This is a genomic window from Bacillota bacterium (assembly GCA_013178305.1).
Lineage (GTDB): Bacteria > Bacillota > Sulfobacillia > JABLXB01 > JABLXB01 > JABLXB01.
On record JABLXB010000003.1, the window covers coordinates 115,344 to 173,014 of the forward strand.

Genomic DNA, 57,671 nt, shown 5'->3' on the forward strand with positions numbered 1-57,671 from the left:
TCAGTTGATCAAGGGCGACGTCGAGCTCCTCGGCAATTACCTTGCCTCCATATTCAACAGGGATCACGGCGCCCGGGTCGGCGAAACCGCCATAATATCGCGGAAGATCCACACGATCGACCCCGCCGCGCCCGACGAGGTACGGGTCGTGGTCAACGCGGACGCGGGGGAGATATTCTACCGCCGCCGCGATGCGGGCGAGGTCGTCCACATGGATATCTTCCACGAGGTCGGGTCGGTGAACCACTGCCTCGTGGCGAAAGTGGTCCGCGAGGTGTTCGAGGCCGACCCGCGCGGCCGCGCGATCATGGACTACGTGGACGTCCAGACCGCCACGGGGGGCGGCAGGATCACGGGGTCCCTCAACTACGGCGACAAGCCCTCGTTGCGGAGGGCCCACCTCAACCACGTGCACGTTGCGGCGCTTCTCCACGACTCAGCTCTGCCGCTGGTATTCAACGTGGTGGCGGCCGTCGAGGCGGAGATCTCCGCCCAGGGGTACGAGATCCGGAAGATACAGAGGCTCGCGCACGAGCGAGGGAACAAAAACGGCCGCGCCGACATGTCGCCGTACTCCTCGTTCAGCGATTCGATGATCCAGGGGGATGGTCCGAAGCCGGGGGACAGCCCGTTCGAACACCAGTCCAACCTGCAGAAGGCGATGGAGCTGTCTGACGACTTCGGCAGCGTCGACGAGGTCGCCGAGGTGCTCGAGTACCTCGCGGAAGAGTCGGACCTGCACAACCTGATGGCCAAGCTCGCGCAGAGGAACTCCACGCCGTCCGAAATGATAGACATACTCGTCAACAAGGGCCTCGCCCGGCGCGACGGGTGGAAGGCCACCCTGACGCCTGAGGGTTGGAAGCTCAGGAACTTCTTCCGCCTGCACCGCCAGGAGATAGAAATGCATTTCAGGCGGCTCATACGCCGCATCCCCGCGATTTCGGCCCCACGCGACAGGATTACGTACACGAACTCGTCATCGAGGAAGACAGGCGGCAGGGTGAGGAAGAAGATTTGCCATCCCGACAAGGACGAGTGGTTTCTCAGTATCGCGGTGCCGGAGACGGTGGTCAACGCGGCGACGCGGTGCCTCGCCTCCCGGTGCACGGCCCCCGCGGGCACGGCTGCGGTTGACGCTCAGGCGCGGGCCGCGGGCGAAGCCGTCGAACAGGGTTTCCGTATCACCGTCGCGCCGGAGGACCTCATAGTCGAGAAGCAGCTGAGGTCCAATCCCGTGGATATTTGCCTGCTTATCGACGCGAGCGCGAGCATGGCCGGGCGGCGAATACACGCCGCGAAATACCTTGCTCGCCACCTGCTGCTGGCCACCAGGGACAAGGTGGCAGTGGTCATATTCCAGGAATCGAGCGTCAAGGTGCACGTGCCCTTCACGCGCGCCTACCAGAAGATCGAGCTCGGGGTGATGCGCATCCAGCCGCTCGGCCTGACGCCACTCGCCGAGGGGATCATAGGTTGCCTCGAGTACGTCAAGGCGGCGCGCGTGAAGAATCCGCTCATATTGATGATTACCGACGGCATACCTACCGTCCCGAAGTGGAGCCTCAATCCCATAGACGACGCACTCCAGGCCGCCACCACGATCCCGCAAATGAGGGTGAAGTTCGGCTGCGTGGGTCTCGAACCGAACAAATCGTTCCTCGAGAGCCTGACCAAGAAGGCCGGGGGGACGCTTTACATAGTCGATGAACTGGAGAAGGACTCCCTGGCGACCATCGCGCACAGGGAAAGGGCCAAGGTGACGGCCGGGAACGCCTGAGTGACCAGTCCAGGCCGGAGGATTTGGAAGCCCTCACACAGAATTAGATGAGGGCTGTCCAACCTTTTTATTTTACGGAGGCCCTCACAAAACATAGCCCCCGCAGGGGGCGTGCCATATTATGGGAGAGGTGGTGGCGCGCGTGTTTCTCATCGTGGGCTTTGCGTTCGCCCTTATCGTGGCGCTTTTCGCGGTTCAGAACTCCATGGTTGTCTCGGTCCGGTTCTTCACGTGGGGTTTTGAGACCTCGCTCGTCCTGGTTGTCATCGCATCTGCCGCTCTCGGAGCAATGTCGGCGGGCGTGCTCGGGCTTCCAGGTTCTATCCGGCTCCGGCTCAAGGTAAGGGAACTCGACGGGAAGATTAGGCGGCTCGAATCCGAGCTGAAGGCCGCCAGGGAAGCGGCCGCACCGGCGACACAACCCGCGCTTGACAGGCAGTCCAGTCAGGGAGAGGAAGGTGCAGGAGATGGATCTCGAGCGTAAACTGCGGGTCATCCCGGACTACCCAAAGCCGGGGATAAGCTTCAAGGATATCACGCCGCTGCTCAAGGACGGCGCGGCGTTCAGGGAATCGATACGGCTGATGGCGGCCGAGTGCTCCAAGCGTGAATGCGAGCTCATTGTCGCCCCCGAGGCGCGTGGGTTTATACTCGGAGCCGCGCTCGCCTACGAGCTCGGCGCCGGGTTCATCCCGGTGAGGAAAAAGGGGAAGCTCCCATGGGAGTGCCTTCGCGGGGAATACAAGCTCGAGTACAACACGGACGTCCTCGAGATGCACGTGGACGCGATACGAAAAGGCCAGAAGATCATCGTGGTGGACGATGTACTCGCGACTGGCGGGACAATATCTGCTACACTCGATATGGTGGAGAGAGCGGGTGGACTGGTGTCCGCGGTGGCATTCCTGATAGAACTCCTGTACCTGCCGGGGCGCAAGAACCTGCAGAAATACGACGTCATATCAATAATCAAGCTCGAGTCATAGGATGGGCTGACCTTTCGCGAAAGGAGGTGCTGGCGTGACCCTGGGAGACCTGCTTGCGGCCATGAAGCCGTACTCAAACGAGAACGGGATGCACCTTGTCGAAAAAGCCTACAGGTTCGGCGAAACGGCGCATGCGGGCAGCAAGCGGCGTTCCGGGGACGACTACATCCAGCACCCCCTGGCGGTCGCCATGTACCTCGCCGAGCTCGAAATGGACGCCACGACGATTGCGGCGGCGCTGCTGCACGACGTGGCGGAGGATACGGAATTCACCCTGGCGGACATCGAGCGGGAGTTCGGGCGGGAGGTCTCACTCCTCGTCGACGGGGTCACCAAGCTCGGCAGGATCGAGTTCAAGTCCCAGATGGAACAGCAGGCGGAGAACCTGCGAAAGATGTTCTTCGCAATGGCGGAGGACCTCAGGGTCATCATCATCAAACTCGCGGACCGCCTGCACAACATGCGCACCCTCGAGGCGCTGCCGGCGGAGAAGCAGAAGAAAGTGGCCCAGGAAACCCTGGACATATACGCGCCGCTGGCCCACAGGCTCGGTATCTGGCGGTTCAAGTGGGAGCTGGAGGACCTCGCGTTCAGGTATCTCCAGCCGGACGAGTACCACGACCTGGCCGACAAGATAGCGAAGCAGCGCAGCGAGCGGGAGGCATTCACGAACCGCGTGATTGAGGACCTCGAGGCGCGGCTCAAGGAGGCGGCGATCCACGCAGACGTCCAGGGCCGCGCGAAGCACCTGTACAGCATCTGGAGAAAGATGTCCGGGCAGGGCAAGGAGCTCTCTGAGATATACGACCTCATCGCCGTGCGCGTCGTCGTCGACACAGTGCGGGAGTGCTACGGCGTCCTGGGGATCGTCCACACGATGTGGAAGCCCATGCCCGGCCGGTTCAAGGACTTCGTAGCCATGCCGAAGGCCAACATGTATCAATCTCTGCACACGACCTGCATGGGGCCCGAGGGCGAACCGTTCGAGATACAGATCAGGACCTGGGAGATGCACCGCACCGCCGAGTACGGTATCGCGGCGCACTGGAGGTACAAGGAAGGCCAGCCCAAGGTGGACAAGGACTACCAGGAGAAGCTCGCGTGGCTCCGGCAGGTGCTCGAGTGGCAGAGGGAGCTCGGCGACGCCCGCGAGTTCATGGAATCGCTCAAGATCGACCTCTTCGACGACGAGGTGTTCGTGTTCACCCCGAAGGGCGACGTCATCGACCTGCCTGCGGGCTCAACGCCCATCGACTTCGCGTACCAGATCCACACCGACGTCGGCCACCGCTGCATCGGCGCCAAGGTGAACGGCCGCATCGTCACCCTGGACTACAAGCTGAAGAACGGCGATATCATCGAAGTGCTCACGTCCAAGCAGTCCGCCGGTCCGAGCTGGGACTGGATGCAGATAGCCAAGACATCGGCCGCAAGGAACAAGATACGAAACTGGTTCAAGAGGATGCGCCACGAGGAGAACGTGGCGCGGGGCAAGGACCTACTCGAGAAGGAAGTCAACCGGCAGGGGCTCGAGATCCACCAGGTCATGAGCGATGACCTCATGCAGGACCTGGCGGCAAAGATGAACTTTACGGGCCCCGAAGACCTCCTGGCGGCTGTGGGCCATGGCGGCCTCACCCCGCAGTACGTGGCGTCGAGACTCAGGGACGAGTACAAGAAGACGCAGAAGCCCGTCAGCATCCAGGCGGAAGTAATACCGATCGAATCACGGCCGCAGGCGAGGAAGAAGATACCCGAGGCCGTGGTCGTCCGTGGCATGGCGAACCTCCTGGTAAGGTTCTCGAAGTGCTGCAACCCCGTCCCCGGGGACCAGATCATCGGTTTCATCACCAGGGGTCGAGGTGTGACCGTGCACAGGGTGGACTGCCCGAACATCGTCCACTACTCCGGCGAGCCCGAGAGGCTGGTTGAAGTGGCGTGGGCACAACACGAGGGCGCCTATCCGGTGGAGATCTCCGTCACAGCGCTCGACAGGCCGGGCCTCCTGTCCGACATCGCCAACGTGGTGGCGGACACCAGGACCAACATCCTGGCTGCCAAGGCCATAACGTCGAGGCACACGCGCGCCGTGGTCGACCTCGTGCTCGAGATCAGGGACCTGGAGCACCTTCAGCACATAAAGAACAGGATCATGCGAATAAAGGACGTCCTGAAGGTCGAAAGGGTCGTCAGAGACCACAACAGGGTCGGGAGCAAGGTGGGAGGGGCCGGTTGAGGGCGGTCGTCCAGCGGGTCAGCCGCGGCGCGGTCAGCGTCGACGGGGCCGAGGTTGCCCGCATAGGCACGGGGTTTGTGGTGCTGCTGGGCGTCGGTGACGGCGACACCGAGGAGGATGCCCACTACATAGCCGAGAAGGTTGCCCACCTGAGGGTATTCGAGGATGCGGGGGGCAAGATGAACCTGGCCCCCGCGGACGTCGGCGGCGAGGTGCTGCTCATATCGCAGTTCACGCTGTACGGCGACGTGAGAAAGGGGCGCCGGCCGAGCTACTCGGACGCCGCGCGCCCCGACGAGGCGGACAGGCTGTACAGGCTCGTGGCGTCAACCATCGAGAGCCTGGGGGTCCCGGTCAAAATGGGGGTATTCCAGGCCATGATGCTCGTCGAGATACACAATGACGGTCCCGTGACTATTTTACTCGACAGCCGCAGGCTGTTCTGAGTGGAGCGCCCGCCGGCCCGGCCGCCGGTGTGCAACCATGGGTTCTGGAGGCGATCGTAATTGATAGTCGAGATGCTCCCGGTTGGGCCACTCCAGGCCAACTGCATCATCATCGGTTGTGAGAAGACCAGGACGTGCGCGGTCGTCGACCCCGGCGCCGAGTCGGAGCGGATCCTCCGCGAGGTGGCGCGGCTCGGGCTGAGGGTGGTAGCCATCATCAACACCCACGGCCACGCGGACCACATGTCCGCAAACAACCGTATCAAGCACGCCACCGGAGCCCCCATAATGATAGGCGAGAAGGACGCCGAGATGCTGACGAGCGCCGCGAAGAACCTCAGCCTCCTGAGCGGTGTGGTTGTCAGGTCGGACGACGCAGACCGCCTGCTCGAGGATGGAGACGTCATCGATGTCGGCGAGGTCAGTCTGAAAGTCCTCGAGACACCCGGTCACACGCCGGGGGGCATCTGTCTCGTCGCGGAGAACAAGGTGTTTACCGGTGACACGCTGTTCGCCGGCTCCGTGGGACGGACCGACTTCCCCGGTGGGTCGATGGACGACCTGCTCTCATCGATTAAGGATAAGCTCCTGACCCTCGGCGATGACGTGGAGGCCTACCCGGGGCACGGCCCGACGACCACCATCGGGGAGGAGAAGCGGTACAACCCGTTCCTCGGATAGACTGGAAGGGAAGGCGGCGGAGACCAGGGTTTCCGGTAGACTACGGGCCTGCCGAACCGTAATATCGCCGGGTGGATCCTTTCGGGCACGCCCGCCAACTCTGGCTGAGCGGCCCGGGAAAGGCTCATGAAGCGGCCTCCGGAACCACGCTCAGACCGAGCCGGCGGAACACGCGATCGAACGCAAACACGGTCTCCATACTGAGCCCGCGCATTACGGCCACTGTCACGCAGTCCGTGAAGCTCAACGGCTGGTCCTCGTACTTTTCGAACAGCATCCACGCCTGCCGCCATACCTCGGGCTCCACCGTCACCACGGTGAAAGAGGGGCTGTCGAAGATGGCGCGCAGAAACTTGACTGTCGCTGTATGACCGATGGAGGACCTTAGACGCGTGGCTGTCTCGTCAAGCACGTAATCGGTGGTCACGAAGTGCACAGAGCCGCGCGTGCGGGCGGCATAGGCAGCCGCTTCCTTGTGATACTGATCGCTTCTGTCGGCCAGGGCCACCAGAGCGCTCGTATCCACGAAGCACCTCTTACGGGTGTTCAAGCCTTGTCCACCTCCTGGGGTGGCAGGCCGCTCGCCGCTTTACGCGGCGACCCGTAGATGTAGTAGTCGTGTTGTTCCGCGCTGTCCGGTTCGGAGCCCTCGCCGATCCCGATCACGCTGAAGAACGGGTCATCGGCTTCTGTTGACCGGGGAAGTGAGGACTTATCCACCAGGTAGCGGCCGACTGCTTCCCTGATCAGGTCGGCCATGCTCCGCCCCTCGCACGCGGCTTCGTGCCTTAGTCGCGAATGCATCTCTGCCGGCAACCTGATGTTGGTCGTCACGTCTCCCGTCCCGCCAGGTTCCTTATCCATTGCTAACCACCTCTCTGGAATTGGGCGTTCCAGCGTCCACGCGACCATCGCGTCACGACGATCACAATACCGCAATACAATTGTATTATTGTGGCACAGACGGTGTCAAAACCCAACCCTCGCGATACGGACGGCTGGTAGCGAATTACCACTCCAACATGCAGTCGGTCGCGTCGCAGCCCCGGCGTTCGTTGACTTTTACCCCCCTGCTCGCTAGAATAATAGCCATGACAGGAGGGGTGCGAATGCTCGCCACAGCCCTGCGAGGCATGGTAGATGTCCTGCCGTGGGACAGCCAGAGGTGGCATTACGCCGAGGGGGTAGCTCGCGACATCTGCCGGCGGTTCGGGTATTCGGAGATTCGCACACCGGTGCTCGAGCAGACCGAGCTGTTCACGCGAACCGCCGGGGAGGCGACCGACGTCGTCCAGAAGGAGATGTACACCTTCACCGACAGGGGTGGCCGCAGCGTGACGATGCGCCCGGAGGGCACGGCCCCCGCGGCACGGGCGTTCGTCGAGCACAAGATGTACACGCTCCCGCAGCCTGTCAAGATGTACTACATCGCCCCGATGTTCCGCTACGAGCGGCCGCAGGGCGGGAGGCTGAGGCAGCACACCCAGTTCGGGATCGAGGTGTTCGGCTCGAAGCACCCCGCGGTGGACGCCGAGGTCATCATGGTCGGCCTGACCCTCTTCAACACCCTCGGCCTCAAGGACCTCACCGTACAGCTCAACAGCATCGGGTGCCCGGAGTGCCGTCCTCGCTACCGCGAGGCGCTCCTGGACTACTACCGCCCGCTGCTGGGCAGCGTCTGTGAGGACTGCCGCGCCAGGTTCGAGAAGAACCCCCTGCGCCTCCTCGATTGCAAGAGGGACGGCTGCCGCGAGGCTCAGAAGTCCGCCCCGCGAACGGTCGACTACCTTTGCGAGGAATGCGCCTCGCACCTCGACACCGTGAAAGACCACCTTACGAGGGCGGGCGCCAACTACACGATCAACGCGCTGCTCGTCCGCGGATTCGACTATTACACCAGGACTGTCTTCGAGATCGTTTCGGCGAGCCTTGGGGCCCAGAACTCCGTGTGTTCGGGCGGGCGTTACGATGGCCTGATCGAGGAGATAGGCGGTCCCTCCACGCCGGGCGTGGGCTTCGGCCTCGGCCTCGAAAGGCTGCTTATTTCCCTGGATAACCAGGGCGTTGCGCTCCCCGGACCGGCGCGGCTGGACGTGTTCATCGCGACCGTCGGGGAGCGGGCGTTCAACGCCGGAATTGAACAGCTCTACAGGCTACGCGAGGCCGGGCTCGTGGCGGAAATAGACTACATGGGCCGGAGCCTCAAGGCGCAGATGAAGTTCGCTGACAAGTTCAGCGCGAGGTTGGTCGTTTTCCTCGGCGACGAGGAGATTGAACGGAGAGTCTCAACGGTACGGTGCATGGACACCGGAGAGCAGCATGACGTCCCCATTGCCGGGCTCGCGTCCTGGCTGGTGGAGGCAGGACTGGGCTGTAAGAGGTGACGGCGATGTTGGACATGATGGGCGATTTGAAGAGGACGCACTACTGCGGCGAAATCCGGCCGGAGCACGCCGGGTCCCGCGCCGTGCTCATGGGCTGGGTTCACAGGCGGCGAGACCACGGGGGACTGATATTCATCGACCTCCGCGACAGGAGCGGCTTGGTGCAGCTCGTGTTCCACCCTGAGCAGCGGGAGGCGTACGAAAAGGCCGACCAGGCGCGCAACGAATACGTCCTGGCCGTGACTGGCATGGTCCGGATGCGCCCCGAGGGCAGGGTCAATCCGGACATCCCAACAGGCGAGGTGGAGATCGCCCCGTCCGAAGTGCTAGTACTGAACCGCGCGAAGACCCCGCCTTTCTATATAGCCGAGGGGTCCGAGGCGGATGAATCGGTCCGCCTGCGGTACCGGTACCTCGACCTCCGGCGGCAGGACATGCAGAACGGACTCATGCTAAGGCACAAGATAACCAAGGCGGTCCGCGATTTCCTCGATTCGCGCGAGTTCCTCGAGATCGAGACCCCGGTGCTCATAAGGAGTACGCCGGAAGGAGCGAGGGACTACCTCGTTCCGAGCAGGATAAGCCACGGGAAGTTCTACGCGTTGCCGCAGTCCCCGCAGCTATTCAAGCAACTGCTCATGGTCGGGGGATTCGACCGCTACATGCAGATAGCGCGCTGTTTCAGGGACGAAGACCTGCGGGCCGACAGGCAGCCGGAGTTCACGCAGATAGACATCGAGATGTCGTTCGTGGATGCTCCGGACGTAATGTCGATGACCGAGGACATGCTGGCCAGCGTATTCGAGAGGGCGCTCGGCGCGAGCATCCCGCGGCCGTTCCCCAGGCTTTCCTACGCCGAGGCGATGCTGAAGTACGGCTCGGACAAGCCCGACCTCAGGTTCGGGCTGGAGATATCCGACATCACGGACCTCGTCAAGGACAGCCAGTTCAAGGTGTTCTCGTCGACCGCGGGTTCCGGCGGGGTCGTCAGGAGCTTCGCCGTCCCCGGTGCGGCCGGCTGGAGCAGGAAGGATCTCGACGACCTCACGGAGCGCGCCGTCTTTCTCGGGGCGAGGGGCCTCGTGTGGGTCGAACTCGGCCAGGACGGGATCAAGTCGCCTGTCGCCAAGTACCTCTCCGCCAGCGAGGTCGCCGCAATCTCGGGCCGGCTAGGCGCGTCAACCGGCGACCTCCTTCTCATGGTAGCGGGGAACCGGAAGACGGTCGCATCCGTGCTCGGTACGCTGAGACTCGATATCGGGCAGAAGCTCGACCTCGTCCGGCCGGGATTCCGCTTCTGCTGGGTGACGGACTTCCCGCTGTTCGAGTACAGCGAGGAGGAAGACAGGCTTGTCGCCGTGCACCATCCGTTCACGTCGCCGGTGGACGACGACATACCGCTGCTCGAAAACCTCGAGGCGCTGTCGAGTGACTCTCAGGCGATCCGCGCAAAGGCGTACGACGTGGTGCTCAACGGCACGGAGGTCGGCGGCGGCAGCATCAGGATACACAGGCGCGACGTGCAGCAGATGGTGTTCGACGCGCTCGGCATAGGCCCCGAAGAGGCTGCCAGGAGATTCGGGTTCCTCCTGGAGGCGTTCGAGTACGGCGCGCCACCCCACGGCGGGATCGCGTTGGGCCTCGACAGGCTTGTCATGGTAATGGCCGGTCGAAACAGCATCCGTGACGTCATCGCCTTCCCCAAGACGTCGAGCGCAACCTGCCTCCTTACGGGGGCGCCCGCGGAAGCCGACCCGCGACAGCTCGACGAGCTCGGGATCAACATCCTCACCAAGGATTGGACATAGGCGCCGCTCAAGGTCATAATTGGATCGTGTGCCATATTGTGGTAACTGAAACGGGTTTAAACTTGATAATGGTCGAGGATTGTGGTATTCTAAGAACAGCGTAAACCCTACTGTGTTCGTGAGTAGCCGGCTTGGTTTGAGCCAACACCAACACATTGGGAGCCTGGACTCCGTCCGCGGAATGCATGCCTCCGCCCGGTTGGGCGCTAGTGGACGCATGAAGCGGGCGGGAGGGCACCCACCTGCTATGGAGCAGGTTCAAAAACCGCCGGTGATTTACGACGCGGTGGGGTGTTTTCGTCTTTGAGCGCAAAACGAAGAACGGCGCCCACATGGCCCACGTGGCGCCGTTCTTCTCGCTGAAACCGGTCGTCAGCCTCGATTGAACTGGACATACTTTACACAGTGGAACGTGATCTATAGAATGTTCTCAGCGCGGAGCTGGTAAGCGCAGGATCGGAAGGGGGAGCGGCATGGCCGGCAACAACGTGGTGGAACTGACCGACGCGAACTTCGCGGATCAGGTTACAAATGCAACGGGCGCTGTGCTCGTGGATTTCTGGGCCCCCTGGTGCGGACCGTGCAGGATGGTCGCGCCGGTGGTGGAAGCCGTGGCGTCGGAGTACGCCGGTAAGCTCAGGGTCGGCAAGCTCAACGTCGACGAGAACGGGACGACCGCGTCGAAGTTCGGCATCATGAGCATACCGACGCTGATGTTCTTCAAGGATGGCAAGCAAGTCCACCGCATCGTCGGCTTTGTCCAGAAGAACGAGTTGAAGGAGAAGATAGACAACCTGGTGAAATAACGCGGCAAGCCTTTGGCGCCGCCTTCTGGGAAAGGCGGCGTTTTTGCACGAGGCGGTTTCCTGTGAGGGGAGAGGAGCGCGTGGCAAGAGTCATAGACCTGAGGTCGGATACGGTTACGAAGCCGACTCCCGAGATGCGGAAGGCCATGGCTGAGGCCGAGGTGGGGGATGACGTCTACGGCGAGGACCCGACGGTGAACAGGCTGGAGGAACTCGCCGCCGCCATGCTCGGCAAGGAGGCGTCGCTGTTCGTCACGAGCGGCACGATGGGCAACCAGGTGGCGATCATGACCCATACCCGCAGGGGTGACGAGATAATCGTTGAGAGCGAGGCCCACGTGTTCATGTACGAGGCCGGCGGCGCGGCTGTGCTGTCCGGCGTTCAGGTCCGGCAGGTGAAGGGGGAAATGGGCCTGCTCGGCCCCACAGACGTCGAGGCGGCCATCCGCGAGATCGACATCCATGCCCCCAGGTCCAGCCTGCTCTGTATCGAGAACACCCACAACCGCGCGGGGGGCACCGTCGTACCCCCGAAGCGGATGGGGGAGCTGTACGAGGTCTGCAGGAAGCACGGCCTGGCGGTACACCTGGACGGGGCGCGGGTGTTCAACGCGTCGGTGGCTCTCGGGGTCGACGTGCGCGAGATCACGAAATGGACCGACTCGGTGCAGCTATGCCTGTCGAAGGGCCTGTGCGCGCCGGTGGGCTCGATAGTGGCCGGAACGAAGGAATGGGTTGAGGCGGCCCGCAAGAACAGGAAGATGCTCGGCGGCGGCATGAGGCAGGCCGGCGTCATCGCGGCCGCGGGGATCGTGGCGCTCGAGAAGATGGTGGACAGGCTCGCCGAGGACCACGAGAACGCGCGGTTCCTGGCCGAAGCGCTCTCCGGCGCCAAGGGCCTCAGCATCGACATGAAGACGGTGCAGACCAACATGGTGTACGTGGATGTGAGCGGTACGGGCATGACCGCCCCGCAGTTCGAGGAAACCTGCGCCCGCGAGGGCGTGAGGTTCGGCGCCACCGGCCCGGCGAAGGTCAGGCTGGTTACCCACCACGATGTCTCGAGGAAGGACGTCGAGGACGCCATAGTCGTGATCGAGAAGGTGGCTGAGAAGCGACTGTGAGCCTGCTCGGGGGCCCCGGACAATTCGACTCCGGCGAGCGCGGGCGCCAAGGGCGCGGCCCGGGCCGCGGAGCGGGGCCTGGCGGCGCGGCGCGGGACGGGGCCGTTCACGGCGATGCCCCCCTTGCCGCGCGGATGAGGCCCTCGTCCCTCGACGAGTTCCTCGGCCAGGAGCACATCGTCGGCCCCGGCCGCCTCCTGAGACAGGCGATCGAGGACGACCGTGTCCCGTCGATGATTTTCTGGGGGCCCGCCGGCACCGGAAAGACGACGCTGGCCGCGATAATCGCGCGGATGACCAGGGCGCATTTTACGCAGCTCAGCGCCGTGACCTCGGGAGTGGCGGATCTCAAGAAGGCAGTCGAGGAGGCGCGGGGACGTCGCGACTACGGGCAGAAGACCATCCTGTTTGTGGACGAGATCCACCGGTTCAACAAATCACAGCAGGACGCGCTGCTGCCGGCTGTGGAGGACGGGACGATCACGCTGATCGGAGCCACTACGGAGAACCCTTACTTCGAGCTGAACTCTGCCCTGGTTTCCCGCACTCGCATATTCCGGCTGAATCCTCTCGCGGACGAGCAGGTGGCTTCGCTCATCCGGCGCGCGCTGGACGACCCCGGCAGGGGCCTGGGGCGGTTTCGCGCCACTCTGGACGAGGACGCGCTGGCGCACATCGTGAGCATTTCCAACGGAGACGCGCGCTCGGCGCTCAACGCGGTCGAGGCCGCGGTGCTGGCGACGAAGCCCGAGCCGGATGGGTCCGTCCGCGTCACGCTTCCTGTTGCGGTAGACGCAGTGCAGAAGCGAGCCGTAGTGTACGACCGCGCGGGGGACCAGCACTACGACACGGCCTCCGCATTCATCAAGAGCCTCAGGGGCTCCGACCCCGACGCGGCGCTGTACTGGCTCGCGAGGATGATATACGCCGGTGAGTCCCCGACGTTCATCGCGCGGAGGCTCCTCATCTCGGCCGCCGAGGACGTGGGCAACGCCGACCCGCAGGCGCTGGTCGTGGCGTCGGCTGCAGCGTACGCGGCCGATTTCGTGGGCTTCCCCGAGGCGCGCATTCCGCTCGCACAGGCGGCAGTGTACATTGCCATGGCGCCAAAGTCAAACGCGTCATACAACGGTGTCAACGCTGCCATGCGCGACGTCGAGGAGCGGGCGAGTTCGGGCGTGCCCATTCACCTCAGGGACGCGAGCTACGCGGGCGCCGCGAAGCTCGGTCACGGCAAGGGATACAAGTACCCACACGATTATCCCGGCGGCCACGTGCCGCAGCTTTACCTCCCGCGCGAACTCGCAGGCCGGAGATATTACCTCCCGACCGAGAACGGGTTCGAGCGCACTATCAAACAAAGACTCTCGAAGATCAAGCCGTCGCCGCGCCCCAGGGATCACAGCCCCCGGGGTCCTTCTTGACACTCGCCGAGCCTCGTGCTAAATTGTAGCCGGAAACCCGACTAGTTTAGTCGGAATTGTGGCCGGCATCCGGTTTGCCGGCGGCGTGCCCCGTGCATAGTAAGCCAGGGGATGCATTGGTCGGAGGTGGGCGGTTGAAGCTGTCAACGAGGGGCAAGTACGGCGTCAGGGCGATGTACCAGCTGGCTCTCGATGGCCCGGACCGGCCTGTCTCGCTGAAGTCGATCGCCGGGGCGCAGGGCCTGTCAGTGAGTTACCTCGAACAGCTTATCGCACCGCTTCGAAAGGCGGGACTCGTCAAGAGCGTGCGCGGGGCGCACGGTGGGTACCTGCTTGGCCGGCCGCCCGAGGAGATAACCGTCGAGGAGATCATCACGGTGCTCGATGGCCCCATCGCCCCATCGGAATGCGTTCTTCCCAACGGCCCGCCGGGTGGTCCCGGCGTGGAGCACTGCGGTTGCCCGGAGGGGTGCGTCGCCAGGGGCATCTGGGAGCAGTTGAGGGACAACGTCACCGGCCTGCTGCGCTCCATAACTTTAAAGGACCTGATGATGAGGAGATGAGACCGTGCGCAGGATTTATCTTGACCACGCCGCTACAACACCCGTGAGGCCCGAGGTCGTGGAGGTAATGAGCAAGTACATGATCGAAACCTACGGGAACCCGTCGAGTATTCACTGGTTCGGTCGAGAGGCCCGCAAGGGCGTCGACGAGGCGCGGGAGCACTGCGCCGCGCTCATCGGGGCTACGCCGGAGGAGATCGTGTTCACCGGCGGCGGCACCGAGGCCGACAACCTGGCGATCAAGGGAGCCGCCGAGTCCTACCAGGAGAAGGGGAATCACATCATAACCTCGGCGATCGAGCACCACGCCGTGCTGCACACCTGCGAGTACCTCGAGAAAAAGGGCTGCCGCGTCACGTACCTTCCCGTGGATGCGGACGGGCTTGTCGACCCCGGCGACGTGAAGAAGGCGATCACGCCCGAGACTATCCTGATAACGATCATGATGGCGAACAACGAAGTCGGCTCGGTTCAGCCCATCAAGGAAATCGGGGCAATCGCCAGGGAGCGGGGCGTGCTGCTACATACCGACGCGGTCCAATCGATGGGCCAGGTACCTGTGGACGTAAACGAGATGAACATCGACCTCCTCAGCGCGTCGGGGCACAAGATGTACGGCCCGAAAGGGATCGGCCTGCTGTACATCCGCAAGGGTGTCAAGGTGACTCCGGTCCTGCACGGCGGGGTGCACGAACGCAAGCGCAGGGCGGGGACGGAGAACGTGCCGGGGATCGTCGGGTTCGGCAAGTCCGCCGAGCTGTCCATGAAGGAGCTTCCCGAACGCGTCAAACACCTGGCCGCGATGCGCGACAGGCTGATCGACGGCGTCATGCAACGCATCGAGGACGTCAAACTGAACGGCCACAGGTCGCAAAGGCTGCCGAACAACGCGAACTTCAGCATCAAGTACGTCGAGGGGGAATCGATGCTCCTCAACCTCGACCTGCAGGGTATCGCCGCATCCAGCGGGTCGGCGTGCACGTCCGGGTCGCTCGAGCCGTCGCACGTTCTCCTGGCGATGGGCATCCCGCACGAGATCGCGCACGGCTCGCTCAGGATGACCGTCGGCCGCGGCACCACGGCCGGGGACGTCGACTACGTGCTGGAGGTATTGCCCCCTATAGTGAAGAAACTGAGGGAGATGTCTCCGCTCTACGCGGGCCGCGCGCGGGCGTAACCGGTGCATCCGGCCGCCGTCCTGCGAAAGCCGCAGAGCGGATTGTGGAGAAGGGGGATTCGGGGATGTACACGGACAAAGTCATGGACCATTTCACCAACCCCAGGAACGTCGGAGAGATCGCGGATCCCGACGGCTCGGGCACGGTCGGCAACCCCGTGTGCGGGGACATAATGAAGATAACCATCAAGGTCGACGGTGACAGGATCTCGGAAATCAAGTTCAAGACGTTCGGCTGCGGCGCCGCCATCGCCACCAGCTCGATGGTGACGGAGATGGTGAAGGGCAAGACACTCGCCGATGCGCTGGAGATATCGAACAAGGCGGTCGCGGAGGCGCTGGGCGGCCTGCCGCCGCAGAAGATGCACTGCTCGAACCTTGCCGCCGACGCGCTGCACAAGGCCATAGGCGACTACCTGTCCAGGAACGGCAACAGGAAGCAGGTCGGGCCGCTGCCGTGTTGCGGCCCGGCGCCCTGCCGCGAGCCCAGCGCCGGCGCCGGAGATGCCGGCGCGAAGGCGGGGGCGCACGATGCGCCTTCCTGCAGGAGTTGTGTGGAGGTTTCCGTCGGGCCGGTCGAGCGCGACCACGCCCACCAGGGCCATGATGGCGACGAGGGCTGAGGCCTTCCGACGGGTACTGCGCCGGGAGTGAGGCCAGGGTGAATTGTGCTCCGCGCGTGAGAGTGGTGGCGGCCATGAGCGGCGGCGTGGACAGCTCGGTGGCCGCCGCGCTTCTGAGAGAGCAGGGCTACGACGTCGTCGGCGTCACGATGCAGATCTGGCCGGATGTAGCCGAGGACGAGGCCTATTCGCACGGGGGCTGCTGCTCGGTGACCGCCGCGCACGACGCGCGCCGCGTGGCGGCCGTACTGGGCATTCCCCACTACGTCCTCAATTTCAAAGAGGTCTTCGCCGGCAGGGTCATATCGAATTTTTGCGCCGAATACGAGTCCGGTCGCACGCCAAACCCCTGCCTCATATGCAACAGGGACATCAAGTTCGGCGAGCTGCTCGGGAAGGCCCGCGAGCTCGGCGCATCGTTCGTGGCCACGGGCCATTACGCGCGGGTAGTCACTGACCCCTCGACGGGAAGGCGGCTGCTCCTGAAGGGGGTCGACCGCGGGAAGGACCAGAGCTACGCGCTCTACATGCTCAGTCAGGAACAGCTGGCGGCCGCCATGTTCCCCTTGGGCGGGATGAGGAAGACCGAGGTGAGACGGCTCGCCGCGAGGCTGGGCCTGCCGACTGCAGACAAGCCAGAGAGCCAGGAGATATGCTTCGTGACTTCGGGCGACTACCGTGAATTCCTCGAGAGCCGGCACCCCCGCGTGGCCACGCCGGGCCCCATAGTCGACCGCTCAGGCAACGTGCTGGGCACGCACAGGGGGCTGGCTTTCTACACCGTCGGGCAGAGAAGGGGCCTCGGGATCGCGAAGGAGATCCCGCTCTACGTCATAGACATCGACCCAGCTCGCAACGCTCTCGTCGTCGGGACCGCCGGCGAGGCCATGTCGTCCGAGTTCGCTGTTTACCAGGCCAATTTCATACCATTCGATTCCCTCACAGGGCCGCTTGACGTACGCTGCAAGATCCGCTACAGGGCTGCGGAGGCGCCTGCCACAATCGAACCCATCGACTCCGTAGCCTGGTCATCCTCGCCGGGTGGGCGGCTGACGCAGAACCGGCGGGCGCGGGTCAGGCTGCACGAGCCGCAGCGGGCAATCACCCCCGGCCAGTCGGCCGTGTTCTACGATGGCGAAGTGGTCGTCGGCGGCGGCATAATCGAGCGCGCCATGTTGCCCGACGTTCACGTCTTGCGTATAATGTAAGGCAGATCGGAAAGTAAGGTGAGAGAATGTGAACGAGCAGTACGCAGTCAAGATTTCGGACAAAGGCCAGGTTACGCTTCCCAAGAAGCTGCGGGAACGTCTGGGCCTGAAGAGGGGAGACTATCTGCTGTTGTCCCCCCAGGGTCAGGGGCTGCGGGTGGAAAAGGCCCTGGTTTCCCCTGTCGCCATGTTCCGCGAGATAGCCGAGGAAACAGAGATGCACTTTCGGGATGAAGGCATACGCCCGGCAGACGTTGAGGAGGCTGTCAATTGGGCGCGGCGGCAAAAATAGTGCTGGACACTAACGTCCTGGTATCAGCTCTTGGTTGGGCGGGGCCCGAGCGGCGGGTCTATGAGATGTGCCTTCAAGGCGAGATTGACCTGTGCATCTGTCGGCACACGGTTGAGGATCTTTTGCGGGTACTCGACTATCCCAAGTTCAAATTCCATGAGCATCACAAGGTGGCATTCGTGCAGGGACTGCTCCGCGTAGCCAATCTCGTCTCACCCGGTCCCTTGCCTGATGTGATCCGCGATGACCCTGACGATAACCGCGTCCTTGCGTGTGCTTCGAATGCCCGGGCTGAGTTCCTGATCACTGGCGACAGGCACTTGCTCCAGCTTGGGTCGTACGGCGATACGATAATCTGCACAGCCTCTACGTTTCTGGCGTCACACGGTCAATCCCGTCGGGTACCTCCCCGGTGAGCAACTGCTGCAGTCCGCCTGCAAAGTAACAACCCACGCACCACCGCGTCCGCGCATAGCGATTGGCTCCGGCTGGAATAATATCAGCAAAGCCAGGATTTGGGGAAGGGATGGCTTTGCTAGTATGCCCTAACTGCGGGGCCAGGGGTGTCGGAAAAGTCGGCGCCGGCCAGTTCTACTGCTGGGAGTGTTGTGTCGAATTCAGGCCCGGCAGGAAAGGCTGGCAGGTGTACCAGGTTCAGGACGATGGCTCGCTTCTGGCGATCGAACCCCGCGGGCTGCCGGCCGATGGGCGGCTGACTCTCGAGGCGTAGCCCCAAAGGAGCCGGCGCCGCGGGCGTGCGGCGCGGCGGCAGGGCCACCCCAAGAAGGGAGCGGTCAAGCCAGCACGATGCGCAGGAAGTTCTGGAGAAACATACTGGCGGGCGGGGTCATAGGAGCGGTTGTGGGTGTGCTGCTCAGTCCGCAGTTCCGGCCGGCGACCAGGCAAAGGCTCGCCAGCGCCGGGAACGCGGTGGTGGGTGGCGCCAGGCGACTGTGGCGCAGGGCACGAAGCGTGTCCAGGCGCATGATGGAGAAGTAGCACCGCGGCCAGGGCGGAGCCCTGGCCCCCTAATTAATGAATAGAACCAGGGCGAAGACAATAGGGCGCGCCGTCCTCGCTGCCGGCGTGCTCGCGTTTCTGTTTACCGTGCGCGGGATGCTGCCGCCATTCCTCGTCGCCGTGGTGGCGGCATACCTTCTCGACCCGCCCGTGACCTACCTCGAGCGCAGGTGGCGTGTGCCCCGAGTCTGGTCCATCCTCGGGATATACGCCGTATTGCTGGGATTGCTCGCCGCCTCGCTCTTTTTCCTCGTCCCCGTGTTCGTGCAGGAGCTCGGCCGCCTGGCCGAGTCGATCCCCGACTACATTGCGATGCTGCGCGGCATGATCGACGCGGTTCAGTGGGGGTACAGGGGGGCGCGCCTGCCGGACACGCTGAAGGCGGCGCTGGACGAGACCATCGCCCGCGCCGAGGCGGGACTCCTCCAGGCGGTCAGGCGGGTGCTGGAAGCCGTCATATCGGGGTTTCCGGGTCTCATCAGCATGCTGATCTCCCCCGTGCTGGCATTCTACATGTTGAGGGATGCGCGCCGGATCAAGTGGGGGACCCTCGTGGCAGCGGTGTCCGACCCCGCGATGCCGAGTTCCGACTGGGTCAAACTTGCCGGCGAGGTGAGCTCGGTCGTCGCCGGCTTCGTGCGCGGCCAGCTGCTGGTCGCGCTTTTCGTGTTCATCACGGTGAGCGTCATCCTGGACATGATGGGGGTCAGATTCGCCCTGGTCCTGGGGATTATCGCCGGGCTCGGGGAGTTCATCCCGTACTTCGGGCCTTTCCTCGCGGCCATACCCGCGGTCGTAGTGGCGCTCGGCCGCTCGCCCGTCCTCGCGGTGCAGGTGGCAGTCATCTTTGCCGTGATCCAGCAGGTCGACGCCACGATAATCGCTCCGAAGATAATCGGCGAGCACGTCGGGCTTCACCCGCTCGCCGTGATATTTGCCGTCCTTTCGGGCGGTTACCTGCTCGGGGTATGGGGGATGTTCCTCGCCATCCCTGTCGCTGGAATACTGAAGGCGCTGCTCAGTTTCGTCTACAGGAAGTACTTGAAGTAGCGACAAGATCCTTCCGCACCATATCGAGGACATCGGCCGGTGTGGCCGCCTCGCTCTTAGCTCCGGCGTCATTGCCGTACGCCATTGAGTTACCTCCCTTCAGTCGTTTGAGCCAATTGTACCATAAGCCGCCAGCGACGGGAAAACCGGGCGGGGTCTCTGGTATAATAAGTATAAGCGACTGGGGACAGGCGGCGCGACCTCTGGGACAGCCGTGGATTCAGTAAAGGGGAGGTCTGCACCATGAACGAGCCGGGTGTGGCAAAGGAAACCGCGGTCAAGTATGTCGCCAACATTCGTCTCACCTACGAGGATTATTGCCGGATGCCGTCGGGTCACAGGTACGAGCTCGTCGAGGGGGACATAAGGATGGTACCTTCTCCCACCACATTTCATCAAGAGGTGTCCGGCAGCATAGAGGAAACCCTGCGGGAGTGGGTCAAGGAACACGGCCTGGGTAAAGTCTACCATGCCCCTATTGACGTCGTCCTCAGCCAGTACGACGTCGTTCAACCCGACATTCTCTTTGTTTCCCGAGAACGGCTTGGCATCGTAAAGAAGGAGAACATACAGGGCGCCCCTGACCTTATGATGGAAATCCTTTCACCGAGCACTGCGGAATGGGATCGGGTCACCAAGCGCAAGCTCTACTCGAAGTACGGCGTCCGCGAGTTCTGGCTGGTAGACCCGGATGCACGGACGATCGAGGTGGCCGTCCACACCGGCAGCGACCTTGCAACGGCCCAGGTATACCCGTCGGGAACAACCTCGCGCAGCCAGATTCTCAGCGGTTTCTCCCTTGACGTTGACGCGATATTCAGTTGAGCCTGGCCTGAATGGCTCCGCAAGAAAAGGGGTGTATGAGATGAGCGGGTCCGGCAGAGGAAAGGAAACCGCGGTCAGGTATACCAGTGACATACGCCTCACCTACGATGACTATTGCCGGATGCCTTCTGGTCACAGGTACGAACTCGTCGAGGGGGACATAAGGATGGTACCTTCTCCCACCACATTCCACCAGAGGGTGTCCAGGAACATACAATACAGGCTCCTGCGATGGGTTGAGGAACGCGGCCTCGGCGAAGTCTATGATGCTCCCCTGGACGTTGTGCTGAGCCAGCACAACGTCGTTCAGCCGGACATACTGTTCGTTGCCCGCGAAAGGCTTGGTATTATTACGGAAGACAACATCCAGGGCGCCCCCGACCTCGTCATTGAAATCCTCTCGAAGAGCACTGAAGAGTGGGACCGCGTAACGAAACGCGCTGTGTACTCCAAGTATGGGGTGCGCGAGCTCTGGTTCGTGGACCCCTGGTCAAGAACCATAGAGGTCGCGTGCCACACCGGCAACGAGCTTGCCACGGTCCAGGTGTATAAGCGGGACACAACCGTGCGAAGCCGGCTTCTCGATGGCTTTCACCTCGATGTTGACGAGATCTTCAAATAAGGCGCTGCCTGCCTCGCCCGAATGCAAAGTCATAAAGTCATTTCGGGGCACCCATTCATTACGGTCAGCACTGGCCCCGGATACCCTGACCGCGGTTACCTTGGGCCCGCGCGCTTCCGCCCAGTGATTCCGCCACGATCTTCATCGCGCAGTAGTCGCCGCACATCGTACATTCGGCCACTCCCGAGGGGTTCATCTCGGCGCGCCGCCTCCTGGTAAGGCCGGGGTCGAGGCACAGGCCGAACTGCGTTTCCCAGTCGAGCGCTTTCCTCGCGCGGGCCATGAGGAGGTCACGCTCCCAGGCGAGCCGCCGTGCGGGCGCACCGTCTCTCTTCGTGCCTGACCCCCGTTCCCTGACGATGTCCGCCGCGTGGCCGGCGATGCGCGCGGCCATCACGCCCTCGTAGACGTCGGCCTCGCCGGGCAGCCCGAGGTGCTCCGCGGGTGTCACGTAACAGAGGAAGTCCGCGCCGGCCATCCCAGCAACCGCCCCGCCTATTGCGGCCGCGATGTGGTCGTATCCCATTGCCACGTCCGTAACCAGCGGTCCCAGCACGTAGAAGGGGGCCTCGTGGCACAGGCGCTTCTGGAGAGCGACGTTCATCTCGACCTGGTCGAGCGGCATGTGGCCCGGACCTTCCACCATGACCTGAACCCCCACCTCGCGAGCCCGGTCGACCAACTCGCCAAGGACGATCAGCTCCTGGACCTGCGATCTGTCAGTGGCGTCTGCCAGGCACCCGGGTCTGAACCCGTCTCCAAGGCTGAGGGTGACATCGTGTTGCGCGGCGATCTCCAGGAGCCTGTCGAATTGCTCGAACAGCGGGTTCTCGCGGTCGTGGTGGAGCATCCAGGCTATTGTGAACGCTCCGCCGCGACTCACGACGTCGCATTCCCGGCCCTCGGCCTTCATCCGTTGAAGGGTGTCTCTGGTGACTCCGCAGTGGACGGTCATGAAATCGACGCCCTGGCACGCCTGCTCTTCAATCACTTCGAACACGTCATCGACAGTCATCTCCACCACAGCTCCGCGCAGGCGCCTGGCCTTCACGGCGGCCTCATAGATCGGGACCGTCCCGACGGGGAGGCTGCCACCCAGTACAATTTGCCGTGTCGTGCGGATTGACTCAATGCTACCCGTGCTGAGGTCCATTACCGCGTCGGCGCCTGCCCGTATGGCGGCTCCGAGCTTTCGCTCTTCCGCTTCCGGGTCCGGATTTGCGGACGACGTGCCGATGTTGGCGTTAACCTTGATCCTGCACCCACGACCGATTCCAACCGGCGCAACACCGCTGTGATGGGCGTTCACCGGGATTACCATTGCCCCGCTTGCGGTGGAGTCTCTCACGTCGCCGGGCTCTATGCCCTCGGTCCGGGCCACAGCGGCCATTGCGGGGGTGATCTCTCCGCGCCTGGCGGCCTGCATCTGTGTCATTCCAGTAACCTCCTTGCGTGGCTCCCAGTGATGTGGGTAACCGGGGTTACCGGCCGGCGGGGGAAACAACAGCCGCCGGAGCTCGACGCGACCGGCGGCGATAGCTCAAGACCTCTCGCTGATTAATCGCTTCCGCGGACCGCGACCTGCCCGCGCGCGATTCGACGGTACTTGCCCGCCACTTTCCTTCGCTGGCATTACCCAGATCAGGTTCGAGGGGTCAGACTCGCGTGCCTATCTCAGCCTTGCCGGCTCCCCCAGTGACTGCCTACATCATAACACGGCTGACGGGATCTGGTAAGCCTCAGCCTCAGCCGCGACGATTGGACGCGCCCGGGCGGCGGCGCAGGGGCGGGGCAATGAACGCCTTTACGCTTTTCCCCGATAAATATGGAAGGGGCTGGGTCCGCGGGCCCCGTGAGCAGCCGAATGGGGGAGTAGAGATGTTCAGATTCAACGACTGGCGACTGAAGTCCAAGCTGTACGCCGCCCTGGCGGTGCCGATGATCGTGAGCCTTGCGATCGTCTGGCAGGCCTACGTCTCACGAAATACTCTCGGGACTGCCATCAAGGAAGTCGGCGACGGCCACCTGACGAGCGTATCCCTCCTGCTGAACGCCGACCGCGATCTCTACCAGTCACTCCAGGGCCTGCAGAACTCCCTGGAGACGCGGGGTGACGAGCGCGAGAAATGGGTGACGGCAGCGACCTCGAACCTGGCGCAGGTCGAGGAACGCTGGGGCAAGTACAAGGCGTTCACGATGTCCGTCGAATCGGAGAAGTGGGGGAAGTTCGAAGCGGAGCTCTCAAAGTTCCGCGATATGCTGATCCCTATAGTTGCGTCAAGTGACGAGCAGGCGGCTGGTTCCGGCGTGAAGGAGGCCTTCAGTAAAGCCGCCGCCCAGTTTGAGACCGCGCGCGAGGCGCTATCGCTCATCTCGGATGACGAGGAGAACGTCGCAGCCACCAGGGTCAGCAGCGCAACCGCGCAGGTCGCGTCCATAAACAAGCAGCAGATTACCTTCAGCATAATCGGGATCCTCGTGAGCCTGGCCGCCGCAACCGTCCTCTACAACAGGATCTCAGGGTCCGTGGGCCGCACGCTCAGAATGGTGAAGGACCTGGCCGGGGGCGAGGGCGACCTGACCAGGCGGCTCAAGGTCGAATCCAGGGACGAACTCGGGCAACTGTCGGCCCATCTCAACGCCTTTCTCGATAGCCTGTTCGAAATAGTGAAGAGCATATCGGATGGCGCCGACACGGTGGCCAAGATCAGCCAGGAACTCAACACTGCCGCCGAGCAGCAGGGCAAGACGAGCAGCCAGGTGGCGACCGCGATCAGCGAGGTGGCGCAGGGTGCGGCCGACCAGAACAGGCTCGCGACTGAATCGTCCCACGCGGTGGAGTCGTTCGCCGGCGTAATCCGCAGCGTGTCGGAGGGTTCGCAGGAGCAGAAGGAAATGGTCGTGTCGACCCGCGCGACTGTCGACCGCATGCTCGCCGCAGTGCAGGACGCCGGGGAGGCCACGAAGAAGGTCGCGGAATTGATGGAATCCGCCGCCGAGGCTGCCGACAACGGCACTCGGGCAGTCGGCCAGACGCTCGAGGGTATGGAGAAGGTCCGCAGCTCGACCCACAATGTGTCATCGAAGATCGGAGAGCTCAGCAAGCGGTCGGAGGAGATCGCCAGCATCGTCGAGGTGATCCGCGGAGTTGCCGAACAGACCAACCTCCTCGCCCTGAACGCCGCGATCGAGGCGGCGCGGGCGGGCGAGCACGGGCGCGGATTCGCGGTTGTAGCCGACGAGGTCAGGAAACTCGCCGAGAACACGGCCAAGTCCGCGAGGCAAATCACCGAGCTCATACAGGGAGTCAACGATGGTATTGAGTCGGCGGTAAGCGGGTCCGACGCCGGCCTGAAAGAGATCGAGAATGCGGTCGATCTGGGGAAGAAGGCCGGCAGCGTGCTCGAGGACATCGCCGCTCAGGTGCACGAGACCAAGGCCGAAGTTGCGCGGCTCGCGGAGATGGCGCCGCAGCTATCGTCCCGCGGGCGTGAGATAGCGGGGACTGTCGACAAGATCTCCACGCGCGCGGATGAGAGCGCCGCCGCCAGCGCCGAGATGTCGGCGCAGAGCGATCAGGTGGTCGCCGCGATTCATGGCATATCGGACTTCAGCCAGAAGGTCGCCGCGACAGCCGAAGAGGTCTCCGCCTCGGCGGAGGAGCAGAGCGCGGGCGCCGAGCAGGTCGCCGCGTCCGCGGACGCGTTGTCGCAGGCGGCGGGCGAGCTAAACAGGCTGGTGGCGAGGTTCAAGCTGGCGTAGGGTCCGGGGTCCAACCGAGGCCTCGCACCCATGATCGCAGGACCGCCGGAGTAGACCCGGCGGTCTTTACTTTGGCGGCCAAAGCCGGGGGCTTCAGCCGCCGCTGACCCCCACGCGGGACCCCAACAGCGGGATCTCAGCGACGGACCCCAATATTCAGAATTATAAGTCCCGGCACCACCCTAACTTTGTGGTTGCTAGCAGGCGATAAGAGAAGTAAAGGTAGCATACATCGGCCTCAAGTCCGGAAAACAAATCATACTCTCTGGGGGGGGGATGGTCGTGCTTATCGGAAGGCACGGTCGGAAGGAGCGTCTCGCGCAGTCCGCCTATCACAGAAGCGTCGTTGAATCGTTACCGGACCCCGCTTTCATTGTGAGTCCTGACCTGACCATCACGTATTTCAACCGCGGGTGCGAGTCGCTGACAGGGTACTCGGCCGGCGAGGTCGTGGGCAAGATGAAATGCCGCCAGGTCCTCAGGGCCGACATCTGCGAGACGGGGTGCGCAATCGAGTCCTGCATGTTGAAGAAACAAGCTATAAGTGGAGCCAGGGTGACCATCACTAACCGGTCCGGCCAGAGAATCCCGGTAAGCGCCAGCGCCTCCGCAATCCTCGACGCGAACGGCGAGGTCATAGGGGGCATGGAGGTCATCAGGGACATCTCCGATCAAGTGAAGGCGGAGACGGACATCCGCGACAAGGAATCGCTTTCGAGCAGTATCGTGGAGGGGCTTTCGGACCCGTTTTTCATGGCCGATGAGAACCTCACGATAACCTACATGAACAAGGCGTGCGCCAGGCTGGTGGGGTGGGAGCCGGAAGCGGTCGTCGGAAAGAAGAAATGCCGCGACGTGTTCAAGAGCGATATCTGCGATTCGGGGTGCGCCTTGAAGCGGTGCATGAGTACGGGCGACACCATAGCGGGGGCCAGGGTAACCATAACCCACCAGAGCGGCCGGAAGATCCCGATTCTCGCCAGCGCCGCCAGGATCAGGAATAGCAAGGGTGAGGTCGTGGGGGGTTTCGAGCTGTGCAGGGACATTTCGTCTCTGGTCGAGTTCGACCAGCAGAAGAAGGAGCTGGAGCGCGTCGCCGCGGAGGTCAGCGCGACGAGCGAGGAGATGGCCGCCAGCTCCGAGGAGATGTCCGCTGCAACCAGCCAGTTCGCGAACCTCATCGCCGAGATCTCGCAGAATGCCCAGAAAGTGGCCGAAGTGGTCGAGCGCAGCGTGAGCCTCGCCCTGGAGGGGACGCGGTCGACATCCGAAGTGGAAGAGGCGTCGAAGAAGATCGAGGCCGCCGTCAGGGATGCCGAGAAAAACATGGTTGAGCTCAGCGGCAAATCCGATCAGATAGGCGCGATTGTTGAGATAATAAGCGGCATCGCGGATCAAACCAACCTCCTGGCGCTGAACGCGGCCATCGAGGCGGCGCGGGCCGGCGAACACGGCCGCGGTTTCGCGGTGGTCGCGGACGAGGTCCGTAAGCTCGCTGCCCAGGCGCAGAATTCCACCAAGGAAATCGGTACGCTGGTCAAAGGGATCAACAGCAACATCGAGAGACTCAACACTTCCGTGGGCGGCGTCAACAGGGAGGTCAGCGGCAGCGCCCAGCTCACCCGCCAGGCCACCCGGGCTCTCGGGACCATGATGGATTCGTTCTCGGAGGCGAAGCAGGGCGCTCAGGAGATGTCGGGGCGGATTCAGGAGGCAGCGGCCAGCGCCGAGGAGCTGAACGCCTCAATTGGCCAGGTCGCGGGAGCGGCCGCGTCCCTGCCGAAGCTCGCGGAGTCCGTCATGACCACCGCAGCGGGGCTGGGGCTGGGGCGGTAAGGTAGGGGGGCGACAAAACGTCATAAAGGTTGACATACCCCCTCCGAGGGATATACTTTCTGATCATGGGCTGGCCTGCCATTGTACGGCCAGGTTGGCCAGGATAAGGAAGGTCCTGCAGGAGGGGGTTTCCATTATGCGGATGTCCCGGCTGTTCGGCCGCACACTGAGAGAGGCACCCGCGGAGGCGCAGATCGAGAGCCACAAGCTGCTCCTGCGCGCGGGTATGATAAGGCCGCTCGCGGCCGGGATTTACACCTATATGCCGCTCGCCTGGCGTACCTACAAGAAGATCGCCGACATCATGAGGGAAGAGATGGACGCGATCGGCGGCCAGGAAATCAACATGCCGGTCGTTCACCCCGCCGAGGTATGGCAGGAGACCGGGCGCTGGTACGACATCGGGCCCGAAATGGTGCGGTTCAAGGACAGGTCGGGCCGCGACATGGTGCTCGCCATGACGCACGAGGAGGTCATCACCGACCTCCTGAGGCGAGAGGTCGACTCCCACAGGCAGCTCCCGTTCATGGCATATCACATGCAGACGAAGTTCCGCGACGAGCCGCGCGCACGCGGCGGGCTCATCCGCGTGCGCGAGTTCGTGATGAAGGACGCATACAGCTTCCACAAGGACCAGGCATGCCTGGACGAGTACTACCCCAAGATGTGCCAGGCCTACTTCAACATCTGCCACCGCTGCGGCGTCGACGTCGTGATGGTGCTGTCGGACGTCGGGATGATGGGCGGCTCGATGGCGCACGAATTCATGCTGGTGACCCCCGTCGGCGAGGATACGCTGGTGCTGTGCGAGAAGTGCGGCTACGCGGCCAACATGGAGGTCGCGGTGGCGAGGAAGGATGCTCCCGCAGGCGCGGGCGGCGCCGCGGGAGTGGCAGGGGCGGCCGGTAGCGCTTCGGGCCCTGCGGACGTCGAGTTGCCGCTCGAAGAGGTCGCGACGCCGGGGCAGAAGGACATCGAATCGGTTGCCCGCTTCCTCGGCGTTAGCCCGTCGCAGACGCTGAAAACGATGGTCTACGTCGCCAAGGGTGAGACGGTCCTGGCGGTCATCCGCGGGGACCTGCAGATCCAGGAGCGGAAGCTAGGCAACGCGCTGAAGGTCGGGGAGATTCGCCTCGCCACAGAGGAGGAGGCGCGGGCTGCGGGCCTCGTGCCGGGGTACACCTCCCCGATCGGATTGAAGGCCGCCGGGAAGGCATTCCGCGTGGTGGCCGACGACTCGGTGCCCGCCGCGAAGAACCTGGTGGCGGGGGCCAATAAGGAAGGATACCACGTCAGGAACGCGAACATCGGGCGCGACTTCTCGGCCGAAATCGTGACCGACATCGCTGCCGCCGTCGACGGCAGCATCTGCTCGAAGTGCGGCGGCGTGATGCACATCACCCGCGGCATCGAGGTCGGCAACACCTTCAAACTCGGCCTCAAGTACAGCAAGTCGATGGGCGCGACATACCTCGACGTAGACGGCCAGGAGAAACCCATCGTCGAGGCGTCGTACGGTATCGGCCTCGGCCGCATGCTCTCGTGCGTCGTCGAGCAGAACCACGACGACAGCGGGATAATCTGGCCGGCCACGGTGGCGCCGTTCCACATACACCTTCTAACCCTCGGTGAGTCGGAGGATGTCAGGGGGACGGGGGAGAAGTTGTACGCCGGGCTCCTTGAGAAGAAATTCGAGGTGCTTTACGACGACCGCGACGCCAGTGCCGGCGTGAAGTTTAACGACGCCGACCTCCTTGGGATGCCGGTGCGGATCACGGTGAGCCAGCGGAGCCTGTCGCGTGGCGGCGTCGAAATGAAGCTCCGCCGCGAGAAGGAGTCGACGCTGGTGCCTCTCGACGAGGTGTTCGACAGGGCGCGCGCGGTCGTCGAGGCGGAGAAGGCTAGGTTTGTGGCGAAGCACCTCGAAGGGCTTGCTGCCCGTCTGTAGGCAAGATCTTATGCGGAGATCGGTACTGCGGGACGCTTCGTTTCGCGGTGACCCATTGGTGAGTTGCTGCGTCGGCTCAGTGTTCGAAGGAGAAATGCTCAGTGTGGGAGCGTGTGAAAGAAGTCTACGCTTACCGCGAAATGCTGCTCAATCTGGTCGCCAAAGAGCTACGGGCTAAGTATAAGGGTTCGGTCCTGGGTTTCTTGTGGACTTTCTTCAACCCACTCCTCATGCTGACCGTCTACAGCATCGTTTTCTCATTCATTATGCGGTCGAATATACAGAATTACGCGGTCTTCCTATTTGTGACGCTCCTCCCCTGGAATTACCTGGCCAATTCGGTTCTTCAGGGATCCGGCAGCCTGGTGCACAACGCCGCGCTCATCAAGAAGGTCTACTTTCCTCGCGAGGTGCTTCCACTTTCTGTAGTGCTGGCCAACCTGGTGAACTATGTATTAAGCCTTCTAATCCTGATCCCTGCGTTGCTCATTTCTGGAGTAAGGCTCACCGCTGCTGTGCTTGCCTTTCCTGTGGTGTTGGGCCTGGAGACACTACTGGCAATTGGCATGGCTTTTCTGGTCGGGGTAGGCAACGTCTACTTTCGGGATCTGCAGCACATCACCGAAGTGTTCGTGACAATGTGGTTCTTCCTCACGCCTGTCCTGTACTCGTCGGAAATGGTGCCTCCCAATCTGCGAGGATTGTTTGCCCTGAACCCTGCAGTTCCTCTGATTGAGGCATACCGGGAGGTCTTTTTCTATGGCAGGTGGCCGAACTGGGAGCGCTTGGGCTACCTAGCGTTAGCGTGCGTGGTGTTCCTCTTCGTGAGCGTACGGGTCTTTGACAGGCTTCAGCGGGCTGTGGCGGAAGAGATATGACGTGGAGTCGGGGATTACGCGAGAGAGTGAACTTCCAGCCTCCAGATAAAGGAGTGACAGCGCTCATGGGAAGCAAATCGGTGGGCATTGTTCTTTGCACAGTCGTCTACCTCCTGGTTCCACACATTGCCTATGCTTACGTCGATCCTGGTGCCGGCAGCTACATAATGCAGGTGCTTTTGGCGAGCCTCATTACTGTTCCGTTCGTAGTTAAGATGTTGTGGAGAAAAGCCTTCGTGAAAAAGGAATGCAAAGAGCAAACTACGGACAAATCAGATGAAGACTAGAAGGTGTGCTTGCCGTGCATGCAAGAGTGGAATCTTCTTTTAGAGACCCGAGTGGGTTTCTCTTTTTTCGTGACAACGTGCTGTACCGTCAAGTAAACCTGGTTTACAGGGATCATTACGATCACCTGATTGAGTCTGGACTATACGAGACCCTTGAAGCCAATGGATTGCTCGTTCCCCATGCTGAAGTCAATCTGCAAGGTAGTGAAAGCGGGCGAGAACGCTACAAGATTATTAGGCCGGAGGTTATTCCGTTCATTTCGTACCCCTATGAATGGTGCTTCAGTCAGCTAAGGGACGCGGCTCTCACTACTTTGCGCATTCAGAGGATTGCACTCAAACATGGAATGATCCTGAAGGACGCCAGCGGGTTTAACATTCAGTTCATTCGGGGCAAGCCTATTCTCATCGACACTCTTTCATTTGAGCTGTATCGTGAGGGCCTACCCTGGGTAGCGTATAGACAGTTTTGCCAGCACTTTCTCGGCCCCTTGGCTCTGATGGCCCGTCGGGACGTTCGGCTTAGCCAGATGCTGCATATTTTTATGGATGGCATTCCGTTGGATTTGACTAGTCGTCTGCTTCCAGCCAAGACATGGGCGAGTTTTCCACTGCTTTCTCATCTTCATATCCATGGACTGATGCAGAAGAGTTCTGAGCATCAGAAGGTAGACACCAAGACAATCAGCCGCAAAGGCCTGCTGGCCATTATTGACAGCCTAGAATCCGCGGTCCACGGCCTGAGGTGGGAACCGTCCGGGACAACCTGGAGTGACTACTACGAGAGAAACCTTGGGTATACAGGAGAGGGACTGGAATTAAAGAAACGATTTGTGGCTCAGTCATTGGAGCACATTGGCCCGAAGTCCGTCTGGGATATTGGCGCAAATACCGGCGTCTTTAGCCGGCTCTCCGCCAGCCGCGGAATACTCACCGTCTCCATGGACAGTGACCCAGCAGCCGTTGAAAGAAACTACTTGACATGTAAAGAGCGGAATGAATCGTACATACTGCCTCTCCTTGTCGACATAAGCAACCCCAGTGCGAACATAGGATGGGACAATAGGGAACGGATATCGCTCTTTGACAGAGGTTCTCCCGACGTAATCTTAGCCCTAGCACTGGCTCATCACCTGGCAATCAGCAATAATGTTCCTTTCGCCAGGATAGCTGAGTGTTTTGCCGGACAATGCAGATTCCTCATAATAGAGTTTGTACCCAAAGATGATCCCAAGGTTCAGGAGTTGTTGAGAAACAGGGAAGATGTCTTCACAGACTATCGGCAGGAGGCATTTGAATACGAATTTGGCAAGTTCTTTAGTACAGTATGCTTTGCCCGGGTCCCGGACTGTAAGAGAATCCTCTATTTGATGCAGAGGAAATAGACTAAAGGAATTGGTTCTATGTCCAAAATCAGGTTCTACAAGCAGTATGGTGAGACTGCTCTTGTTGCATGCACTTGTGTATCTACATTTCTGTTATTCACCCCACTCTATGTATACTGGACTAATGCTGGGGAATGGTCGTTCTCTATTCGCGATGTTCTTGGCCTACTCATTGGTGTTACAGTAACAACTAGTCTGCTAACAACAATTCTATTATCAAGACTCAAAGGCTCCGCTTTTGGAACTGTGAAACTAGTGTTGGTCGGCGCGACATTCTTGTCGTGGCTGGAAGGGAATATTCTCCTAAAGAGTTACGGCGTAGTAGACGGTCGACAGATACAATGGCACGAGTTTGGTGCTCAGAGTTGTATCGATGCTCTTATATGGGCAGTCTTTCTAATTGTTTTGTATCTCGCCCGCAAGCATTTCCTTAGAGTGGCGAAGGAAATCAGTATAGGACTACTCTTGGCTCAGGCTGTCTTGATTATCTCGGCATATGTGAACGCGCCTGCAGAACCTGGCTGGAACGGCAGTGTAGGTGAGGCCACCAAGTTCCAGTTTTCCACTACGAAGAATGTCATAGTACTGGTTCTCGATGCGTTTCAGACAGACATCTTCCAGGAGCTACTAAATGAGAATCCCAATTATCTAGGTATCTTCCAGGGTTTCACTTATTTCCGCAATGCCGTCGGCGGGTTCCCTACCACCTATCCTTCAATTCCCTTGATTCTTACAGGCCAGTATTACGACAATTCACTCCCTATAACTGACTTCCTGGAGAGCGTCTACACCTCCGAGTGCCTTCCCAGGATACTGAAAAGGGAAGGTTATCGGATCGAGTCATACTCGTTTTCCGGGCAGCCTATACGCCACTATGAAGACTATATGAGTCCGGAGCGAATGGGAACAAGCCTAGGGGCGAAAATCGGAGCGCTCGGTGACCTGTGGTCTGCTGCTGCATACCGAAATGCTCCCGGTCTTCTAAAAGCAAGCCTTCATGAGAACTTGAGCCAGAGGCTACTGATGCCCGTAACCAGATCGAACTTGAGTTTTGCCCAGGAAGCCTCCAACGTTGCAGTCACATGTGATAAACCAGTGTTTAAGTTCTTTCATTTGGGGGGAGCACACCCGCCATTCTATCTGAACGAAGAACTGGAAATCAAGGACCTGGGTTACACTCGTGAAGCCTACAAGACTCAATCGCGAGCGATGCTAGAGATCATTCGGAGGTTTCTAGTGGCCTTAGACGCGGCCGGGGCATATGACAACTCTCTCATTTTTGTCGTCGGGGATCACGGCGGGAGTGGTTTTGGCGTGAATCTGGCGGCGAGCGGCTATCCTGGTCCTCATGGCCGAACAGGTATCATTAGTTCTAGCACAATCAGCCCGGGGCTCCCGCTTGTTCTGGCAAAGCCCTTTTCGCGCAGGGGGGCACTGAAAGTATCGGACGCACCTGTATGTCTGTCGGATATACCCAAGACGGTGACATCAGTGCTGGGCCTCGAATCTGAGCTTCCTGGCCGTTCGATGTTCGAAGTAGCGGAAACAGATGTGCGAAAGCGCAGGTTCTTGTGGTACGGATGGGAACACAGTTACTGGCTCAGAAACTATCTTCCCGAGATGCAAGAATATGAGATTGACGGCTTCAGCTGGCTAACCCGATCATGGACACCGACGCACCGAAGGTTTACCCGCAGCGGGATTGAAGTGCTGGAGCCACCTGTATATCAGTATGGTTCGGAGATTCGGTTTGGGGAGGGAGGAAACGCAGAGCACTACCAAGGAGTGGGGTGGAGTCTGCCTGAAGAAGGGTTCACATGGACAGAAGCAGAGACTGCGTCACTTTTGATGCCTGTAGGGCCGTCCAGATCCGACCTTGTATTGAAGGCGACGCTGTTTCCTTTCGTAGCAGGAGGTTTGGACAAACAGAAAGTCGAGATCTACGTTGGCGAGGAGAGACTAGGTGAATGGCTAGTAAGAGACTCCGGTGAGTACCAGATGGTGATACCGAAAGAGTGTGTCAGAGATCCATTAAGGATAGACTTTGCGTTGCCAGGATGTGTCTCTCCAAAGGAGTTGGGTGTAAGCAGCGATTTGCGGACATTGGGAATCGCAATGAGATCTGTGACCGTTCTACAGGTGCCCGAATACGAATATGGTTCGGAGATTCGGTTTGGAGAGGGAGGAAATGCAGAGCATTACCAGGGAATGGGGTGGAGTCTGCCTGAAGAAGGGTTCACGTGGACAGATGGGGAGAGTGCATCACTCTTGATACCGATAGACCCATCCCAATCCGATGTTGTATTGAAGGCGACGTTGTCTCCTTTCATAAAGGGAGATATCGATAAACAGAGAGTTGAGATCTACGTCGGTGAAGATAGACTTGGTGAATGGGTGGTAGCGAAACCCGGGGAGTACGAGATCGTAATACCTGAGGCATTGGTGAGGGACTCTCAGTTGGCGATACACTTTGAACTACCGGATTCCATCTCACCTGCGGTGTTAGGGATCAGCAGTGACGGTCGAGACCTGGGCATCGCCTTCCAGTCTCTGACGATTACGGCGGGGAGATAAGGGGACCGGTAGTACTGATCACGTTTGAGCAAGTGATGGAAAGCGATTGGGTACACCGCGACCCCGGGATTTGCCAAGACTGCTCCCCGTGGCACCAGACGCTGCAGCAGGTCTGAACGCGGAACCGAGGCGGAAGGTGATCCCGGAGGATTCGTCAAATAACGACCTGGTACTGAAGAAGGCAGACCGGTTACACTCAGTCGCATAGAGGTACTACTCGGAGTGGTGGTCTTGACGTCTATTGAAGTCAAAGATGTATGGAAGAGATTCCGGCTCTACCATGATAGGGCCTCCAGCCTTAAAGAACACTTCATATTCTGGGCCAGGCAGACGGCTGAGGACTTTTGGGCGTTGAAGGGTATCAACCTCGCAGTATCCGAGGGAAGCACGGTAGGCCTTATAGGGAGGAACGGTTCGGGGAAGAGCACGTTGCTGAAGATAATCAGCCGCATACTCTATCCGACACGGGGAGAAGTCACGGTGAACGGCCGGGTTTCCACTTTGCTTGAACTCGGGGCCGGTTTCCACCCCGACTTCACTGGCCGGGAGAATGTTTTCTTGAACGCCTCGATCCTAGGTTTGACTCGCAGCCGAACCAGGGAAAGACTGGATGACATCATTGACTTTGCCGAGATGGGCGACTTCATCGATAACCCCGTGCGCAACTACTCGTCTGGCATGTTTACACGCCTCGGGTTTGCTGTAGCCGTGCATGTTGACCCGGACATCCTGCTTGTCGACGAAGTACTGGCTGTGGGCGACCTGGCATTCCAGGAGAAGTGCCTATCCAAGATAAGAGAATTGCAGAAGAAAGGCACTACCATCATGTTTGTCACTCACTCCCCGCAACAGTTGGAAGAACTGTGTGATCAAGCCATATGGCTTGACAGGGGGGAGGTTAGAATGCTGGGGCCAGCCGGAGAGGTGGCCCGTGCTTATAAGCAAAGTGTGGAGCGCGGCCAAGTGTCCATGGCAGTGAGTGGATAGGTATTGGATTTCGTTAACTCAAGCAAGTGTAGCAGCCAACCTACCTATGCTTGGAGCACAGACCGAGACAGGGGGAGAGGCCTTGTTAAAGAGAGCGTTGATCACCGGTATCACCGGCCAGGATGGTGCCTACCTGGCTAAGTTCTTGCTGGACAAAGGATACCGGGTTTATGGAGCGTTTCGCCGTTCCAGCACTATCCATCTGGAGCGTCTCCACTATTTGTGTATCGCTGACAAAGTGGATCTCGTAGCTCTCGATCTTCTCGATCTGGGGAACGTAATTCGCGTGCTGCAAACAGTGCAGCCTGATGAGGTCTACAACCTGGCTGCCCAGAGCTTCGTGGCTGTCTCGTTTGACCAGCCGTTGGTGACGGGAGAAATCACTGGACTGGGGGCGGCCAGGGTACTCGAGGCGATCCGGATCGTAAACCCCGGCATAAGGTTCTACCAGGCCTCTTCCAGTGAGATGTTTGGCAAAGTGCAGACAGCTCCACAGAATGAGAGAACCCCTTTCTACCCGCGCAGTCCCTACGCGACTGCCAAGCTTTACGCTCACTGGATGACAGTGAACTACCGGGAAGCGTACAGCATCTTTGCCTGCTCTGGCATTCTATTTAACCATGAATCACCTCTGCGAGGCCTCGAATTCGTGACCAGAAAGATTACCCATACGGCGGCGCAAATCGCACACGGCCTCGCAAAGGAGCTGCACCTCGGAAACCTCCAGGCCAGACGGGACTGGGGATACGCCCCTGAGTATGTGGAAGCCATGTGGTGTATGCTTCAGCAGCCTGACCCGGATGACTACGTAGTTGCCACTGGTGAGGCTCACAGTGTGGGCGAATTCGCCCGCGAAGCCTTCGCCCTGGTAGGACTGGATTGGCGGGATTATGTGGTGGAGGACCCTGCGTTCTACCGTCCGGCGGAGGTGGAACTCTTGACAGGCGATGCTACTAAAGCGCGGGAAAGGCTGGGCTGGCAGCCACGCACCGGCTTTAAGGAGTTGGTCCGCATTATGGTGGAATCCGACTTGAGAAGGGTAGAAGGACAGTGCGGGCGCTAGTTACTGGCGCGAACGGGTTCGCCGGCCGTTACCTAGTAGGTTTTCTAATGGGGAAAGGGTATGCTGTCTTAGCTGCCTGCCATGGCCAGCAACGTGAGGATGCTCTCGGGGCAGGTGTACTCGTGCGGCAACTAAACGTAACAGACAGGGAGAACCTGCTCCACGTGATAGATGAGTTCTTGCCGGATGAAATCTACCACCTTGCCGGTATTGCTGCGACCACAGGAGAAGACCGGGAGCGCTATTACGAGGTCAACTTCAAGGGCACCTTGAACCTGTTTGAGGCCGTCCGCGAAGCCGCCCCACAGGCACGGGTACTCTATGTCGGCTCCGCAGCTGTGTACGGTGATGTGTCGTTGGAGGCACAACCGATCACTGAGGAGTGTTCGTTTGCCCCGGTCAACCATTACGGTGCCAGCAAGGCCGCTGCTGATCTACTTGCGTTCACCTATGGTGCGGAAGGTCTTTACCTCGTTCGGGTTCGACCCTTCAACCACACCGGCCCCGGCCAGAGCACCGCCTATGTCTGTTCACGGTTAGCCCGAAGCGTGGCAGAGGTAGCCTTGTGCCTTGGAGAGCCCGTCATTACTGCTGGGAATATTGACGCAGCCCGCGACTTCACGGATGTCCGGGATGTGGTCTGTGCTTATTGGTTGCTTCTGCAGCGCGGCTCCCCTGGCGAGGCCTACAACGTCTGCAGTGGCAGGGCGTATACCGTCAGAGAGATTACCGGTTTTCTGGCCCAAGTCGCGGGGGTGGAAGTGGAACTTAAGTCCACTGCCGAGCTCCGCCGCCGAATTGACATTCCTCTGCTCGTGGGTTCAGCGGAGAAGATACGGCGCGCCACCGGGTGGCAGCCGGAAATTCCTATCTGCCAAACTCTGGGGGACCTGTTCGAGTGGTGGCGTGGAAGGCTTTTATCAGATTCTTCATGTAGGAGTCCCGAGTCTAGCCACGCCTGACAGATGGTTTCAGACGGCTGCTGCTTACGAGGCTGGGCGGAAGAAAGAAACGAGGCAGAGGGGCCGTATTGGAGGGGGAAGAACCTCATGGGTGAAGATCCTGTCGTCGAGGCGATAAGAAGAGACATTGAAGAGCTCCTGGCGGCAAAGAAGGCAGGCCAGCTCACTTCGATCGAGGTATCCAACCCAGGTAGCCCCGGCATGATGGAGGAAATCCAGGGGTGGCTTGACCGTGCAGCCGGCCAGTCTCAGGTGGACATAAACCGTGTCCCGGTGCGCTCCACTCGCCCTTTCTGGGGGCCGCTTATTACCATTTACAAGCGGCTCGTTCGCAAGAGCACCTATTGGCTCTACCAGCCGCTCTTTGGGCAAATAGCGACTTTTCACAGCACACTTCTTGAAGCCTCGGCCCGTCTCGGTGGGTGGCTGGAGGAGACAAGGAACCACGCCCGGACACAGTCTGGCACCATAGCCTCGGAGTTAGAGCAGTTTAGGACTTCCGTTTTTGCGCATAAGGCGGAAGTGGAGAATAGGGTGGCCGAGACAAGAGGCGTCGTGGCTTCCCTGATGGATGAACAGGCCCAGCTGAAAGGCGCCGTGGCTTCCCTGATGGATGAACAGGCCCGGCTGAAAGGCGCCGTGGCTTCCCAGGTGGATGAACAGGCCCAGCTGAAAGGCGCCGTGGCTTCCCTGATGGATGAACAGGCCCAGCTGAAAGATGGGGTCAGTGAGCTCCAGCAATGCGTTGCCTCCATCGCGGGCGATAGGACCGGACTCCAGCGGGAAATCCTTGAGGTGACTCGGGCTCAGGCAGGAAACGTGTTGCAGGAACTGACTAGCCTCCGGAGTCAGGTCGAAGACTACCGGACCGAAACGGCCTTCCTGCGGGCAAAGATGGCACTCGCTGTGCAGCGCCTGGCGACAAGCAGGCTACATGTTACTACAGAAGTCGGCTTGCCGAAAGCGGCGGAAGTAGCTGATGCGGAGCTTCAGGACGAGGCCTGGCTATACCACGCCTTCGAGCAGTATTTCCGGGGGCCGGAGACGCTCATCAGAGAGCGCCAGCGCGCCTACCTTCCCGATGTCCAGAAAGCCCACGCGGCTTGCCGCGGCTCGGTGCTCGATGTGGGGGCCGGACGGGGCGAATTCCTGGAACTCTGCCGCGAGGCCGGGATACCCGCCGAAGGTGTCGACCTGAACGACGCGATGGTCGCGCGTTGTCGCGAAAAGGGGCTTGAGGTGTCAAGAGCTTGCGGTCTTTCTCACCTGCGCAGCCTTCCCGACGAGAGCCTCTGTGCGGTGACCGCCTTCCAGGTGGTGGAGCACCTGCGCCCCGCACAGCTCTGGCAGATGGTACAAGCGGCTCTGGTTAAGATTCGCCCCGGTGGTCTATTGATCCTAGAGACGGTGAACCCACACAGCCTCGCTTCTTTGATGGACTTCTACCTGGACCTGACCCACGAAAGGCCCGTTCCGGCTCCCACCTTGCGCTTCCTTGTGGAGGCGGCGGGCTTCAGGGAGGTCCAGGTGCGTTTTTCTTCACCTTGCCCTGAGGAAGGAAGTCTCCAGGGCGAAGAGGATAGCGTCAAGAGGCTTAACGTCCTCCTCTTCGGTCCACAGGATTATGCGGTGATGGGGTGGCGGTGAGATGCGGGTCGCAATTGCCACGGTACAAGTTCCTTTCATCTGGGGTGGAGCGGAATACCTTGCTGCGGAACTGCAAAAGGCCCTGGAGCGGGCAGGCCACCGGGCCGAGACGGTGACGATTCCATTCAAATGGTATCCGCCCGAGCGGATCCCGGAGCACATTCTGGCAGCTCGCCTATTTGACCTGACCGAGAGCTGCGGCATCAGAGTGGACCTTCTCATTGGCCTCAAATTTCCGGCCTACTGTTTCCACCACCCTCGGAAAGTGCTCTGGATCCTGCACCAGCACCGGCAGGCCTACGACCTTTGGGGCACGGAATACTCTGACCTTCACCTGTCCCCGCAGGGAGACCAGGTGCGGGAGGCGATCTTTAAAGCGGATAACCAATACTTGAGGGAAGCAGTGCGAGTCTTCACCATAAGCCGCAATGTCAGTGCGCGTCTGCAACGGCACAATGGGATTACCTCTACCCCTCTCTACCACCCGTGCCCACATGCGGAGGAGTTCTCTTGCGAGGCGTTCGAACCGTACGCCTTCTTCCCAAGTCGCCTTGATCAGATGAAACGGCAGCACCTGGTGATTGAGGCGATGCGGCACGTCAAGACGCCCCTGAAACTATGTCTTGCCGGCAGTGCCGCTACGCCCATGTACCTGGAACAGTTGCAGGACCTCATCTGCCGCTACCGGCTTGAGGAAAGGGTCAAGATCATGCATCGTGTTACGGAAGAGGAGAAGCGCGCACTCTACGCCCGCTGCAGGGCCGTGGTCTTCCCGCCCTATGATGAAGACTACGGCTACGTTACGCTGGAGGCCTCTTACGCCAGCAAGGCGTTAATCACCTGTCGGGATAGCGGGGGGCCACTGGAGTTTGCTCACGACCGGGACACAGGAATGGTCTGTGACCCCACACCTGAGGGATTGGCTGAGGCCATGGACTACCTGGGAGAGTCCGAGGAAAGGGCGAGGGAGATGGGGAAAAGGGCGAGGGAGGCGATCCTGGCCATGGGGCTCTCCTGGGAGCGCGTGGTGAAGGAGCTGACTGCACTGTGAGGATCGCGTGGTTTAGTCCTCTTCCCCCTTTGAAGTCGGGGATCAGCGAATACAGTGAGACAGTCGTCTATGAATTAAGAAAGCATGCTGTGGTCGATTTGTGGGTCGAAAACATCCCTCAACTGCGTTTCTGCCGGGATTTCCGCGTGTACAACTACGGGGAGCGCTCCGAGCTTCTGCCACTGCTTGAGACCTACGACGCGATTGTCTACAACATGGGCAACAATGCGGAATTCCATGCGCAAATGTATGATGTCTTGCAGGTTCACCCGGGCATAGTCATTCTTCACGACTACGTCCTTCACCACTTTTTCGCGGGCTACTTCCTGGACAAGAGGCGTAACTCGGCGTCCTACATACGGGAAGTCCACGAGCAGTATGGGGCCGAATCTGCAGACTTGGCAAGGAAATGTCTGGAGGACGGGAAGCCCCTTTGGGAGAGGGAAGAAGTCTTTCATTATCCCCTTAATAGGACGGTCTTAGATCGCGCCCGCGGGTTGGTAGTCCATTCGGAATACGCAAGAGCAATGCTGAGAAAACAGGCCGACAAGAGGCCCGGCCTGACGACTAAGAAGATTGATCAACCGGTTTCTCCGCTGTCGCGGCAGCACCACAGCGGATCAAGGGAAGAACTTGGCCTACCTAAAGACAAGATAATTGTGGCGTCTCTCGGCTTCATAACCCCGTCGAAAAGGCTGCACAAGGTAATAGGGGCCGTCGCTGAAGACAGGTTCTTGAGAGAAAGAGTCGTCATCTTGGTCATTGGCGAAAGCATCTCGCCGGATTACCGGCTTGAAGCGTATGCTACGAAGTATGGCATTGCACCAGTCGTCAGGATGTTGGGGTATTTACCCATAGAAGCAGCCTATGCCTATCTCAGATGCGCGGACATATGCGTGAACCTGCGTTACCCTACCATGGGTGAAACAAGCAGCAGCCTGATCAGGATTATGTCCTTGGGCAAGCCGACCCTAGTCTCCAACGTCGGGTGGTATGCAGATCTCCCCGATGACTCCGTTGTAAAGATCGACCCGCTGAACGAGGAAGAGGGGTTGACATCTTGGCTACGACGCCTAGTGTCTGATGGCGAGCTGCGGGATAAGATCGGCGAAACGGCGAAGGCATACGTTGAGAGAGAACACTCATTGGAGAAGTTCGTTCGGGAGCTTTGCGAATTCATCCAGGAAACTGGTGCTGAGGGAAGCAGTCTCTACATCCGCGTCTTAGATAGGATTACGGACACCTTGAATGAGCTTGGCCAGGGGGCCGATCTTGTTCTCCCTCACCTTCCGGCGCATCTAGCGTGGCTTTACCTGGAAGGAGGAAAACGTAGGGCACTCTAGATACACATATCGGTGGGCATTCAATAATGGTGTAGCTGAGGCGAGCGCCATGCTTGTTGGTATCGATGCCCGCTATGGCCTGCGGAAGAACCGGCGGGGTATCGGGACGTACATATACTATCTGCTTTCCGAGTTCCGGCGGCAAAGGCCGCCTGGCATGGAAATCATCCTTTACGCAGATAACACCGCCTGCCCAGAGGTGGTTGCGGCCTTTGAAGGGCCGCCGTTCAGAGTGCGGCTATTACCTGCGCTGAACCTGGCCTGGTGGGAGCAAGTGGCCCTGCCGCTTGCCGCCCGCCACGACAGGGTGGATCTCCTGCACTGCACCAGCAACATTGCGCCGGTTTTGTCTAAACCTTGCCGTCTGGTTACCACCATCCACGACGTAATCGAGTTCCGGCGCCGGGAGTTTAGTAAGGCAAAGCTTTCTTTGCGCCACCGTTTGAGCCGCACGTACCGGATGGGGGTTTTGACGCGGGTGTCTGCGATGAGCGATCTGGTCATCACCGTTTCGGAATACTCCCGGCAGGACATCAGCAAGGTCTTGGGGATACCACGGGAACAGATCCGTGTCACATATGAGGCTCCCACGGCAGCTGAGCAACCACTTGAGCGCTCGGAGCTTTTTTCGCGGCTCGGCATAGAGGATGGGGAGTACATGTTTGCCGTGGGTGCGGTGGACAGGCGCAAGAATACTGTGCGCCTTCTGGAGGCGTATCGCCGGCTGCGCGCCGAAAGAAGAGCCTCCCCTTCTCTTGTTGTGGCGGGAATCGAGAGGCCGGAGACCTTCGTTCCTCTAGCGGGGGAGGGCGTACACCTTTTTGGTTTCCTCCCGGATGAGGTTATCGCCGGCCTTTATAGACATGCTCTCTTCTTTGTCTATCCATCTCTTTATGAGGGCTTTGGGTTACCGGTGCTGGAGGCGATGAGCCTGGGGACACCCGTGCTGTGCTCGACCACTACCTCCGTGGGGGAGGTGGCCGGGGAGGCAGCGCTGAAGTGCGATCCTACAGACACTGGCGACCTCGCGGCAAAGATGAGGCTACTCATTGATGATGCGGGCTTGAGGAGAGACTTCATAGACTTGGGGTGCCGCCGTGCGAGGGAGTTCTCCTGGGAGCATTGCGCCCGTCAAACGCTCGCAGCTTATTTTGAAGCCCTTGGAGGCTGAGTAGTATTGCGGATAGGTGTTGATATCGATATTCTGACCCTGCCCAACCCCTATACCGGCATACCCAACTACCTGCGCCACCTGGCTAATGGCCTAGCACAATTCAAACCGGACGTCGCGCATTTCTACCTGCTTTCGCGCAGACAGGTGTATGAAAATGACATCTTGCCGGCCCACGTCTCTCCCGTGGTGGTCCGGTGGCCACTAGGCTGGGGCTGGCAGAGTGTGGTCTTGCCCTGTGCAGCGTGGTGGTTGAGGTTCGATCTGCTGCACATGCCCGCTTTTGCCGTGCCGCCTTTCGTGCCGTGCCCTGTGGTGGTTACGGTTCACGACCTGGCATATCTCACGCACCCTGAATGGTGCCGGGAGGAGACGGTCAGTTATCTGTCCCGGCGGGTCCCCAGAGCCTTGAGGAAGGCATCTGCTGTCATTACTCCATCTGCCTTCGTCAGGGACGAAGTCGTGCGGTGCTTCGGTGTTCCCACGGAGAGAATCCACCCAATACTTCACGGGGTGAGTCCCGCATTCAGGGTATTGCCGAAAGAAGAGGTAACAGATACCAGGCAAGAGATGGGTTTGCCGGAACGTTTCCTCCTCTACGTGGGCACCATTGAGCCCAGGAAGAACCTACTTGGGTTAATCCAGGCGTTCGGGCAAGCAGTGGCGCAAGGTCTGGACCATTCTCTCGTGATTGCTGGAGCCAAGGGGTGGAAGTGCACGGATATTTATGCGCTACCCCGACAGTTGGGTCTAGAGCACCGGGTCCTGTTCCCAGGTTATGTGCCGGGTAATCTGCTCCCGGCTCTGTACAACGCTGCTACCATCTTTGTCTATCCTTCTCTGTACGAAGGCTTTGGCCTGCCCGTGCTGGAGGCCATGGCGTGTGGTACCCCGGTTGTAGCATCCAATGTTTCTTCCCTCCCCGAAGTTGTGGGTGAAGCCGGGATACTGGTGAATCCTCTGGACAAAGACGAGCTGGCGTCTGCCATACTCGTCTTGGCCTCAAATGAAGGAATGCGGCAGGATCTTTCCCGAAAAGGGCTTGAATGGGCGGCGCAGTTTTCCTGGGAAAGGACTGCCCAGGAGACCGTAAGGGTTTACGAAACCTGCTCAAATCACGCCACAAGAGATCTGTGTAGGGGGCCAGCAAAGGCATGAAGACCGTCTTTCTTACCGCTGAGCCACCCTGGCCGCTCGATCAGGGGGACAAGCTCCGGAACTATCATCTTCTCAAGGCATTGGCTGAGGCGCACGCGGTCACTCTCGTGTCGTTTTGTGCCCCAGGTGACGAAGAGGGAACTTGGCGGGAGGTGATTGGTCCCTTTTGCGAGGCTGTCTATGCAGTACCGCTTGGCCGTCTCCAGATGCTCCTCAATGTAGCTCGGCTACCTCACTTACCCGTGACCATGGCCGCGCGGGCTTCCTTCAGGATGGGGGGGCTACTCCGTCAGATGACGGGAACGGGTGAGTTCGATCTTGCTTTCGCGTGCCAGCTGAAGATGGCTGGCTATCTGAAGCAGTGCTCAGTCAGACGTCGGGTGGCCGATCTCACTGACAGTCTCAGTCTCTACCGCCGCCGGATGACACGATTTGCCTCCTCCAGCGCGGCCAGGCTTTTCGGCTTAATAGAGGCAGCCCGGCTTGCCCGTCAGGAACGGCGCATTGCCGGACTGACGGATGTGGTGCTCCTTGCTTCCGCATCGGATGCGGCAGCGCTGGAAAAGATAGCTCCCGGAGCCAACGTATGTGTTCTGGCCAACGGAGTGGACCTGGATTATTTCCGACCGCTGCCCGATCCGGGGCGTCCCGTGCTCCTCTTCTACGGTCACCTCCGCTACCCGCCTAATGCCGACGGCCTCATCTGGTTCTGCCGCGAGGTTTTCCCCCAGGTCCGCAAAGTAGTCCCGGAGGCAGAGCTGCACATCGCCGGAAAAGAGGCCTCCGTGGATGTCGTATCTCTTGCCCGGCTACCAGGAGTGAAGTTCTGGGGTCACGTGCCGGACCTCCGGCCATGCTTGGCCAGCTCTTCCCTGGTGGTTGTCCCTTTGCGTTTTGGCACCGGCATACACAATAAGGTACTGGAAGCCCTCGCCGCTGGCCGTGCCGTGGTCTCCACTTCGTTAGGCTATGAGGGTCTGGAAGTAGTCCCGGGTGTGCATCTGGAAGTTGTGGACAAACCGGCCGACTTTGCCGCCGCGGTGGTCGGCCTGCTGCGCGATCCGGCCCGCCGAGCCGCTCTGGCCGCCGCAGGCCGTAGGTTGGTGGAGGAACGGTACAGTTGGAGAATGGTTAGCCAGGTGTTGCAGAGCCTTCTCGTGGGCACAGAGGGAACGGAAAATGCCAATTAGCAGGATTTCCGCTGCTTGGCGCGAACCCTCCTTGGGGGCATGGGGGTGGAACGCGATGCCTGAGATAAAACTGGGCTACCGAGAGGACTCGGTTGGCTTGGTTCCGTAAGGGTTGGACTGTAATGGATGTCCTTTCCTGCACTAGCGCCACACGGAGGAGACAACGTGCGTTGGCAATACTGTTTCTTGATGCTAGTGACTTGTGTTATGGCAGTCGGCTGTCTGTCTATGTGGCTGGGTCAAGACGTGAATTGGGATCTAAGGAACTACCATTTCTATAACGGCTACGCCATCATGACTGGTCGCGTTTCCAAGGATTACGCCCCTGCTCAACTCCAGACGTTTCTGAACCCGTTCTTGGATATACTCCACTATTCACTGATCAGATGGCTCCCGCCAAAGGTTGCCGGCTTCATCCTGGGCGCAGTGCATGGTATAAACCTGTATCTGCTCTTCATCATTTCCTTGTGGGTTCTTCCAATCAAGCGTGTTCCCAAACAGATAGTATCATTGATGTGTGCTATTCTCGGTATGTATGCACCTACTGCTGTTTCCGAAGTCGGTACTACAATGGGCGATTTGACTCTTTCGCCTCTTGTCTTGGGTGGTTTGTACTACTTGCTAAAATCATGCTCCAACCCTAGGGAATCGGCGAAGTGGCTTCTCTTCTCAGGTTTCCTTTTTGGCAGTGCTGCAGGAACGAAACTCACCTTTTCCCCCTACGTCGTTGCTGCAGCGATAGCATTACTGATTGTACATAGGAACACTCATTTGCCTACAAATGATGGACTCGTCTATGCAAGGACATTCCTTTTGTTTGCAGCAGGCTCTGCTCTCGGGTTTGTCTTAACGGACGGTTATTGGGCCATTTTATTATACACTCATTTCAAGAACCCGTTTTTCCCCTTTTTCAATCAACTGTTCAAATCTCCCTATGCTCTTCCAACATCTTGCCGGGACCTTCGCTGGTTGCCCAAGACTGTGGGTGAGTATTTAATGCTCCCGTTTTCCTTTGTTGGTTTGGGACCGCACAGAATCCTGGAACTACCTTTCAATGCAATCAGGTTCCCGTTGGCGCTAGTCTTGACGGTGGTCTATGCTATGATGTCTTGCTGGACTCGGATGCGCAAGAAGGACTGCACCACTGCAAATGAGTTCAATCTTCTATTGACCTTTTTTGTGGTCTCTGTATCTATTTGGGCTGCGATCTTTTCCTACTACCGCTACCTTGCTCCTTTGGAGTTGATGGCGCCATTGCTCATTGTGCTTCTGATTTTTCATGTGTTTTCCACCTCAAAGTCAAGGTGTCTGTCGGTGTCTCTTGCATTTCTGCTGATGGTTGGTACGATGAAGGCTCCAAACTGGGGTCGTTTGCCCTGGCGTGACTCCAACTACTTCGGGACATCTGTCCCACTGATCCCAGGCCTAAAAGAGGGCACAGTGATAATGACGTCGTACTCGCCGACTGCATTCCTTCTTCCTTCCTTTCCAGTTGAGACCCGTTTTGTCCGTGTACAAAGCAACTTTGATCCCGCAGCTTCAGAAAAGTGGCAACGGGAAATCAGAGATGTCCTCACATCTCACTCAGGGCCGTTTTTTCTGCTTACCACGAAAGACGGTTTTCAAGAGGCTTCCAGCATCTTAAGGGGATATGGTTTTATGCCAATTCAGGAAAGGTGCGCCGAAATAACCAATTGTCTGGAACCGGTAGACTTGTATGAGCTGAGAAGAATTAATCTGAACAATTGAGAGTAACGTGCCGATAGGCAACGGGGTGGTCTTAGTGCAGCGAGTATCGATAATAATCCCAGCATACAATGAAGAAGCAGGTATTCAGCCTACACTACAAGAACTCAGGGAAGCCCTTGCTGGGGATTCCACCGAAATCATCGTAGTGGACGACGGCTCTACGGATAAGACTGCTCAACTTGCCCAAGGCTTGGCCGATAGGGTGGTTAGTCACGCCACAAACCGCGGCAAGGGTGCGGCAATGCGAACAGGCTTCGAAGTGTCCAATGGGGAATGCATTGTTTTCCTGGATGCTGACGGAACCTACCCAGCCATGTTCATCCCGTCCATAGTCCGGAAGCTCGAAGAGGTGGATGTGGTATTTACCTGCCGTACAAACAGGGAACACATTCCTCTTCTTAATCGATTTGGCAACTGGCTCATTACAGGGTTGATCAAGAGGTTTTCTGGATTCATAGGTAACGACCCTCTCTCGGGGCTGTATGGTCTGAGACGCGAGGCGCTTAAAGCAATAGGGTTAGAGTCTTCAACGTTTGCCATCGAAACGGAGATCGTCGTAAAGGTAAGTGGAATGAGATTCTCTGCCGCAGAGATACCAATAGCCTACCGTAGTCGCCTGGGTTTGACAAAACTGCGCCCGTTTCGGGACGGATGGCGAATACTGCGTGTCCTCGTTGACCTGCTATTCATCTTCAGGCCAGTCTTGACCTTTACTCTGCCTGGGTCAATCATAGCTCTAATCGGATTGTGTTTCGCCGGTGTACTGACCGTCAAAGGGGCCATTCATCTTGACCACGTCCGCCTGAGCCTGCACACCTTCTTGACCAGCCTGACCCTCATACTTCTCGGGGCCAACACGGCGTTTTACGGCATCATAATTGACCTTTACGCGGTACGTCACCGGTTCAAGAAACCGTCGCGGGTCACCCGCACGCTCGCAAACACTTCTGTCTATACGGGCACGCGCAACTTCAGTCTCTTTCTCGTTTGTCTTAGCGTGCCAATTCTGGGGTACCATTTCATGTGCTGGCAACGTGGCGGGTACGGACCCTTCGTGGCCACCAGAAGTTGGATGCTCTCACTAACCGGGTTCCTTCTCGGGCTGCAAGGAGTCTACACAAGCATCATTGGAAAAGTCTTTGCCAAGGATTGCCTGGAGGCGGATGCTATTGCGGGAAAGGTGGACGCTCTGGGATCAAATGATCGCCAACATGCGTTATGCGAAGGTAAGAAGACTGGTACCTGCCGGTAGTGTACTCTGCGATCTTGGCTGTGGCCCTGATGGGCGTTTTCTGCAGGCACTACTAGATTCTGGAACAATCAGCAAGGGCTACGGATTCGACCGGAACGTTGACCGGGTGAGGGAGAGGGGAGAGATGGTGTTGTCCCCCCTGGACCTGAATAGTGGTATTCCCTTGCAGGGTGCAAGCATCGACTGCGTTACCATGCTGGCGCTGCTAGAGCATCTGAGCAAACCTGCTGCGGTGATTGAAGACGTTTTTCGGGTTCTGAAGCCGGGCGGGAGAATCATCCTTACCACTCCTAGTCCTTGCTCGAAAGCGCTACTGGAATTCTTGGCTTTTCGTCTTCAGTTGATCTCCGCTGAGGAGATACGAGACCACAAACGCTACTATTCCGAAACAGATCTCCGAGCGCTGTTGGGTGACAAAAGTTTTACAGGCGTTGTCTACAAGAGGTTCCAGTTTGGGTTGAACCAGCTCGTGGCCGCGAGCAAACCTGCAACATGATTACCCTTTTCATTGATTTATGCTTGTCCTTGGGGTCAGGAGGAGTCACGGGTGGCCAGTCTTTTCTATGGAGTTCGATCTGCTGTTCCCCCAGCCAACTGGGCAACCCTGTAGTAGAGGCTCCTTGTCTTGCCCAGATGGTCTTCGAACCGGAAGAGGTGTTCGTACAACCGCCTGCCCATCGCTCCATACTGTCGACGCAAGTCGGGCTTCTTGATGAGACACGCGAGGCGCTCACGCAGCACGCTGACGGACCTATCTCCGGCCGGTATAAGGTAGCCGTTGACGCCGTCACTGACCAGTTCACTCACCCCGCCCACGTCAGACGCCACAACCGGCAAACCTGCCATCAGCGCCTCGATTATGCTGATGGGTAGCCCCTCGTACCTTGATATCAGGCAGAAGATGTGCGACTGTGCAAGAAGAGAGGCGACGTCATGTCTTTGGCCCAGGAACTCAACCCTCCCGGACAAGCCTCGCCGGTCCACGTACTTGTGCACTGCCGGGAGTAACGGCCCGTCCCCGATGAACCAGAGGCGCCAGTCGCCGTCCAGGGGCTCCAGGGCTTTCACCAGTGCGATGTGGTCTTTCGGATGAGCGAACCTGGCGACCATGGAGATAGTGACCGGGCGGCCATTGCCGGGCTTCGCCCTCTGCCCGCAGTCCGGGATGGCGTTGTGGATCAGGTGCAAGAGACCTGGTGGGGCCACGCGACATCTGTCAGCCAGACCTCGGTCGTGCTTCGACACGACAATGATGGCACTGGACCAACGGGCTGCCACCTTCTCGGCAAGGAGGGCAACGAGCCGCCGTGGCCAGGGTGTCCCCTCCGAAAAGGCCCAGCCGTGTGCGGTGAATATGGCAGGGACCCCTTCCAGGCGCGCCGCCAGGCGGCCGAGGAACCCCGCCTTGGATGAGTGACAGTGAACAACATCAGGACGGAATTCGCGGATGATGCGGCGCAGGTCGACTACCGTGCGGACATCGTTCCAGGGGCTGATGCGGCGGACCAGGTGAGGCAGTATCCATACTGTGCTCCCAAGCGTTCTTGCCCTGGAAGCCAGCATTTCTTCTTCCCCGGTCACCAACCCCCGCTCCACATCGTTGAGGCCTTCCAGGAGGTTCAGTACATGGGTTTGGGCGCCCCCAGGCTCAGACCTCGTTATCACGTACAAGACCCTGGTCGGTGTGCCACTCATGTCAGGAGTCCACGGGAGGCGGACTGGGTCTGTCCAAACCATGCTGCCCAGCTACTGGAGATGCAATTCCTTCCGCACTCTGAGGAGTGAGGACCGTCACGATTGTCTGCATTATCACCGAAAGATCTGCCGCAAGGGAATAGTTAGCTATGTAAAGCAGGTCATAAAGCAGTTTGTCCTCGGGATCTGTCGAGTATTTGCCCCTGACCTGAGCTAGCCCCGTGAGGCCTGGCGTGACTGAGAGCCGGTATTTGTAGCCGGGGATAGAGGCTGCGAACTCTTCAACGAACTCAGGCCGTTCAGGGCGTGGACCCACAATGCTCATGTCACCCCGCAACACGTTGAAGAGTTGGGGAGTCTCGTCCAGTCGAAGGGCGCGCAAGACCCTCCCAGCGGGCGTTACGCGAGGATCTCCTTTCAACGAGAGTACAGGGCCCGTTTCAGCCTCGGCATTGCGGTGCATTGTCCTGAACTTCCACACTTCGAAGACCCTTCCTCGCAGGCCCACCCTCTGCTGACGATAAAGGATTGGGGGGCCGGAGGTTAGCAGGATTACTGCCGATATGAGAGCCATGACGGGCAGCGATACGCTGAGGGCGAGGGTTGTTACAGCGACGTCGAATGCCCTTTTCACAAAGGCCTGCCCAGGGTTCAGGCCCAGTCCGGCGAGCAGCAAGAGCGGATGATCATCGATTCTGCCGGTGCGCGCGCTTGCCATTAGGATGTCGAGTGGTCCGGGCTGGACCAGGACCTGCTTTCCTCGACCAGCGAACGTTTCGATGATCTGCCGTCTATCGGGTTCGGGCACGTCTACGAGGAGTACCCCATCGTACCCACCTGTGGGTGAAGAGCAGGTATGAGAGTGCTCGGCCATACGCAGGGCTTCTTCGGGGTTCACTACGCCGGCTACCAGTACCCGGTTCGACCCCGTCAGCCGCAGGTTGAGCAGGAGATCCTGTGTTGCGTTGCGCGATACCACAAGAAGTCGCTGGATTCCCCCGGCTTTTGTGTCCAGGTGTGCAACAATGTGCCTCCACGCTGCGATCAGTATCGAATTGATTGCCAGGGCAATGGCAAACACGGTTCGCGGAAACGCAAACCCGCGGAACCAGTAGGCTCCCGCCATGGTAGCGAGGACGGACAGGAAGACGGCTACGACAGTTGACCGCATCCCATTGTTGGCGTTGAACGGTGGCATTCCGTATAGGCCGAGCGCAGCGAAAACCGTGGCTGTCACAAGGAGGATCCAGGGTAGTAGTATCCGAAAAGCCTCCGCGTTGCTTTCAGGCAATGGTAAGGAGAACCGGAACACAAACGCTAGATAGTATCCGGCGACCGTCAAAACACAGTCCGTCAGCAGAACCAGACCGCGAGGGACCGGCAAGAAGTACTGCTTGAGCTTGCCGAGACTCGCCTGCAAATGCTCTCCACCCCTGTCCCGTAACCTGTCACCCGGCTCAGCGTTCAACCAAGCGAATCGAAGCCGGCACTTGTCAGACGATCCCGAGCCGCCTCCTGGCGAAATCCATCGGCCCCCAAAGAATCGAAACGACAATCCGCGCAGTGATTCTTGGCGGGCACGCGCGAATCCTCCACAACCGTGTAGCCACTCTCGGTCCGGCACACAGGGTTGACGAATCTCTGAGGCTCACCAAGGCGTCAGACCTTATCGAAGCGAGGAATACGCCGACGCTTTCTCGCGACTTACGAAAACCTCTGTCGATTATGCCGTCATGGAAAAGGCACCGAGGTTGCGATGGTGCCCGGTAGTTTTGGGTGGGATGACGTTGGAGGCTGGCCTGCCCTTGCGAGAATCTACGGTAATAAACGTACTGGTCGGCAGGAAGCCACACCTTTTAGACGCGTCTGACTGCATTTTCTACCTGCCATCTGACACTCCGAGTTTGAGTCCAGTGTAGCATAGTGCATTCCTAGAGAAACCCGCTGTCACATGTACAACACTCCGGTTCATGGTGGTGTCAAGCACGGGAACAGAACGACGACGACCGGGTGTCGGTTTCCTCACCCATTGACGGGACTCAGTGTAGGTTTATCGACGCTGCCACTTCTCGTAAAGTCCTGGCCACCGCTTCCCTGAGATCGTCCCTCTTCAGGGCGAATTCCAGAGTGGCCCGTATCAGGCCCGCGGCGTCTCCCACGTCATACCTCTGTCCGGTGATTGTCGTTGCATGGACCCCGCCTTCCCGCGCAAGTCTGTCCAGCGCGTCTGTAAGCTGAATTTCGCCGTTCTTGCCCGGCGGGAGGTCTTCCAGTATGTCGAATATTGCAGCCTCCAGCACATATCTGCCGATGACGGCGAGATTGGACGGGGCGGCCTGCGGTCCTGGCTTTTCGACCAGGCGCCGGACGCGGGGGAGACCCTCGCCCATCACGGCATCAACGATTCCATACCGGCTTGTATCTTCCGGCTGAACTTCTTGAACTGCGACGATACTCCCGCCGGCTTCGCTGTGAGCGTCCATCAACTGCCTTATGGCGGGCGGATCGGCCACGAACACTTCATCTCCCAGTAACACGACAAAGGGTTCGTCGCCGACATGGTGCTTCGCCTGCAGTACGGCATGCCCGAGGCCGAGGGGTTCCTTCTGGCGTATGTAATGAATATCGGCGAGGTCTGCGATGCTGCGGACCGTCCTCAGCATGTCATCCTTGCCCGAGCGTTCGAGAGCGAGTTCCACCTCGATACAGCGGTCGAAGTGGTCTTCAATAGCCCGCTTGGACCTGCCAGTCACGATGATCACGTCTTCGATTCCGGCTGCGACGACTTCTTCCACCACATACTGGATGATCGGCTTGTCGATTATCGGCAACATCTCTTTTGGCTGCGCCTTGGTTGACGGGAGAAACCTTGTGCCGAGGCCGGCTGCGGGGATGACTGCCTTTCTGACTCGCTTTCCGTGCTGGCCGATGGTCATGCTTCTAGGGCCTCCTCGATTTCCCGGCAAATCCATGAGGGTTTCTGCTGTGCCACTTCCACGCCGAGGCTACAATATCCTCAAGAGAAGGGCGCTGCGGTTTCCAGGAGAGGATCTCGGCCGCGCGCCTCGTCGAAGCCACCAGAGCCACCGGGTCGCCTTCCCGCCTGGGCGCCATCTCGACGGGAATACGCTTACCGGCCGCCCTCTCGCAGGCGGCCAGCACTTCGAGAACCGTGTTGCCCGTTTCGGCGCCAAGGTTGACGGGGCCGGTGACTCCACGCTCCAGGGCGTCCAGAGCCAGGACGTGCGCTGTCGCCAGGTCAGACACGTGGACGAAATCCCTGACTGCCGTGCCGTCCTTCGTGGGATAGTCGGTCCCGAATATTGAGGCCTTGTCGATCGCTCCCAGAGCTGCCCGCATCAGTAGGGGAATCAGATGGGTCTCCGGATTGTGGTCCTCGCCGATGTCACCGGCTTCGTCCGCGCCAGCTGCGTTGAAGTACCTCAGGCTGATGTACCGCAGGCCGTAGGCTTTCGCGTGCCAGGCCAGCATCCGCTCGATGAAGAGTTTCGTTTCCCCGTAGGGGTTTACCGGCCGGCAGGGATGGTTCTCCTCAATCGGGATGGACTCCGGTTCTCCGTAAACCGCCGCGCTGGAGGAAAAAACGATGTCCTTCACGCCGCAACGCCGTATCGCTTCGAGCAGCCTTACCCCGCCGACCATGTTATTCTCGAACGCCGGCGAAGGGTTCCTCATCGACTCCCCGACGAGGCTGGACGCGGCCAGGTGGACCACGGCGGTCACCCCGTAATCCTGCATAACCCTGCTCAGGAGGTCCGCGTCACGCACATCGCCGGCGATGAATACCTCGATGCCCGGTGGCTGTGCCTCGACGAGGCTCCTGTGTCCGGTTGACAGGTTGTCGTACACGACCACGCGTCTGCCGGCGCGGAGTAGTTCGCGCACCACGTGGCTTCCGACGTATCCGGCGCCCCCGGTGACCAGGACCAATGCGTGCACCTCCAGGCAACCACCCAGGTAAAGCTGGCCCAGCCGAAGCTGGCCCAGCAAAATCCGGCGCAGTGGCCGCTTCTTCAGGCTATCGCGGACTGCCACAGGCTACTGTTCTCTAGACAAGATGCGGTTCCTCCTCAGGCAGCCGGCGGACTTTCGTAAGGTCATCGATACAGTCAAGGCGAAGCTTGGCCCAGACGAACCAGGCGCAGCCTGAGCTGGTGCGCCACACGTGTCGTAGCAACCTCCCACTGTTTTCCAGGCACTGCACAGACAGCTTCGTTGATACAACTGCTGTAATGCTGTATACTGTAACGCAGGAGGTCGGAGAAGGTGGATAAGAACAGATACCGGACTCAGCTCTACCTCGATGAGACTCAGTACCGTTTTCTCAGGGAGACTGCGGCAAGATACGAAACGAGCATTGCTGCTGTAGTGAGAGACCTCATTGATAAGGAGATGGGGAGCATGGAGTCCGTGGACGAAGATGACCCATTGTTTCGCATAAGCCAATCCGCTGTCAGGACAGGGCGCACGGATGGGTCTGTAGCCCATGATCGCTACATTTATCGCCAACAACCTCAGCAGAGCGGCGATCAACAGGTGCCCGGGGAAGGCGGGGACAGGTCGTCATGATCCGGTCGACAGATTCTCTATTCATCGACACCTCTGCATTCATAGCCCTGTACGACGCGAGCGACCGCCATCACGAGGCGGCAAAGGACTTCTTCACGGCGGAACGGATCCGGGCCCTCCGGGTACAACTGGTGACCACGAATTTCGTCTTTGCTGAGGTATACACATATTTTTGTAGGGACCACGGCCGTGCCACGATTGTGGGCAGGCATATTCGTGAAAGCAAGATCCTGCGATATCTTCGCCCGGGTCCCGCAGACGAGGACGCAGCGTGGAATCTGGCGCAAGAGTACCACGATAAGGATTTCAGTTTTGTCGACTGCTTGAGTTTCGTCGTTATGTCCAGACTTGGCTGCCGGAAGGCATTTGCGTTTGATTCTCACTTTCGGCAGATGGGTTTTGACATGTTGCCTGACTGAGCCCGGCTGTGTTTGTCACTGCTGTGCGCCGCACACGTCGTCGTGTCGCACTTGTGTGGTATACTCCTGTCATGAAAGTGCCTGGTGCTCACGGGCAGCACTCGATCTGGCTCCTGGACTGGCTCGAAGGGTGATCGAAAGGGCCAAGGCGAAAACTGGCCCATCAAGGTAGCGGCGCCAGGGCTTCCAGCACTTGCGCTTGGGTTGTACAATGCACGCAGGTTCGCATTGCGCAAACACACAGCGGAATAGCTACACGACTGATGGCGGTGAAGCAAGGTGCGGTTGAAAGAAATTGCCGAATGCCCCGAGTTAGACATTGATACTGAAGAATCGGCCATTTCCGCAGTACTCGCCGAACACCCCGACCTCCGGATCCTCTGGGAGAAATACCCCGTACTGACGGGGGAAATAGTGATAAACGAGGTCAACCCGATCTTCCACGTATACGTTGAGGCTGTGGCGGAGACGCAGATTCAGACGGGGAGCCCGCCTGAGGCCAAAGAAGCTTTCGAACGGCTCAAACGCGCCGGGCTCAGCGGCCACGCTGCGCGTGCCTCCATCGCGGGCCTGATCGTATGGTACATCTACCACATCTTGAAGGAGGAAACCCGCTTCGACAGAGAGGAGTACGCGCGTCTTTCCACAGGCCGGCCGTTGCGGTGATTATGTCTTCATCCGTCATCCGGCCCCTCACTGCGGGTTTTCTTCCTACCTCGAGTACGATGCTGTTTTCACCTACTGCTTTCACCTGCAGGACATCTCCGGCCCCGATTCTTAACTGACGCCAGCCCGATGGGGTGCGCTCGAGCTCGCCGCACGAAGTCTTGTCCCCCCAGCAGTCCCGGGCCCTGGCGAAAACGCCGGTGTCAACAACGGCGATGCCATCGTGTACGACCTGCATACCGGGCTCAGGTACGACACAACCCTACGATATGGTAAAATGTGACAGCAGGCGGAATGCGCGGCTGACCGCACCGGCTAAGCCAACCGGCTGACGTCCCAGGTAAGCGATGGTCTGTTGGTGAGCCACGTGTGGTCATGCGTTCTCGGCGGTTGGCGGTGCGGTGGGTGGCCTGCGAAGTTAGGTGGAGGGGGGAGAAACAGGCGGATTGAGGTGTGGAATCACGTTCCCGGTTGAACTCGCACGTTCGAATGAGGTCAGCCACATGGGCAAGATCCTCTACCTGACGGCGTTGGCAGTTCAACCGCGGTCCATAAGCCAGCTTGCGCGGGCGGCGGGGGTGGACCCGGGGCATGCAAGCAGAGTCTGTGCCGAGCTGGTGAGAGCAGGGTGGATGCGTACGACCGGGAGTAGGCGGGGACTGCTACCTGTGCCGGCAATGCCAGACGCGCTGCAGGAGCAACACGCCAGGCGGCTGTTCAAGATGCTCGCGATGGCCCCGCAGAAGGGAGAGTTCCTCATGAAGTGCTGGCTCGATCTTCTCGTGGCTAGTAACAATCTAATCGACAACGCGAGACCTGGGTTCCTCTGCAACCCTCTCACAGGAGAACCGCTCGAATTCGACCGGTACTATCTGGAGGGGGTTGCTTTTGAATTCAACGGAAGACAGCACTACGGCCCAACCGCGGCGTATCCAGATGAGCAGGCGTTCAGAGAGCTGAGAGCGAGAGACCTCCTGAAGAAGGGGTTGAGCCAGGAACAGGGCATTGTGTTGGTAGAAGTGATCAGCGAAGACCTGACCTTCGACAATATGGAAAGAAAAATCCCGGACGTGCTACCGAGGAACATAATCGACAGGGACGGCCTGTACGCAAAGGCGCTCGCTCGCGCCTCCCAGGATTACCGTGCGAAGGCTGGACACTAATCACCGGACGCTAATCGCCAGACACGGTGCGGTCGAGCCGGTACCCTGCGGGCCTACCGAATGTGGGCTATCCGATGAGTCCTGGATGAGTCCTGGGTGTGCACGCGCAGCACCAGGCGACAGTCCCGGCGTCTGCTGAAAGCCGACGACAAACACGGTCTCGCGTGCGCACACGCAGTACAAGTCCGGCGTATTGTGCATGGACGCAGCAAATCGCGCGAATTCCTGTGCGTGAGTGCAGTATCAGCCGGCGTCATGCTGTGGTGCAGAGATTCTGAGGCGAGTAATGCTCTGACGCAGAAGTCTTCGGCCGAATCATGCTGCAGCGCAGAAAAGACTGCATGAGATTGTGGCGAAGCAGTGCTGGAAAACTTCGTTGGACAATGGTAATATTATCTTGGATTCCTATAACATCCAAAGGGGAAAGGAGGTGAACGGAAATGCCAGGATTCAGAAGCAAGTACGTGGCCGGCAACATCTGCCTCCTGCTCTTCGCGGCTTTTCTGGCGATGACGGCGGTGGGCATAGTCGAGGCCGGCAAGGCATACGCTGACCCGTATACTTGGACGTATTCGGGATCCAGCTCGCAGTATTCGACGACGCAGATAAAACCTGCTGTCTGGATGTCGCCATTGACGAGCGCCACCGAGGGGCCCAGCCTGTTTACCTACTACATAAAGTTGGTAGGTACGCCGACTGGCGACTATACGGTGGAGGCTACTCAGAAGAGCGTCATCGGAAGTGCGTACGACACCGCGTATCGCAACCTCCTCGAGCTCGTTTATGCTCCGCCATCCAGCTGGAACCTTCAGCCCGGTTACCGGGTTGAGTACAGCCAGGTCCGCGAGCTAATTGCCCAGCACGCCGTCTACGTTGACCTCCTGTACAGGCCACCGTCGACCGGCGGTGGAGGCGGCGGTGGCGGCGGAACCGCGCAGCAAATCCTCACGGGCCAATATGGCACCATCGTGGTGCTGCCGGCGCTCGGCAGCGCTACATACAATGTAGACGAATCCCTCGTGGTGAGCGCTCTGCAATCCCTCGCAGCTAGTATCAGGGAGTTCACGATCGCCGATCTCTCGGCGACCGACGCCTCGGAAAAGGCCACGGTCATCGGGTCGGGGATTCTCCAGGCAGCACTGAACCTCGCCAAAGACCTCGTCGTCAACAACGGCCAGGTCGTGATCACGTTCCCGAGCGGCTCGATCGATCCATCTATCGTCGGACAGGCCGGAGCGGGCGCCGCGTTCAGGGTCGTCGTCGGCATCATGGGCGACACCGCCAGCGTGCAGCTGGTCAGCGGAACGCAGGCGGCGGACCAGGGCTTCATCCCGCAGTCCACGGTGTTCTCGCTCGATGCTACGCTTGTGCAGGGATCGCAGACGGTGGGCGATATCTCGCGCTTCAACAGCCCGGTGCGCGTGACGTTCTCGTACAACCCGCAGCCGGGTATCGACGAGAACAAGCTCGGCGTGTATGGCCTCGATCCCGTCACCAACACCTGGACGTACGTCGGAGGCAAGGTGAACCCGGACACGAACCAGATCACGGCCAACCTGTGGCACTTCAGCCAGTATGCCGTCATGCTCTACGACAAGACGTTCGTCGACGTGGCGACGCACTGGGCGAAGACCGACGTGGAACTGATGGCCTCCAGGCACGTGGTCAAAGGCGTGAGCGACACGCAGTTCGCGCCCGAAGCGCCAGTAACCAGGGCCCAGTTTGCGTCGCTGCTTCTCAGGAGCCTCGGGCTGGAGGAGCACAAACCGGCGATGGAGACGTTCCTCGATGTATCGCGCAGCTCGTGGTACTTCGGTGCGGTTGAGGGCGCCTTCAAGGC

Annotated in this window: 54 protein-coding genes, 1 other RNA gene and 1 riboswitch (2 of these 56 cut by a window edge); of the genes, 48 read left to right on the forward strand and 7 right to left on the reverse strand. The window is 59.7% G+C overall.

Translation table 11 applies throughout. The features are described 5' to 3' along the window. From HPY55_08265 to HPY55_08295, 7 genes are all read left to right on the forward strand, one after another. Positions 1 to 8, forward strand: the 3' portion of a protein-coding gene (locus tag HPY55_08265) for a magnesium chelatase (GenBank protein NPV70621.1). The gene continues 1,420 nt to the left of window position 1, outside the view; only the last 8 of its 1,428 coding nucleotides appear in the window; the start codon falls outside the window, past its left edge; its stop codon occupies positions 6 to 8. After that, a complete protein-coding gene (locus HPY55_08270; GenBank protein NPV70622.1) occupies positions 5 to 1,780 on the forward strand; it encodes a VWA domain-containing protein in 1,776 nt (591 codons plus the stop codon). Before HPY55_08265 ends, HPY55_08270 begins: the two co-directional genes overlap by 4 nt. A gap of 121 nt (positions 1,781 to 1,901) precedes the next feature. Then, positions 1,902 to 2,264 (forward strand): LapA family protein, encoded by a 363-nt coding sequence (locus HPY55_08275; GenBank protein NPV70623.1) that lies wholly within the window; start codon positions 1,902 to 1,904, stop codon positions 2,262 to 2,264. After that, positions 2,248 to 2,766 (forward strand): adenine phosphoribosyltransferase, encoded by a 519-nt coding sequence (locus HPY55_08280; protein NPV70624.1) that lies wholly within the window; start codon positions 2,248 to 2,250, stop codon positions 2,764 to 2,766. The genes HPY55_08275 and HPY55_08280 overlap by 17 nt, the downstream gene beginning before the upstream one ends. Before the next feature lie 34 nt (positions 2,767 to 2,800). Continuing rightward, entirely contained in the window at positions 2,801 to 5,002 is a 2,202-nt protein-coding gene (locus HPY55_08285; protein NPV70625.1) for a bifunctional (p)ppGpp synthetase/guanosine-3',5'-bis(diphosphate) 3'-pyrophosphohydrolase, read from the forward strand. Beyond that, positions 4,999 to 5,448, forward strand: coding sequence for a D-tyrosyl-tRNA(Tyr) deacylase (locus HPY55_08290; protein NPV70626.1), 450 nt, complete (start codon positions 4,999 to 5,001; stop codon positions 5,446 to 5,448). The genes HPY55_08285 and HPY55_08290 overlap by 4 nt, the downstream gene beginning before the upstream one ends. A gap of 60 nt (positions 5,449 to 5,508) precedes the next feature. After that, complete coding sequence (locus HPY55_08295) at positions 5,509 to 6,129, forward strand: MBL fold metallo-hydrolase (GenBank protein ID NPV70627.1); 621 nt, start codon at positions 5,509 to 5,511, stop codon at positions 6,127 to 6,129. Between the two features lie 124 nt (positions 6,130 to 6,253). On the opposite strand, the gene HPY55_08300 is transcribed toward HPY55_08295, so the two are convergent. Beyond that, positions 6,254 to 6,679: a PIN domain-containing protein gene (locus HPY55_08300; protein ID NPV70628.1), complete on the reverse strand. Its 426-nt coding sequence runs from the start codon at positions 6,677 to 6,679 to the stop codon at positions 6,254 to 6,256. Next, a complete protein-coding gene (locus HPY55_08305) occupies positions 6,676 to 6,993 on the reverse strand; it encodes a CopG family transcriptional regulator (protein ID NPV70629.1) in 318 nt (105 codons plus the stop codon). The genes HPY55_08300 and HPY55_08305 overlap by 4 nt, the downstream gene beginning before the upstream one ends. Positions 6,994 to 7,238: 245 nt before the next feature. Here HPY55_08305 and HPY55_08310 point away from each other — a divergent pair, with 245 nt between their 5' ends. The 17 genes from HPY55_08310 (at position 7,239) to HPY55_08390 (ending at position 21,055) form a co-directional block, all read left to right on the forward strand. Beyond that, on the forward strand, positions 7,239 to 8,513 hold the full coding sequence (locus HPY55_08310) for a histidine--tRNA ligase (protein ID NPV70630.1): 1,275 nt from the start codon (positions 7,239 to 7,241) through the stop codon (positions 8,511 to 8,513). A gap of 5 nt (positions 8,514 to 8,518) precedes the next feature. Continuing rightward, positions 8,519 to 10,321, forward strand: a complete 1,803-nt coding sequence (gene aspS, locus HPY55_08315) for an aspartate--tRNA ligase (protein NPV70631.1) — start codon at positions 8,519 to 8,521, stop codon at positions 10,319 to 10,321. Positions 10,322 to 10,422: 101 nt separating this feature from the next. After that, positions 10,423 to 10,618, forward strand: a non-coding RNA gene (gene ssrS / locus HPY55_08320) — 6S RNA. A gap of 176 nt (positions 10,619 to 10,794) precedes the next feature. Then, entirely contained in the window at positions 10,795 to 11,127 is a 333-nt protein-coding gene (trxA, locus tag HPY55_08325; GenBank protein ID NPV70632.1) for a thioredoxin, read from the forward strand. 134 nt (positions 11,128 to 11,261) lie between these two features. After that, positions 11,262 to 12,251, forward strand: coding sequence for a low-specificity L-threonine aldolase (ltaE, locus tag HPY55_08330; GenBank protein NPV70633.1), 990 nt, complete (start codon positions 11,262 to 11,264; stop codon positions 12,249 to 12,251). Positions 12,252 to 12,385: 134 nt separating this feature from the next. Further along, on the forward strand, positions 12,386 to 13,675 hold the full coding sequence (locus HPY55_08335; GenBank protein ID NPV70634.1) for a replication-associated recombination protein A: 1,290 nt from the start codon (positions 12,386 to 12,388) through the stop codon (positions 13,673 to 13,675). Positions 13,676 to 13,809: 134 nt separating this feature from the next. Beyond that, complete coding sequence (locus HPY55_08340) at positions 13,810 to 14,238, forward strand: Rrf2 family transcriptional regulator (GenBank protein ID NPV70635.1); 429 nt, start codon at positions 13,810 to 13,812, stop codon at positions 14,236 to 14,238. Between the two features lie 4 nt (positions 14,239 to 14,242). Then, entirely contained in the window at positions 14,243 to 15,415 is a 1,173-nt protein-coding gene (gene nifS, locus HPY55_08345; GenBank protein NPV70636.1) for a cysteine desulfurase NifS, read from the forward strand. 65 nt (positions 15,416 to 15,480) lie between these two features. After that, positions 15,481 to 16,038 (forward strand): Fe-S cluster assembly scaffold protein NifU, encoded by a 558-nt coding sequence (gene nifU, locus HPY55_08350; GenBank protein ID NPV70637.1) that lies wholly within the window; start codon positions 15,481 to 15,483, stop codon positions 16,036 to 16,038. 74 nt (positions 16,039 to 16,112) lie between these two features. Beyond that, on the forward strand, positions 16,113 to 17,246 hold the full coding sequence (mnmA, locus tag HPY55_08355) for a tRNA 2-thiouridine(34) synthase MnmA (protein NPV70638.1): 1,134 nt from the start codon (positions 16,113 to 16,115) through the stop codon (positions 17,244 to 17,246). A gap of 28 nt (positions 17,247 to 17,274) precedes the next feature. Next, positions 17,275 to 17,538 carry an AbrB/MazE/SpoVT family DNA-binding domain-containing protein gene (locus HPY55_08360; GenBank protein NPV70639.1) on the forward strand — a complete coding sequence of 88 codons (264 nt, stop codon included), beginning with the start codon at positions 17,275 to 17,277 and terminating at the stop codon, positions 17,536 to 17,538. Then, a complete protein-coding gene (locus HPY55_08365) occupies positions 17,517 to 17,954 on the forward strand; it encodes a putative toxin-antitoxin system toxin component, PIN family (GenBank protein ID NPV70640.1) in 438 nt (145 codons plus the stop codon). Before HPY55_08360 ends, HPY55_08365 begins: the two co-directional genes overlap by 22 nt. A 110-nt stretch (positions 17,955 to 18,064) precedes the next feature. Then, positions 18,065 to 18,268 (forward strand): hypothetical protein, encoded by a 204-nt coding sequence (locus tag HPY55_08370; protein NPV70641.1) that lies wholly within the window; start codon positions 18,065 to 18,067, stop codon positions 18,266 to 18,268. Between the two features lie 77 nt (positions 18,269 to 18,345). Then, on the forward strand, positions 18,346 to 18,537 hold the full coding sequence (locus HPY55_08375) for a hypothetical protein (GenBank protein NPV70642.1): 192 nt from the start codon (positions 18,346 to 18,348) through the stop codon (positions 18,535 to 18,537). 36 nt (positions 18,538 to 18,573) lie between these two features. Continuing rightward, positions 18,574 to 19,608 (forward strand): AI-2E family transporter, encoded by a 1,035-nt coding sequence (locus HPY55_08380; protein ID NPV70643.1) that lies wholly within the window; start codon positions 18,574 to 18,576, stop codon positions 19,606 to 19,608. A gap of 243 nt (positions 19,609 to 19,851) precedes the next feature. Continuing rightward, a complete protein-coding gene (locus tag HPY55_08385) occupies positions 19,852 to 20,433 on the forward strand; it encodes a Uma2 family endonuclease (GenBank protein NPV70644.1) in 582 nt (193 codons plus the stop codon). 40 nt (positions 20,434 to 20,473) lie between these two features. After that, positions 20,474 to 21,055 (forward strand): Uma2 family endonuclease, encoded by a 582-nt coding sequence (locus HPY55_08390; protein NPV70645.1) that lies wholly within the window; start codon positions 20,474 to 20,476, stop codon positions 21,053 to 21,055. Between the two features lie 64 nt (positions 21,056 to 21,119). On the opposite strand, the gene thiC is transcribed toward HPY55_08390, so the two are convergent. Next, on the reverse strand, positions 21,120 to 22,490 hold the full coding sequence (gene thiC / locus HPY55_08395; protein ID NPV70646.1) for a phosphomethylpyrimidine synthase ThiC: 1,371 nt from the start codon (positions 22,488 to 22,490) through the stop codon (positions 21,120 to 21,122). Positions 22,491 to 22,656: 166 nt separating this feature from the next. Beyond that, positions 22,657 to 22,759, reverse strand: a riboswitch (TPP riboswitch). 174 nt (positions 22,760 to 22,933) lie between these two features. Here thiC and HPY55_08400 point away from each other — a divergent pair. From HPY55_08400 to HPY55_08490, 19 genes are all read left to right on the forward strand, one after another. Next, positions 22,934 to 24,817: a methyl-accepting chemotaxis protein gene (locus HPY55_08400; protein NPV70647.1), complete on the forward strand. Its 1,884-nt coding sequence runs from the start codon at positions 22,934 to 22,936 to the stop codon at positions 24,815 to 24,817. Between the two features lie 282 nt (positions 24,818 to 25,099). After that, a complete protein-coding gene (locus HPY55_08405; protein ID NPV70648.1) occupies positions 25,100 to 26,653 on the forward strand; it encodes a PAS domain-containing methyl-accepting chemotaxis protein in 1,554 nt (517 codons plus the stop codon). 136 nt (positions 26,654 to 26,789) lie between these two features. Next, positions 26,790 to 28,601 (forward strand): proline--tRNA ligase, encoded by a 1,812-nt coding sequence (locus tag HPY55_08410; protein NPV70649.1) that lies wholly within the window; start codon positions 26,790 to 26,792, stop codon positions 28,599 to 28,601. A 101-nt stretch (positions 28,602 to 28,702) separates the two neighbouring features. Continuing rightward, positions 28,703 to 29,479: an ABC transporter permease gene (locus tag HPY55_08415; protein ID NPV70650.1), complete on the forward strand. Its 777-nt coding sequence runs from the start codon at positions 28,703 to 28,705 to the stop codon at positions 29,477 to 29,479. Between the two features lie 65 nt (positions 29,480 to 29,544). Further along, positions 29,545 to 29,766 carry a hypothetical protein gene (locus HPY55_08420; GenBank protein NPV70651.1) on the forward strand — a complete coding sequence of 74 codons (222 nt, stop codon included), beginning with the start codon at positions 29,545 to 29,547 and terminating at the stop codon, positions 29,764 to 29,766. A 14-nt stretch (positions 29,767 to 29,780) separates the two neighbouring features. Continuing rightward, positions 29,781 to 31,151, forward strand: coding sequence for an SAM-dependent methyltransferase (locus tag HPY55_08425; GenBank protein ID NPV70652.1), 1,371 nt, complete (start codon positions 29,781 to 29,783; stop codon positions 31,149 to 31,151). An 18-nt stretch (positions 31,152 to 31,169) separates the two neighbouring features. After that, positions 31,170 to 33,725 (forward strand): sulfatase-like hydrolase/transferase, encoded by a 2,556-nt coding sequence (locus HPY55_08430; protein NPV70653.1) that lies wholly within the window; start codon positions 31,170 to 31,172, stop codon positions 33,723 to 33,725. A 225-nt stretch (positions 33,726 to 33,950) separates the two neighbouring features. Further along, positions 33,951 to 34,712 (forward strand): ABC transporter ATP-binding protein, encoded by a 762-nt coding sequence (locus HPY55_08435; protein ID NPV70654.1) that lies wholly within the window; start codon positions 33,951 to 33,953, stop codon positions 34,710 to 34,712. A gap of 46 nt (positions 34,713 to 34,758) precedes the next feature. After that, a complete protein-coding gene (gmd, locus tag HPY55_08440; GenBank protein ID NPV70655.1) occupies positions 34,759 to 35,775 on the forward strand; it encodes a GDP-mannose 4,6-dehydratase in 1,017 nt (338 codons plus the stop codon). Next, positions 35,763 to 36,737, forward strand: a complete 975-nt coding sequence (locus HPY55_08445; protein ID NPV70656.1) for an NAD-dependent epimerase/dehydratase family protein — start codon at positions 35,763 to 35,765, stop codon at positions 36,735 to 36,737. Before gmd ends, HPY55_08445 begins: the two co-directional genes overlap by 13 nt. Positions 36,738 to 36,824: 87 nt before the next feature. Continuing rightward, on the forward strand, positions 36,825 to 38,384 hold the full coding sequence (locus tag HPY55_08450) for a methyltransferase domain-containing protein (protein NPV70657.1): 1,560 nt from the start codon (positions 36,825 to 36,827) through the stop codon (positions 38,382 to 38,384). Position 38,385: 1 nt separating this feature from the next. Further along, positions 38,386 to 39,435, forward strand: coding sequence for a glycosyltransferase family 4 protein (locus tag HPY55_08455; GenBank protein ID NPV70658.1), 1,050 nt, complete (start codon positions 38,386 to 38,388; stop codon positions 39,433 to 39,435). Continuing rightward, on the forward strand, positions 39,432 to 40,778 hold the full coding sequence (locus tag HPY55_08460) for a glycosyltransferase (protein NPV70659.1): 1,347 nt from the start codon (positions 39,432 to 39,434) through the stop codon (positions 40,776 to 40,778). Before HPY55_08455 ends, HPY55_08460 begins: the two co-directional genes overlap by 4 nt. A 49-nt stretch (positions 40,779 to 40,827) precedes the next feature. Continuing rightward, entirely contained in the window at positions 40,828 to 41,949 is a 1,122-nt protein-coding gene (locus HPY55_08465) for a glycosyltransferase family 4 protein (GenBank protein NPV70660.1), read from the forward strand. A 6-nt stretch (positions 41,950 to 41,955) separates the two neighbouring features. After that, on the forward strand, positions 41,956 to 43,107 hold the full coding sequence (locus HPY55_08470) for a glycosyltransferase family 4 protein (GenBank protein NPV70661.1): 1,152 nt from the start codon (positions 41,956 to 41,958) through the stop codon (positions 43,105 to 43,107). Further along, positions 43,104 to 44,297, forward strand: a complete 1,194-nt coding sequence (locus tag HPY55_08475; protein NPV70662.1) for a glycosyltransferase — start codon at positions 43,104 to 43,106, stop codon at positions 44,295 to 44,297. Before HPY55_08470 ends, HPY55_08475 begins: the two co-directional genes overlap by 4 nt. Positions 44,298 to 44,543: 246 nt before the next feature. After that, a complete protein-coding gene (locus HPY55_08480) occupies positions 44,544 to 46,046 on the forward strand; it encodes a hypothetical protein (GenBank protein NPV70663.1) in 1,503 nt (500 codons plus the stop codon). Positions 46,047 to 46,080: 34 nt separating this feature from the next. Beyond that, complete coding sequence (locus tag HPY55_08485) at positions 46,081 to 47,298, forward strand: glycosyltransferase (GenBank protein ID NPV70664.1); 1,218 nt, start codon at positions 46,081 to 46,083, stop codon at positions 47,296 to 47,298. After that, positions 47,246 to 47,794, forward strand: a complete 549-nt coding sequence (locus HPY55_08490; GenBank protein NPV70665.1) for a class I SAM-dependent methyltransferase — start codon at positions 47,246 to 47,248, stop codon at positions 47,792 to 47,794. The genes HPY55_08485 and HPY55_08490 overlap by 53 nt, the downstream gene beginning before the upstream one ends. Before the next feature lie 65 nt (positions 47,795 to 47,859). Here HPY55_08490 and HPY55_08495 read toward each other — a convergent pair whose 3' ends face one another. From HPY55_08495 to galE, 4 genes are all read right to left on the reverse strand, one after another. Beyond that, positions 47,860 to 48,993 (reverse strand): glycosyltransferase family 4 protein, encoded by a 1,134-nt coding sequence (locus HPY55_08495; protein NPV70666.1) that lies wholly within the window; start codon positions 48,991 to 48,993, stop codon positions 47,860 to 47,862. A 1-nt stretch (position 48,994) separates the two neighbouring features. Continuing rightward, positions 48,995 to 50,413 carry a sugar transferase gene (locus tag HPY55_08500; GenBank protein ID NPV70667.1) on the reverse strand — a complete coding sequence of 473 codons (1,419 nt, stop codon included), beginning with the start codon at positions 50,411 to 50,413 and terminating at the stop codon, positions 48,995 to 48,997. A gap of 619 nt (positions 50,414 to 51,032) precedes the next feature. Continuing rightward, complete coding sequence (galU, locus tag HPY55_08505) at positions 51,033 to 51,929, reverse strand: UTP--glucose-1-phosphate uridylyltransferase GalU (protein NPV70668.1); 897 nt, start codon at positions 51,927 to 51,929, stop codon at positions 51,033 to 51,035. A 4-nt stretch (positions 51,930 to 51,933) separates the two neighbouring features. Beyond that, a complete protein-coding gene (galE, locus tag HPY55_08510) occupies positions 51,934 to 52,944 on the reverse strand; it encodes a UDP-glucose 4-epimerase GalE (GenBank protein NPV70669.1) in 1,011 nt (336 codons plus the stop codon). Between the two features lie 336 nt (positions 52,945 to 53,280). Between galE and HPY55_08515 the strand changes: the two genes are divergently transcribed. From HPY55_08515 to HPY55_08535, 5 genes are all read left to right on the forward strand, one after another. Beyond that, positions 53,281 to 53,583, forward strand: a complete 303-nt coding sequence (locus HPY55_08515) for a hypothetical protein (protein ID NPV70670.1) — start codon at positions 53,281 to 53,283, stop codon at positions 53,581 to 53,583. Further along, complete coding sequence (locus HPY55_08520) at positions 53,580 to 54,002, forward strand: PIN domain-containing protein (protein NPV70671.1); 423 nt, start codon at positions 53,580 to 53,582, stop codon at positions 54,000 to 54,002. The genes HPY55_08515 and HPY55_08520 overlap by 4 nt, the downstream gene beginning before the upstream one ends. A gap of 279 nt (positions 54,003 to 54,281) precedes the next feature. Next, entirely contained in the window at positions 54,282 to 54,668 is a 387-nt protein-coding gene (locus HPY55_08525; protein ID NPV70672.1) for a DUF1841 family protein, read from the forward strand. A 503-nt stretch (positions 54,669 to 55,171) separates the two neighbouring features. Then, positions 55,172 to 55,831 carry a hypothetical protein gene (locus HPY55_08530; protein NPV70673.1) on the forward strand — a complete coding sequence of 220 codons (660 nt, stop codon included), beginning with the start codon at positions 55,172 to 55,174 and terminating at the stop codon, positions 55,829 to 55,831. Positions 55,832 to 56,271: 440 nt separating this feature from the next. Continuing rightward, on the forward strand, positions 56,272 to 57,671 hold the 5' portion of the coding sequence (locus HPY55_08535; GenBank protein ID NPV70674.1) for an S-layer homology domain-containing protein. 322 nt of this gene lie beyond the right edge of the window; only the first 1,400 of its 1,722 coding nucleotides appear in the window; its start codon is at positions 56,272 to 56,274; its stop codon lies beyond the right edge, outside the window.

What these genes read in the sequence shown, in the direction of transcription:
- HPY55_08275 (NPV70623.1), top strand. Translation starts at nt 1,902, where the DNA reads ATGGGAGAGGTGGTGGCGCGCGTGTTTCTCATCGTGGGCTTTGCGTTC.
- HPY55_08280 (NPV70624.1), top strand. Translation starts at nt 2,248, where the DNA reads ATGGATCTCGAGCGTAAACTGCGGGTCATCCCGGACTACCCAAAGCCG.
- HPY55_08305 (NPV70629.1), bottom strand. Translation starts at nt 6,993, where the DNA reads ATGGATAAGGAACCTGGCGGGACGGGAGACGTGACGACCAACATCAGG.
- HPY55_08310 (NPV70630.1), top strand. Translation starts at nt 7,239, where the DNA reads ATGCTCGCCACAGCCCTGCGAGGCATGGTAGATGTCCTGCCGTGGGAC.
- aspS (NPV70631.1), top strand. Translation starts at nt 8,519, where the DNA reads ATGTTGGACATGATGGGCGATTTGAAGAGGACGCACTACTGCGGCGAA.
- trxA (NPV70632.1), top strand. Translation starts at nt 10,795, where the DNA reads ATGGCCGGCAACAACGTGGTGGAACTGACCGACGCGAACTTCGCGGAT.
- ltaE (NPV70633.1), top strand. Translation starts at nt 11,262, where the DNA reads ATGCGGAAGGCCATGGCTGAGGCCGAGGTGGGGGATGACGTCTACGGC.
- HPY55_08335 (NPV70634.1), top strand. Translation starts at nt 12,386, where the DNA reads ATGAGGCCCTCGTCCCTCGACGAGTTCCTCGGCCAGGAGCACATCGTC.
- nifU (NPV70637.1), top strand. Translation starts at nt 15,481, where the DNA reads ATGTACACGGACAAAGTCATGGACCATTTCACCAACCCCAGGAACGTC.
- mnmA (NPV70638.1), top strand. Translation starts at nt 16,113, where the DNA reads ATGAGCGGCGGCGTGGACAGCTCGGTGGCCGCCGCGCTTCTGAGAGAG.
- HPY55_08370 (NPV70641.1), top strand. Translation starts at nt 18,065, where the DNA reads ATGGCTTTGCTAGTATGCCCTAACTGCGGGGCCAGGGGTGTCGGAAAA.
- HPY55_08375 (NPV70642.1), top strand. Translation starts at nt 18,346, where the DNA reads ATGCGCAGGAAGTTCTGGAGAAACATACTGGCGGGCGGGGTCATAGGA.
- HPY55_08380 (NPV70643.1), top strand. Translation starts at nt 18,574, where the DNA reads ATGAATAGAACCAGGGCGAAGACAATAGGGCGCGCCGTCCTCGCTGCC.
- HPY55_08385 (NPV70644.1), top strand. Translation starts at nt 19,852, where the DNA reads ATGAACGAGCCGGGTGTGGCAAAGGAAACCGCGGTCAAGTATGTCGCC.
- HPY55_08390 (NPV70645.1), top strand. Translation starts at nt 20,474, where the DNA reads ATGAGCGGGTCCGGCAGAGGAAAGGAAACCGCGGTCAGGTATACCAGT.
- thiC (NPV70646.1), bottom strand. Translation starts at nt 22,490, where the DNA reads ATGACACAGATGCAGGCCGCCAGGCGCGGAGAGATCACCCCCGCAATG.
- HPY55_08400 (NPV70647.1), top strand. Translation starts at nt 22,934, where the DNA reads ATGTTCAGATTCAACGACTGGCGACTGAAGTCCAAGCTGTACGCCGCC.
- HPY55_08410 (NPV70649.1), top strand. Translation starts at nt 26,790, where the DNA reads ATGCGGATGTCCCGGCTGTTCGGCCGCACACTGAGAGAGGCACCCGCG.
- HPY55_08420 (NPV70651.1), top strand. Translation starts at nt 29,545, where the DNA reads ATGGGAAGCAAATCGGTGGGCATTGTTCTTTGCACAGTCGTCTACCTC.
- HPY55_08430 (NPV70653.1), top strand. Translation starts at nt 31,170, where the DNA reads ATGTCCAAAATCAGGTTCTACAAGCAGTATGGTGAGACTGCTCTTGTT.
- gmd (NPV70655.1), top strand. Translation starts at nt 34,759, where the DNA reads ATGCTTGGAGCACAGACCGAGACAGGGGGAGAGGCCTTGTTAAAGAGA.
- HPY55_08450 (NPV70657.1), top strand. Translation starts at nt 36,825, where the DNA reads ATGGGTGAAGATCCTGTCGTCGAGGCGATAAGAAGAGACATTGAAGAG.
- HPY55_08455 (NPV70658.1), top strand. Translation starts at nt 38,386, where the DNA reads ATGCGGGTCGCAATTGCCACGGTACAAGTTCCTTTCATCTGGGGTGGA.
- HPY55_08465 (NPV70660.1), top strand. Translation starts at nt 40,828, where the DNA reads ATGCTTGTTGGTATCGATGCCCGCTATGGCCTGCGGAAGAACCGGCGG.
- HPY55_08475 (NPV70662.1), top strand. Translation starts at nt 43,104, where the DNA reads ATGAAGACCGTCTTTCTTACCGCTGAGCCACCCTGGCCGCTCGATCAG.
- HPY55_08490 (NPV70665.1), top strand. Translation starts at nt 47,246, where the DNA reads ATGATCGCCAACATGCGTTATGCGAAGGTAAGAAGACTGGTACCTGCC.
- HPY55_08495 (NPV70666.1), bottom strand. Translation starts at nt 48,993, where the DNA reads ATGAGTGGCACACCGACCAGGGTCTTGTACGTGATAACGAGGTCTGAG.
- galU (NPV70668.1), bottom strand. Translation starts at nt 51,929, where the DNA reads ATGACCATCGGCCAGCACGGAAAGCGAGTCAGAAAGGCAGTCATCCCC.
- HPY55_08520 (NPV70671.1), top strand. Translation starts at nt 53,580, where the DNA reads ATGATCCGGTCGACAGATTCTCTATTCATCGACACCTCTGCATTCATA.
- HPY55_08530 (NPV70673.1), top strand. Translation starts at nt 55,172, where the DNA reads ATGGGCAAGATCCTCTACCTGACGGCGTTGGCAGTTCAACCGCGGTCC.